The organism is Stenotrophomonas sp. K-6, from assembly GCF_056861555.1.
This window is the reverse complement of the sequence record NZ_JBSPUC010000002.1, coordinates 114,948-172,128: the sequence shown is the minus strand read 5'-3', so window position 1 is coordinate 172,128 and position 57,181 is coordinate 114,948. Positions and strand designations below refer to the sequence as shown.

Annotated in this window: 52 protein-coding genes and 1 tRNA gene; 37 read left to right on the top strand and 16 right to left on the bottom strand. The window is 67.0% G+C overall.

The features are described 5' to 3' along the window. The first annotated feature begins 376 nt into the window (after positions 1-376). Complete coding sequence (locus tag AC13F7_RS06145; RefSeq protein WP_481468332.1) at positions 377-1,012, top strand: helix-turn-helix domain-containing protein; 636 nt, start codon at positions 377-379, stop codon at positions 1,010-1,012. 3 nt (positions 1,013-1,015) lie between these two features. On the opposite strand, the gene AC13F7_RS06140 is transcribed toward AC13F7_RS06145, so the two are convergent. The 3 genes from AC13F7_RS06140 to AC13F7_RS06130 form a co-directional block, all read right to left on the bottom strand. Beyond that, entirely contained in the window at positions 1,016-4,135 is a 3,120-nt protein-coding gene (locus tag AC13F7_RS06140) for a galactose-binding domain-containing protein (protein WP_482999584.1), read from the bottom strand. A 134-nt stretch (positions 4,136-4,269) separates the two neighbouring features. Next, positions 4,270-5,577, bottom strand: a complete 1,308-nt coding sequence (locus AC13F7_RS06135) for a type II toxin-antitoxin system HipA family toxin (RefSeq protein WP_482999583.1) — start codon at positions 5,575-5,577, stop codon at positions 4,270-4,272. Beyond that, a complete protein-coding gene (locus AC13F7_RS06130) occupies positions 5,574-5,924 on the bottom strand; it encodes a helix-turn-helix domain-containing protein (RefSeq protein WP_481468328.1) in 351 nt (116 codons plus the stop codon). The genes AC13F7_RS06135 and AC13F7_RS06130 overlap by 4 nt, the downstream gene beginning before the upstream one ends. A gap of 323 nt (positions 5,925-6,247) precedes the next feature. On the opposite strand from AC13F7_RS06130, the gene AC13F7_RS06125 reads away from it, so the two are divergent. After that, positions 6,248-7,414, top strand: a complete 1,167-nt coding sequence (locus AC13F7_RS06125) for a nucleotide sugar dehydrogenase (protein ID WP_482999582.1) — start codon at positions 6,248-6,250, stop codon at positions 7,412-7,414. A 36-nt stretch (positions 7,415-7,450) separates the two neighbouring features. On the opposite strand, the gene AC13F7_RS06120 is transcribed toward AC13F7_RS06125, so the two are convergent. From AC13F7_RS06120 to AC13F7_RS06075, 10 genes are all read right to left on the bottom strand, one after another. Continuing rightward, complete coding sequence (locus AC13F7_RS06120; protein ID WP_353084521.1) at positions 7,451-8,338, bottom strand: DMT family transporter; 888 nt, start codon at positions 8,336-8,338, stop codon at positions 7,451-7,453. Positions 8,339-8,370: 32 nt separating this feature from the next. Next, on the bottom strand, positions 8,371-9,420 hold the full coding sequence (murB, locus tag AC13F7_RS06115; protein WP_482999581.1) for a UDP-N-acetylmuramate dehydrogenase: 1,050 nt from the start codon (positions 9,418-9,420) through the stop codon (positions 8,371-8,373). Beyond that, positions 9,417-10,472, bottom strand: coding sequence for a quinone-dependent dihydroorotate dehydrogenase (locus AC13F7_RS06110; RefSeq protein WP_481468324.1), 1,056 nt, complete (start codon positions 10,470-10,472; stop codon positions 9,417-9,419). Before AC13F7_RS06110 ends, murB begins: the two co-directional genes overlap by 4 nt. 9 nt (positions 10,473-10,481) lie before the next feature. Continuing rightward, complete coding sequence (locus AC13F7_RS06105; RefSeq protein WP_482999580.1) at positions 10,482-11,252, bottom strand: class I SAM-dependent methyltransferase; 771 nt, start codon at positions 11,250-11,252, stop codon at positions 10,482-10,484. Between the two features lie 7 nt (positions 11,253-11,259). Next, positions 11,260-11,544 (bottom strand): DUF4190 domain-containing protein, encoded by a 285-nt coding sequence (locus AC13F7_RS06100; protein ID WP_259261038.1) that lies wholly within the window; start codon positions 11,542-11,544, stop codon positions 11,260-11,262. Positions 11,545-11,594: 50 nt separating this feature from the next. Then, entirely contained in the window at positions 11,595-12,380 is a 786-nt protein-coding gene (locus AC13F7_RS06095; protein ID WP_482999579.1) for an SDR family NAD(P)-dependent oxidoreductase, read from the bottom strand. After that, the gene (gene amaB, locus AC13F7_RS06090; RefSeq protein ID WP_482999578.1) at positions 12,380-13,912 is read right to left on the bottom strand and encodes an L-piperidine-6-carboxylate dehydrogenase; all 1,533 of its coding nucleotides are present in this window, start codon (positions 13,910-13,912) and stop codon (positions 12,380-12,382) included. Before amaB ends, AC13F7_RS06095 begins: the two co-directional genes overlap by 1 nt. A 182-nt stretch (positions 13,913-14,094) precedes the next feature. Further along, a tRNA-Arg gene (locus AC13F7_RS06085) sits at positions 14,095-14,171 on the bottom strand. A gap of 98 nt (positions 14,172-14,269) precedes the next feature. Then, positions 14,270-14,434, bottom strand: a complete 165-nt coding sequence (locus AC13F7_RS06080) for a hypothetical protein (RefSeq protein ID WP_482999577.1) — start codon at positions 14,432-14,434, stop codon at positions 14,270-14,272. Between the two features lie 17 nt (positions 14,435-14,451). Then, on the bottom strand, positions 14,452-14,823 hold the full coding sequence (locus tag AC13F7_RS06075) for a hypothetical protein (protein WP_482999576.1): 372 nt from the start codon (positions 14,821-14,823) through the stop codon (positions 14,452-14,454). A gap of 156 nt (positions 14,824-14,979) precedes the next feature. Between AC13F7_RS06075 and AC13F7_RS06070 the strand changes: the two genes are divergently transcribed. The 9 genes from AC13F7_RS06070 (at position 14,980) to AC13F7_RS06030 (ending at position 21,307) form a co-directional block, all read left to right on the top strand. After that, on the top strand, positions 14,980-15,468 hold the full coding sequence (locus AC13F7_RS06070) for a DUF421 domain-containing protein (RefSeq protein ID WP_482999575.1): 489 nt from the start codon (positions 14,980-14,982) through the stop codon (positions 15,466-15,468). Positions 15,469-15,565: 97 nt separating this feature from the next. Further along, positions 15,566-15,805 (top strand): hypothetical protein, encoded by a 240-nt coding sequence (locus AC13F7_RS06065; protein WP_482999574.1) that lies wholly within the window; start codon positions 15,566-15,568, stop codon positions 15,803-15,805. A 183-nt stretch (positions 15,806-15,988) separates the two neighbouring features. Further along, positions 15,989-17,152 (top strand): zinc-dependent alcohol dehydrogenase, encoded by a 1,164-nt coding sequence (locus AC13F7_RS06060; RefSeq protein ID WP_482999573.1) that lies wholly within the window; start codon positions 15,989-15,991, stop codon positions 17,150-17,152. Between the two features lies 1 nt (position 17,153). Beyond that, a complete protein-coding gene (locus AC13F7_RS06055) occupies positions 17,154-18,149 on the top strand; it encodes an acyl-CoA dehydrogenase (RefSeq protein ID WP_482999572.1) in 996 nt (331 codons plus the stop codon). Next, on the top strand, positions 18,146-18,895 hold the full coding sequence (locus AC13F7_RS06050; protein WP_482999571.1) for a PIG-L deacetylase family protein: 750 nt from the start codon (positions 18,146-18,148) through the stop codon (positions 18,893-18,895). The genes AC13F7_RS06055 and AC13F7_RS06050 overlap by 4 nt, the downstream gene beginning before the upstream one ends. Beyond that, entirely contained in the window at positions 18,892-19,479 is a 588-nt protein-coding gene (locus tag AC13F7_RS06045; RefSeq protein ID WP_481468305.1) for an SAM-dependent methyltransferase, read from the top strand. The genes AC13F7_RS06050 and AC13F7_RS06045 overlap by 4 nt, the downstream gene beginning before the upstream one ends. Further along, complete coding sequence (locus tag AC13F7_RS06040; protein WP_482999570.1) at positions 19,476-20,189, top strand: glycosyltransferase family 2 protein; 714 nt, start codon at positions 19,476-19,478, stop codon at positions 20,187-20,189. Before AC13F7_RS06045 ends, AC13F7_RS06040 begins: the two co-directional genes overlap by 4 nt. Positions 20,190-20,368: 179 nt before the next feature. Then, positions 20,369-20,818 (top strand): PA2169 family four-helix-bundle protein, encoded by a 450-nt coding sequence (locus AC13F7_RS06035; protein WP_481468301.1) that lies wholly within the window; start codon positions 20,369-20,371, stop codon positions 20,816-20,818. Between the two features lie 201 nt (positions 20,819-21,019). Further along, positions 21,020-21,307, top strand: coding sequence for a hypothetical protein (locus tag AC13F7_RS06030; RefSeq protein ID WP_046272599.1), 288 nt, complete (start codon positions 21,020-21,022; stop codon positions 21,305-21,307). 54 nt (positions 21,308-21,361) lie between these two features. Here the strand turns inward: AC13F7_RS06030 and AC13F7_RS06025 are convergent, their stop codons facing one another. After that, the gene (locus tag AC13F7_RS06025; protein ID WP_482999569.1) at positions 21,362-21,850 is read right to left on the bottom strand and encodes a GNAT family N-acetyltransferase; all 489 of its coding nucleotides are present in this window, start codon (positions 21,848-21,850) and stop codon (positions 21,362-21,364) included. 89 nt (positions 21,851-21,939) lie between these two features. On the opposite strand from AC13F7_RS06025, the gene AC13F7_RS06020 reads away from it, so the two are divergent. The 5 genes from AC13F7_RS06020 (at position 21,940) to thrC (ending at position 28,765) form a co-directional block, all read left to right on the top strand. Further along, a complete protein-coding gene (locus AC13F7_RS06020) occupies positions 21,940-22,629 on the top strand; it encodes a helix-turn-helix domain-containing protein (RefSeq protein ID WP_482999568.1) in 690 nt (229 codons plus the stop codon). A 66-nt stretch (positions 22,630-22,695) separates the two neighbouring features. Further along, positions 22,696-23,643, top strand: coding sequence for a DMT family transporter (locus AC13F7_RS06015; protein WP_482999567.1), 948 nt, complete (start codon positions 22,696-22,698; stop codon positions 23,641-23,643). 346 nt (positions 23,644-23,989) lie between these two features. Next, entirely contained in the window at positions 23,990-26,512 is a 2,523-nt protein-coding gene (gene thrA / locus AC13F7_RS06010) for a bifunctional aspartate kinase/homoserine dehydrogenase I (protein WP_482999566.1), read from the top strand. Further along, positions 26,509-27,441 carry a homoserine kinase gene (locus AC13F7_RS06005; RefSeq protein WP_481468291.1) on the top strand — a complete coding sequence of 311 codons (933 nt, stop codon included), beginning with the start codon at positions 26,509-26,511 and terminating at the stop codon, positions 27,439-27,441. Before thrA ends, AC13F7_RS06005 begins: the two co-directional genes overlap by 4 nt. Before the next feature lie 31 nt (positions 27,442-27,472). Next, positions 27,473-28,765 carry a threonine synthase gene (gene thrC / locus AC13F7_RS06000; RefSeq protein ID WP_482999565.1) on the top strand — a complete coding sequence of 431 codons (1,293 nt, stop codon included), beginning with the start codon at positions 27,473-27,475 and terminating at the stop codon, positions 28,763-28,765. A 7-nt stretch (positions 28,766-28,772) separates the two neighbouring features. Here the strand turns inward: thrC and AC13F7_RS05995 are convergent, their stop codons facing one another. Then, the gene (locus AC13F7_RS05995; protein ID WP_481468287.1) at positions 28,773-29,534 is read right to left on the bottom strand and encodes a Crp/Fnr family transcriptional regulator; all 762 of its coding nucleotides are present in this window, start codon (positions 29,532-29,534) and stop codon (positions 28,773-28,775) included. A gap of 140 nt (positions 29,535-29,674) precedes the next feature. Between AC13F7_RS05995 and hisS the strand changes: the two genes are divergently transcribed. The 15 genes from hisS to AC13F7_RS05920 all read left to right on the top strand — a co-directional run bounded on the left by hisS (position 29,675) and on the right by AC13F7_RS05920 (position 43,545). Then, positions 29,675-31,072, top strand: a complete 1,398-nt coding sequence (gene hisS, locus AC13F7_RS05990) for a histidine--tRNA ligase (RefSeq protein ID WP_123729110.1) — start codon at positions 29,675-29,677, stop codon at positions 31,070-31,072. Between the two features lie 23 nt (positions 31,073-31,095). Further along, positions 31,096-31,362, top strand: a complete 267-nt coding sequence (locus AC13F7_RS05985) for a hypothetical protein (protein ID WP_482999564.1) — start codon at positions 31,096-31,098, stop codon at positions 31,360-31,362. Between the two features lie 165 nt (positions 31,363-31,527). Further along, complete coding sequence (locus AC13F7_RS05980) at positions 31,528-31,848, top strand: YerC/YecD family TrpR-related protein (protein ID WP_353084066.1); 321 nt, start codon at positions 31,528-31,530, stop codon at positions 31,846-31,848. An 11-nt stretch (positions 31,849-31,859) separates the two neighbouring features. After that, positions 31,860-32,771, top strand: coding sequence for an ATP phosphoribosyltransferase (gene hisG / locus AC13F7_RS05975; protein ID WP_121036643.1), 912 nt, complete (start codon positions 31,860-31,862; stop codon positions 32,769-32,771). Continuing rightward, positions 32,768-34,063, top strand: a complete 1,296-nt coding sequence (gene hisD / locus AC13F7_RS05970) for a histidinol dehydrogenase (protein ID WP_482999563.1) — start codon at positions 32,768-32,770, stop codon at positions 34,061-34,063. Before hisG ends, hisD begins: the two co-directional genes overlap by 4 nt. Further along, complete coding sequence (hisC, locus tag AC13F7_RS05965; RefSeq protein ID WP_482999562.1) at positions 34,060-35,148, top strand: histidinol-phosphate transaminase; 1,089 nt, start codon at positions 34,060-34,062, stop codon at positions 35,146-35,148. Before hisD ends, hisC begins: the two co-directional genes overlap by 4 nt. Beyond that, positions 35,145-36,218: a bifunctional histidinol-phosphatase/imidazoleglycerol-phosphate dehydratase HisB gene (gene hisB / locus AC13F7_RS05960; RefSeq protein ID WP_121036646.1), complete on the top strand. Its 1,074-nt coding sequence runs from the start codon at positions 35,145-35,147 to the stop codon at positions 36,216-36,218. The genes hisC and hisB overlap by 4 nt, the downstream gene beginning before the upstream one ends. Further along, on the top strand, positions 36,215-36,817 hold the full coding sequence (gene hisH / locus AC13F7_RS05955; protein ID WP_070472962.1) for an imidazole glycerol phosphate synthase subunit HisH: 603 nt from the start codon (positions 36,215-36,217) through the stop codon (positions 36,815-36,817). Before hisB ends, hisH begins: the two co-directional genes overlap by 4 nt. After that, positions 36,814-37,548, top strand: a complete 735-nt coding sequence (gene hisA / locus AC13F7_RS05950; RefSeq protein WP_482999561.1) for a 1-(5-phosphoribosyl)-5-[(5-phosphoribosylamino)methylideneamino]imidazole-4-carboxamide isomerase — start codon at positions 36,814-36,816, stop codon at positions 37,546-37,548. The genes hisH and hisA overlap by 4 nt, the downstream gene beginning before the upstream one ends. Next, on the top strand, positions 37,542-38,318 hold the full coding sequence (hisF, locus tag AC13F7_RS05945) for an imidazole glycerol phosphate synthase subunit HisF (RefSeq protein WP_152150670.1): 777 nt from the start codon (positions 37,542-37,544) through the stop codon (positions 38,316-38,318). Before hisA ends, hisF begins: the two co-directional genes overlap by 7 nt. Then, on the top strand, positions 38,308-38,946 hold the full coding sequence (hisIE, locus tag AC13F7_RS05940) for a bifunctional phosphoribosyl-AMP cyclohydrolase/phosphoribosyl-ATP diphosphatase HisIE (RefSeq protein WP_481468277.1): 639 nt from the start codon (positions 38,308-38,310) through the stop codon (positions 38,944-38,946). Before hisF ends, hisIE begins: the two co-directional genes overlap by 11 nt. A gap of 93 nt (positions 38,947-39,039) precedes the next feature. After that, the gene (locus tag AC13F7_RS05935; RefSeq protein ID WP_481468275.1) at positions 39,040-40,638 is read left to right on the top strand and encodes a calcineurin-like phosphoesterase C-terminal domain-containing protein; all 1,599 of its coding nucleotides are present in this window, start codon (positions 39,040-39,042) and stop codon (positions 40,636-40,638) included. A gap of 145 nt (positions 40,639-40,783) precedes the next feature. Then, positions 40,784-41,785, top strand: coding sequence for a glucokinase (locus tag AC13F7_RS05930; protein WP_482999560.1), 1,002 nt, complete (start codon positions 40,784-40,786; stop codon positions 41,783-41,785). 33 nt (positions 41,786-41,818) lie between these two features. Continuing rightward, entirely contained in the window at positions 41,819-42,817 is a 999-nt protein-coding gene (locus tag AC13F7_RS05925; RefSeq protein WP_482999559.1) for a glycosylasparaginase, read from the top strand. Then, a complete protein-coding gene (locus AC13F7_RS05920) occupies positions 42,814-43,545 on the top strand; it encodes a copper homeostasis protein CutC (RefSeq protein ID WP_482999558.1) in 732 nt (243 codons plus the stop codon). Before AC13F7_RS05925 ends, AC13F7_RS05920 begins: the two co-directional genes overlap by 4 nt. Positions 43,546-43,629: 84 nt before the next feature. Here the strand turns inward: AC13F7_RS05920 and AC13F7_RS05915 are convergent, their stop codons facing one another. Next, a complete protein-coding gene (locus AC13F7_RS05915) occupies positions 43,630-46,695 on the bottom strand; it encodes a TonB-dependent receptor (protein ID WP_482999557.1) in 3,066 nt (1,021 codons plus the stop codon). 651 nt (positions 46,696-47,346) lie between these two features. On the opposite strand from AC13F7_RS05915, the gene AC13F7_RS05910 reads away from it, so the two are divergent. The 6 genes from AC13F7_RS05910 to AC13F7_RS05885 all read left to right on the top strand — a co-directional run bounded on the left by AC13F7_RS05910 (position 47,347) and on the right by AC13F7_RS05885 (position 57,141). Further along, positions 47,347-49,755, top strand: a complete 2,409-nt coding sequence (locus AC13F7_RS05910; protein ID WP_483000100.1) for a GH92 family glycosyl hydrolase — start codon at positions 47,347-47,349, stop codon at positions 49,753-49,755. A gap of 58 nt (positions 49,756-49,813) precedes the next feature. After that, positions 49,814-50,857: a LacI family DNA-binding transcriptional regulator gene (locus tag AC13F7_RS05905; protein ID WP_483000098.1), complete on the top strand. Its 1,044-nt coding sequence runs from the start codon at positions 49,814-49,816 to the stop codon at positions 50,855-50,857. 44 nt (positions 50,858-50,901) lie between these two features. Then, positions 50,902-52,212 carry an L-fucose:H+ symporter permease gene (gene fucP / locus AC13F7_RS05900; protein WP_346470533.1) on the top strand — a complete coding sequence of 437 codons (1,311 nt, stop codon included), beginning with the start codon at positions 50,902-50,904 and terminating at the stop codon, positions 52,210-52,212. A gap of 7 nt (positions 52,213-52,219) precedes the next feature. Then, positions 52,220-53,215: a carbohydrate kinase family protein gene (locus AC13F7_RS05895; RefSeq protein ID WP_482999556.1), complete on the top strand. Its 996-nt coding sequence runs from the start codon at positions 52,220-52,222 to the stop codon at positions 53,213-53,215. Continuing rightward, positions 53,212-54,405 carry an AGE family epimerase/isomerase gene (locus AC13F7_RS05890; RefSeq protein WP_482999555.1) on the top strand — a complete coding sequence of 398 codons (1,194 nt, stop codon included), beginning with the start codon at positions 53,212-53,214 and terminating at the stop codon, positions 54,403-54,405. The genes AC13F7_RS05895 and AC13F7_RS05890 overlap by 4 nt, the downstream gene beginning before the upstream one ends. A gap of 87 nt (positions 54,406-54,492) precedes the next feature. Next, positions 54,493-57,141 (top strand): beta-mannosidase, encoded by a 2,649-nt coding sequence (locus AC13F7_RS05885; protein ID WP_482999554.1) that lies wholly within the window; start codon positions 54,493-54,495, stop codon positions 57,139-57,141. Positions 57,142-57,181 lie beyond the last annotated feature (40 nt).

Genomic DNA, 57,181 nt, shown 5'->3' with positions numbered 1-57,181 from the left:
TCGCCGCCTGCGGCGGGGCCGGCGGCCGCTGTGCGTTGGCATGGAAGGAAACCAGCAGTCCACAACACACCGCGACAAGCCCTGATAACACACGCATGTGACGATCCCCTTAAAACCATCTCAATCAGACAACAATATTCCTGATTAGAGAATTGTCAAATGCGCGTGATCGTCGACGGGCTGCGCCAGCATGCGTGAATAGGGCGCTTTGTACGCTCTGAAGACGGGGTTATCGGCTCGTTGAGAACGTTTTCAGCGGTCTGGGCACCGCAATAAGAGACAAACGCGCCAAGAAACCATCCTGATCAGGATGGCATTCATGTCTACGTAGTATCGTATCCGCAACTTCACCAGCAATAGCCCAAAGGTCCTGTCGATGAGCCCCAAAAGCCCGACGCTCGGAACCCTGCTGCGCGGTCTTCGCACCCGCCAGGGTTGGACGCTCAAGGAAATGAGCGAGCACACCGAAATCCCCCTGTCCACGCTGTCCAAGATCGAGCATGACCGCTTGACCTTGACCTACGACAAGCTCCAGCACCTGGCGCAGCGCCTGAACCTGCGCATGTCCGAGCTGTTCTCCGAGCCGGACAGCGACAGCGCGCCCAAGCCGGTCACCGCCCGGCGCAGCCTCGGCTCGCTGGACAAGGCGCTGCGGGTCCAGACCGACAACTACGACTACTACTATCTGTGCACCGAATTGCGGCGCAAGCGGATGATTCCGATCCTGACCAAGGTGCGCGCCAAGACCACTGCCGAATTCGGCGACCTGGTCCGCCACCCGGGCGAGGAATACGTGCACGTGCTGGAAGGCCGCATCCAGGTCCACACCGAGTTCTACGATCCGGTGGTGCTGGAAACCGGGCAGGGCATCTACATCGACAGCCAGATGGGCCACGCCTACATCGTCGATACCGGCTGCGAGGAAGCGGTGCTGTTGGCCGTGTGCGCGAGTGCGGACGAAGACCTGATGGAATCGCTGATCACCCTGCATGAGCACGAGGGGAGTGTCTGACGCTCACCACGTCGCCTCCAATCTGCGGAACGGCGCGCTGATCAATACGCCCCGTGCATCGTAATCACGCACGCTGCGCCCATCGATCCGCACGGAGGATGGGCGCGTGCGGCTTGGCCACCACACGCGTACCGCGGTGTCCTTGCGCAGCCCCTTGCCCAGTGTGACCTGCAGCGTGCCATCGCGCTGCATTGCCTGCATCGCCAGGGTCCCATAGGCGGTCGGCAGGCGATCCACCGCCAACCCGTCGCCGGCCACCCATGACGGTGGTGCACCCGGCAGCAGCGACAGCGCGTCATCGTCTTCGCGCATCAGCATCCCGAACAGCGTGCGCCCGTACTCCGCACCGATCCAGGTATGCGGCATGTCGCCGAGATAGCGAGGGAAGCGCGAGCGCGAATGCACGACCTCGGCCAGCACCTGCCACTCCAGCGGGCGGCGGTCATGCAGCAGTCCCTGCAGCAGTTCATCGGCCGCCTCGGGCTGGTCCAGATGTACGTAGCTCAGCACATTGCGGATTTCGTACGGGGTATACGCATAGAGCGCGTCCGGCCGGCTGCGCTTGCGGACATCGTCCAGATAGCGCGCGAACGTGGTGCGCAGTGCCTCGGCCGGCAGCACATCCTGCGCGCCGGTGGGGTCCAGTGCGATCGATACGCCGGTCGGGTCGCCATCGCCGAGGTCGGCCGAAGAGGGAATGAAGTCGATGCCCTTCCACGCCATCGTGGCGCGGATCGAGGCGGCCAGCGCATCGTGCAGGGCGGTGTACTGCCCGCGCGCCCATGCAGCGGTTTCGTGATCGCCCAGCGACTCGGCCAACCATGCGCCGTCATGCCAGCCCTTCAGGCCCCAGTAGTCGTCCCAGTAGCTGTGCGTGGGCGACGGGTAGCCCTCGTGGCTGATCGATGGTGCCAGGATGCCGGCGAAACGCTCCGGCGCGGGCTGGCTGGCCAGGTAGCCGGGCACCAGTGTGCGCTCGCGTAGTTCCTGCAGGAAGCGCATTGCCGCCTTCACCTTGGGCAGATACGCGCGCACCGACTCCGGCCCGCCATCCAGCCGCGCGACGTCGGCGACCAGACTGATGTACTGGCCTTGGCTGTCGTATTCGATATCCGAGCCGAAGCCGGTGTTGACGCTGCCGTCGTCGTTGAGGATCGGCGAGACCAGGCCGTTGGCGTGCACGCCGTGCTCGCTGTACCAGGCCAGGTAGTCGCGCGCGACCTTGGATTCGCCCATGCGCAGCAGTACCGCCGAGGTAGCCATGCCGTCGCGGATGAAGGACCGGTTGTAGTTGCGCGGGCCGGGCTGCATCGCCGGGCCGGTCTGGTTGATCAGCATGTAGGCGGCCTGCGCGCGCAGCATGTCCACGAGAGAGGGATCAGGCAGACGCAGCCCGACCTGGCCCAGGCGCGTCTGCCAGTCGTCCGATGCACGTTTGGCCAGCGCGTCGTAGGCGGCATCGGGTGCACGGGGTGTGCCGGACAGATCCAGCGCGGGCGCATCCGGCAGGGAGCCGTCTTTGGCTGTTGCCGCGGTGCCGAGCGGGAAGGCGACCACCACCGAGCGGGTGGCACCCGGCGCGAGCTGGATGCGGTAGGCCAGTGCGGCGGAGGCGAGACCCTCGGGGTCGCTTGCCTGCATCGCCGCAGGCAACGTGCCGCCAGCGATCGCCGCGGTGATCTCGGTGCTGCCGTCCGGGCCGAACGGTGCCGCACCGGCAGCATCCACCGGCGTCAGCGACTGCAGCAGGGTGCGACCGTTGATGCGCACGCGCTGCCCCTCGATGGCGACCTCGCGGATCGGTGACAGGCCTCCGTTCTGCCACGGCGGATTCATCTGCATCGGCCGCACTGCCAGGGTCAAGGTACCGTCGATGGGCGCGCTGCCGGTGTTGCGCAGGCGGTGACGCACGAAGGTCACCGGCTGGCCACCGAGCTCGACCGCAAACGCCTCGCTCTGGAGTTCAAGGTCGGGTTGCGGCGACCAGGTGGCCGAGGGCATCGGCTTCCAGTCGTTGCGCAGTGCGTGCTGCACTGGCTGGTCTGCGGCGCCTGTGGCAACACCGTCTGCGTTGCGCCAGATCGGCTGCACCAGCGGCGCGCCCTTGAAGGCCTCGAGGTTGCCGTATTCGTCGAAGATCGATTTCTGCCGGCCGGCGTGGATGCCGACCGCGGTCCAGTAGGTCTGCTGCATGTGCAGCGAGGCCGGAAACAACGCGCGTTGCGCGCCACTGGCGGCGATCTGATAGCGCTTCATTGGCGTCATCACGGCGTTCGGGCCGAGCAGGCGCAGGCGGTCAACCTGTGCCGCATCACCCTCCACGGTGAGCCGCAGCGCTGTGGCGGTCACGGCGGCGTTGCCAGCCAGCCAACTCTGTTGCCGTGTACCGGCCTGCGGGTCGCGCGCAAGGTCCACCCAGCGCCCCTGCGCATCGCGTGCCTGCAGCCGAGCAGCGCCATGCGCGCCTGTCCAGTCTACGGCCAACCCGGTGGTGGTCACGGCACGGGGCAGCGTGATCTCAAGCATGTGGGTGCCGTCCTTGCCACGCGGAAGCGTGACCGCGCTGCCGCCTTGCCAGAGCGCCGCGGCTTGGGCTGCATCCACGCCGGCTACGCGCGCAGTAGTGGTGCTGTCCAATGGCTCCAGTTCGAAGATCGATACCCCCCAGTCCGAGGTGCGCGCCGGGCTCGCCAGGCGCAGGTAGCGCGCCGGGCGCGGGGCGAAGTAGAGCGTCTCGATACCGCCGAGCGAATCGCGCATGGTGTAGGCCGGCTGCCACTGCTGCCCGTCCAGCGAGGTCTGCAGGCTGTAGCCCTCGGGATTGGACACATCCCAGGTGATCTGCGCGCCGCTGAGCGTGCTCGGCGTGCCCAGGTCCACCTGGAACCAGTGGCCGGGGCTGAACGCGCCGCCGGTCACCGTCTTCGCATCGCCATCGATGAGGTGGCTGACCGCCATCGCCGGGACCTGCTGCGAGGAGCTGCTGGCCTGCCATTGGCTGCGCGGCGGCAGGCTCTGGGCAGCCGCGGACAGGCTCAGCGCGAGGGCGGAGGCGAGCAGGGTGGCAGCCAGGACGCGGCGCGGCCGGTGCACAACAGTCGAACGGTCAGCATGCAGCCCCATCAACGTGCTCCTGATCTGGAACCACCCCGCGATCGGGGTGGGCCAAAGCTAGCAGGGGCTGTAACCGTTTACATGACGCGTCGCAATATTGAGCGCGCCCCTCAGTGGCCGGGTTGGCGATCTGAATGCGCAGCTCAGCGAATGTCCGTGCGCAGGCTGCCGCGGATCTGATCGCGCCAGACCTCGGCGACGCCGACCTGATCGGCAAACTGCGGCCAGCGCAGCACGCTTTGCCGGACCTGCTCGATGATGTCCCGGGCGCGGCGGGCATTGATCGAGGCCGTCGCGGCACAGGCGGCCAGGTCGGCCAGATCGAACCCCTCGCGCTTGCCGTTGATCGACATCTGGTGCCGGGCCGTCCAGTCGCCGTCCGGGTTGTATGCCCAGGTGATGTCGAACGCGGGCGACAGCGACCACTGGCCCTGCCGATCCATCAGGTAGGCGATATTCTTGACGTGGTCGTCCTGGTTGCGCGCGACCACGTTGAACACCATCCGCCGGAACTGTTCCTCCAGCTGCGCCATGGGCAGGCGCAACTGGCGCATGACCAGCAAGGCCTGCTCGTAGGAGTACGCCGTGGGATCATTGAAGTCGACGTGGGCCATCGCCGCCAACGACTGCATATGGCGCTTACCCCCGGCATCGGTGCGATCAAAGCGTTGGGTCATGAAATGGCGGCGGCCGCCTTCCTCCAGCAGCCGGCACTCGCTGATCTGGATGCCCGCATCACGCGCCATCAGTGCGTACGCGTACTCGACCACGCCGTAGCCCTTGGGGTCCGCCAGTTCCTTGTCGCGGTTGTTCTGGACGCCATCGAACTTGAGCAGCCAGTAGCTGAAGCCTGCCGCGGCCGCGGCCTGGCCCGATCGGACCTCACCGGTGTCTTCGTTCCAGGCGATCACGGCCTTGGCGCGTGCGCCACCGGCCGAGGTACCCACGCGCAGAATGTCGCGCAGCGCATCGGCACGTTCTTCATCGCCGAACGAGGCGCGCAGGTTGTCGCGGTTGCTCAGGACCTCGGTGGCCAGTGCGACCAGCGCATCGATCTGGATTTTGTGTGCCGTGCGCACGCGCGGACCATGTACCGGCGAGAACTCCAGCGCGCCCATGCCGCGCGCGCCGGTGTAGCACAGCCGCTCCACCGCATTGAAGCTGTCCGGCGTGCGGCCCTGGGTGGCCAGCCACGCGTTGATCAGGGTATTGCCGTACTTGTCCGGCAGGGCGTCGGCGAGCAGGCCGGGCAGGCCATGGAAGCTTGCCGGGTTGAGGGAGGGGAAGCTGTAGATCCGATCCGCCGCGAGCGGCAGGGTCAGCGGGGCGACCTCGATGCTGGACCGCGCGAAGGCCGGGTCGTAGGCAAATTGTGCGATCCGCTCGCCGTCGGCCAGCGTCACCGCACCGATCCGGCTGCCCCACAGGCGCACCTCCGCCGTGGTGCTCATTGCTCATCGCCCCAGGTCCAAGGCTTGGCCGGTGCGGGCTCTGCCACCGCCGGTCGCGCGCGCTGGCGCGGGTGGCCGCGGCGCTCCAGCAGATCGATCGGATTGGGGCCGTCGCTGGGCAGCATCACGTCCAGCGCATCCAGCCTGCCGAGCGCGCGCAGGCAACGGATCAGATTCGCCAGCTGGGCGGGCGTGCCGTCTTCCAGCCGCTGCACGGTGCGCTTGGAGACGCCCGCGGCATCGGCGAGCTGCTCCTGGGTGATGCCCTGTGAAAGCCGCGCGCGGGCAAGACGTTGCCCCAGCTCAACCAGGACTGCCTCGTCTGTCATCAGATCAGTGATCGCCATAAAGTGACCCTCCTGACGCTTTGTATCGCACTATCTGGATAAGGCGTCAAGTATGACGCGTTATGTGAACTATATTCTGTTCACAGTAAGGTGTCAGATATGGCGCATTATTCAGTAAAATCGAGTTTAAAGCGCCAATAGTGGCGCGTAGTGAAGCATGTGTCTGTAAGTCGGGTCTCCACCACGGAAGACGGGGCCGGGAGACCGGCACCGCAGGAAGCAGCATGCACAGCCATCCTGCCGCCCCCCTGCGCGGACGGTCCAACACACGGCGTTTGATAACATCCGCCGTTCACGCAGGACGCTGTCAACGAAAGACCTCAATGAAGATTGCCGTCGCCGGAACCGGATACGTAGGCCTGTCCAACGCGGTGCTGCTCGCGCAGCATCACGAGGTGGTGGCGTTGGACATCGACCCGGCCAAGGTGACGATGATCAATGCCCGCCAGTCGCCCATCGAGGATGCCGAGATCGAGGATTTTCTCGCCCATCGCGCGCTGAACCTCACCGCCACGCTGGATCCTGCGCAGGCCTATGAAGGTGCGGACTTCGTCATCGTCGCTACGCCGACCGATTACGACCCCACCTCGAACTACTTCAACACCGGCTCGGTCGAGGCAGTGATCGCCGATGTGGTGCGGATCCATCCGTCGGCGGTCATCGTGGTCAAGTCGACCGTGCCGGTCGGCTGCACGGCCGCGCTGCGGGCCAGGTTCAACACCGACAACATTCTGTTCTCGCCGGAATTCCTCCGCGAAGGCCGCGCGCTGCACGACAACCTGCACCCGAGCCGGATCATCGTGGGCGAGCGGTCCGAGCGCGCCGCGGTGTTTGCCGACCTGCTGAAAGAAGGCGCGATCAAGAAGGACGTGCCGGTGCTGTTCACCGATGCCACCGAGGCGGAGGCGATCAAGCTGTTCTCCAATACCTACCTGGCAATGCGGGTGGCCTACTTCAACGAACTGGATACCTACGCCAGTGCGCACGGGCTGGATACGCGCCAGATGATCGAAGGCGTCAGCCTGGATCCGCGCATCGGCGGTCATTACAACAACCCGTCCTTCGGCTACGGCGGTTACTGCCTGCCCAAGGACACAAAGCAGTTGCTGGCGAACTACAGCAAGGTGCCGCAGAACCTGATCCACGCCATCGTCGAGGCCAACCGCACGCGCAAGGATTTCATCGCCGATGACATCGTGGCGCGCAACCCGAAAGTGGTGGGCATCTACCGGCTGGTGATGAAGGCCGGCTCGGACAACTTCCGCGCCTCGGCGGTGCAGGGCGTGATGAAGCGGATCAAGGCCAAGGGCATCGACGTCATCGTGTACGAGCCGGTGCTGACCGAGCCGACCTTCTACCGCTCCCGCGTGGTCAATGATCTCGTGGCGTTCCTGGACGAGGCGGACATCGTCGTCGCCAACCGGCTGACGCCGGAGCTGGAGGGCGTGGCAAGCAAGGTCTACACGCGGGATCTGTTCGGGTCGGATTGAGCCTGGAGAGCATCCACGCATCACCCCATGCGGGGTCTATTCCCCCGGCTTGGCGGCTGCGGTGACGGCCTGCGATTTCGCTCGGCGTGCCAGCACCGCTTCGCGGTGGGCAATGTAGGCATTGGCGCCGAGGATGATGCCGGCGCCGATGACGGTCCAACGGTCCAGCGTTTCATTGAACAGCAGCCAGCCCAGCAGGCTCACCAGCGGCAGTTGCATGAAACTGATCGGGGTCAACGCGGAGACCTCGCCCAGGCGCAGGGCGCGTGTCCAGAGGAGCTGGCCCAGCGTGCCGAGCACGCCGGTCGCGACCAGCCAGACCCAGGCCAGGCCGGTCGGCCAGACCCACACGAAGAGGGCCGGCACCAGCGACAGCGGCACCCAGAACACATAGGTGTAGAACACCACCGTGTCCGCGCTGTCGACACGGGTGAGCTGCTTGATCTGGATCGCCACCAGTGAGCTCAATACCGCGGCGCCCACCGCGACCAGGGTGCCAGGGGTGAAGCTGGTCGAACCGGGGCGCACGATGATCAGCACGCCGATGAAGCCGATGATCACCGCCGCCCAGCGGCGCATGCGCACCGTCTCGCCCAGCCACAGCACGGCAGCGATGGTCACGAACAGCGGTGTGGAGTAGGAGAGCGAGATCGCCTGGGAGATCGGCAAATGTCCGATCGCCCAGAACGCGCACAGCATCGAGGCCAGCCCGATCGCACTGCGCAGGAAGTAGCGTGGCAGCTGCTGCGTCTTCAGCGGCGCGCTGCCCGGGCGGATCAGCATCGGCAGCAGCGCCAGCAGGCCGAAGGCGTTGCGGAAGAACGCCACTTCCTGGGTGGGCACGTAACGGGTGGCGTAGCGGATCGCGATCGCCATCAGGCCAAAGGCCAAGGTACTGCCAAGCATCAGCAGGGCGGCCCGCAATGGCGTGGCCACCGGCAACGCGGGGGCGGGGTTCACCACTGCGCGCCGATCAGCCTGGGCTCCGGTTCGATCGGCACGCCGAACTTCTCCAGGACCGAGGCGGAGATCCGCCGCGCCAACGCGAGCAGTTCTTCACCGGTGGCCTGGCCGTAATTGACCAGCACCAGCGCATGGCTCGGGGCCACGCCGGCATCGCCATCGCGGTAGCCCTTCCAGCCGCAGCTTTCGATCATCCAGGCCGCGGAGATCTTGCGACGGCTGTCGTCGTCGGCCGGGAACACCGGCAGCTCGGGGAAGTGCTGCAGTAGTACTTCCACCTGCTCCAAGGGCAGGATCGGGTTCTTGAAGAAGCTGCCTGCGTTGCCCAGTACGTCCGGATCCGGCAGCTTGCGGCGGCGGATGTTGATCACCGCGTTGGCCACATCGGCGGCCACCGGCAGCTCCACACCCATCGCCGCCATTTCCTCGGCGATCCCGGCATAGCCCAGGCGCAGGCCATGCAGCAGGGGCAGGCGCAGTTCGATCGCCGTAATCAGGTAGCGGTCGGGGTCGCGCTTGAAGATGCTGTCGCGGTAACCGAACTGGCAGCCTTCGGCATCCAAGCGCACCCAGTCGTTTTCGTGTCGGTCCCAGGCATCCAAGGCCTGGATGAACTCACCGACCTGCGCGCCATAGGCGCCGATGTTCTGGATCGGTGAGGCGCCGGCAGTGCCGGGGATCAAGGCCAGGTTCTCCAGCCCGGAGAGACCGTTCTGCAGCGACCACATCACCAGGCCATGCCAGTTCACGCCGGCACCGGCGCGCACGATGGTGTGGTCGGCGCGGTGCTCGAGGATTTCGATGCCGCGGTTGGCGAACACCAGCACGGTGCCCTCCACGTTGTCGGCGATCAGCACATTGCTGCCGCTGCCCAGTACCAGCAGCGGTTGTTCGGCGACGCGCGGCAGCGTCAGCACCTCGGGCAGCACGGAAGGATCGAACACCTCCAGCAGCTGCGCAGCGGTGGCGTCGACGTGAAAGGTGTTGAGCGCCTTGAGCGAGGCGTTCTCGGTAATGGACCAGGCAGTCATGGCGTCGTTCACAGCGGTGCCACCGCGCCACGGCTTGGCGCCTCTCTGCGGCGGCGGATGGCTTCCACGCACTCGTGCACCAGCTCCGGGCCACGGAAGATCAGGCCGCTGTAGCACTGCACCAGCGCCGCACCGGCGGCCATCTTGGCCACCGCATCCGCACCGGATTGAATACCGCCCACGCCGATCAGCGGCATCGATTCGGGCAGGCGCGCGCGCAGTCGGCGCAGCACCAGGGTGGACTGGCCCAGCAGCGGCGCGCCGGACAGGCCGCCGGCTTCGTTGGCACGCGGGTCACCGGCCACCGCACTGCGGTCGATGGTGGTGTTCGTGGCGATCACGCCGTCCACCTCGAGTTCGCCGAGCACGCGCGCGGCGGCGTCGATGTCACGGTCGCTCAGATCCGGAGCGACCTTGACCAGCATTGGCACGCGCTTGCCGTGCTTGGCCGCCAGGGTTTCCTGGCTGTCGCGCAGCTGCGAAATCAGCTGGCGCAGGGCGGTCTCTTCCTGCAGCTCGCGCAGGCCGGCGGTGTTCGGCGAGGAGATGTTGACGGTGATGTAGTCGGCCAGCGGATACACCTTCTGCAGGCAGTGCTGGTAATCGTCGAACGCGTGTTCGTTCGGGGTGTCCTTGTTCTTGCCGATGTTGATGCCGAGTAGCCCGGTGCGGCGCTTGGCGCGCTCGACATTGCGGACCAGCGCATCCACGCCCAGGTTGTTGAAGCCCATGCGGTTGATGATGGCCTGGTGGTCCGGCAGCCGGAACAGACGCGGCTTCGGATTGCCCGCCTGCGGGCGCGGGGTGATCGTGCCGATCTCCACGAAGCCGAAGCCCAGTGCCAGCAGCGCATCGATGTGCTCACCGTTCTTGTCCAGGCCGGCGGCCAGACCCACCGGATTCGGGAAACTCACTCCGAACGCGTTGGTCGGCAGCGGGTCGATGCGGCGGCCCATCAGCGGCGTGGTGCCGGTGCGATAGGCAAGGTCCAGCGCGCTCAGGCCAAGGCCGTGGGCGCGTTCTGCATCAAGGGCGAACAGGAAGGGGCGGGCAAACGAGTACATGGCGTTCAATCAGTCCAGCGTGCCGACAAAGGCACGGGTTTGGTATTCAAAAGCGATCTGGCCGTCCACCGCGTGGGCGTCGAACAGCTGCTGCAGCGCGGCCAGCATCGGCGCGTGGCGCGGGTGACCGGCCTGCGGGGCATACGACGAGGAGAGCAGGCGGCCACGCAGGCCATCCAGGTCCATGCGCTGCACGTTCGGCAGCCGGGCCATCCCACGCAGGCCGTTACCGAACCATGCGCGCATGGTGTCATCGTCCTGGTAGCGCTCGGCCACCTCGGTGTAGTCGGTGCCGAATTCCAGCAGCAACTGTTCGTAGCCGATCAGGAACGGGGAGGCATCGAGCAGACGCGAGTTCCAGAAGATCAGGGCCATGCCTTCGGGCTGCAGGATCCGCGCCCATTCGTGGCGTACCGCGGTGGTGTCAAACCAGTGGAAGGCCTGTGCGGCGGCGACCAGGCCGACGCTGTCATCGGCAAGGCCGGTTGCTTCAGCGGTGCCGTCGGCGATCTTCAGGCGCAGGTAGTCCGGTGCGAGCAACTGTTCGGCGGCCTCGCGCATCGCGGCATTTGGCTCCACCGCGATGACCGGGTGGCCAGCGGCCAGGAACAGCCGGGTGGAAATGCCGGTGCCGGCGCCGATGTCGGCGACCAGCGTTTCGGCGGCCACACCGATGTCGTGGTGCAGCCAATCCAGCAGTGCCGGGGGATAGTCGGGACGGTAGCGGACGTAGTCGGCCACCCGACTGCTGAAGCGTTCGGTCGAATCCGAGCGGCTCATGTGCACCTCACGATTGGGAAGCGGCAAACCAGGCCAGTCCGCCGAAGAACAACAGGATCACCACCAGCGCGAGCAGGCTGCCGATCACGATGATCCAGCCCAGGATCAGGCCGGCCAGGGCCATGCCGTCGCCTTCCAGTTCCAGTGGGCGGCGGCGGATCTCGGCGCGGGCCAGGTGGCCGGTGACGATCGCCGCGATGCTGCCGATGAAGGGCAGGGCGGTCCAGCCGAGGATGCCCATGATCAGGCTGACCACGGCCATGGCACTGGTTTGTCGGGGCGGAAGGCTCATGCAGGTCCTGGTCGCGGTGGGGTGGTTCGATGATAGGGCCAGCGGCGGGTTTATCCCATCAGGACCTGGCCACCATCCACATTCAAGGTGTGCCCGGTGATCCAGCCCGCCAGTGGCGAGCACAGGAACAGCGCGGCGTGGGCGATGGCGGCCGGCTCGCCGAAGCGACCGAACGGGATCTTCGCCAGGGTATTTCGATACAGCTCCGGGTCCTGCTCGCGTCGGCGCGCCCACAAGCCATCCTCGAACTCGATCGAGCCCGGAGCAATGGCATTGACGCGGATCCGCTGCGGCGCCAGCGCCAAGGCCTGCGAGGTGGTGTAGTGCATCAGCGCGGCCTTGGCTGCCGCGTACGGCGCGCCACCCGGGCGCGGCTGTTGGGCCGCGATCGAAGCCAGATTGAGAATGCAGGCATCGCTGGACTGCTGCAGCCAGGGCAGGGCCAGCCGCGAGGCGCGCACCGCCGCCATCAGGTCGACGTTCAAGCTGGCTTCCCAGCCCGCCTCGTCGTCGGCCATGCCGTAACCGGTCGCGTTGTTGACCAGCACATCGATGCCGCCCAGCGCCTGAGCGGCATCGGCCAGCCAGCGGCCGATGTCGTCCAGCTGGGCGAGATCGGCACTGGCCGTGTGCACGGCCAGACCCAGGGCCGCGGCATCCGCACGCAGCGCGGCCAGACCGGCCTCACCGCGTGCGCAGACCGAGACGCGGGCGCCTGCCGAAGCAAACGCCAGCGCCACCGCGCGCCCGATGCCCTTGCTGCCGCCGGCGATCAACACCCGGCGCCCGGTGAACTCCAGGCGCGGGCCGGCCGGCAGATGGGGCGCGGGTTCCATCACAGGTCGAACTTGATGCCCTGGGCCAGCGGCAGCGAATCGGAGTAGTTGATGGTGTTGGTCTGGCGGCGCATGTAGACCTTCCAGGCATCCGAGCCGGACTCACGGCCACCGCCGGTGTCCTTCTCGCCACCAAACGCACCACCAATCTCCGCACCCGAAGTGCCGATGTTGACGTTGGCGATACCGCAGTCCGAACCCGCGGCCGAGAGGAAGCGCTCGGCGGTCTTCAGGTTGGTGGTGAAGATCGAGGAAGACAGGCCCTGCGGCACGCCGTTCTGCATGTCGATCGCTTCGTCGAGCGTGCTGTACTTCATCACGTACAGGATCGGGGCGAAGGTCTCATGCTGGACGACCTCATCGCTGTTCTTCAGGCCGGTCACAATGGCCGGCAGCACGAAGTTGCCGGCGCGGTCGATGCGGGTGCCACCGGTCTGCACGGTGCCGCCGCTGGCCTTGGCCTTCTCGATCGAGGCCAGGAACTGTTGCACGGCGCCGTCGCTGTTGAGCGGGCCCATCAGGTTGGCCGGGTCGGTCGGATCGCCGATCTTGCCTTCTACCTGCTTGTACGCCTTGATCAGCGTGGCCAGCACATCGTCATGGATGGACTCGTGCACGATCAGGCGGCGCGTGGTGGTGCAGCGCTGGCCGGCGGTACCGACGGCGCCGAAGACGATGCCCGGGATCGCCAGTTTCAGATCGGCGGTTTCATCCAGGATGATCGCGTTGTTGCCGCCCAACTCCAGCAGGCAGCGGCCCAGACGATGCGCGACCTTCTCGGCGACCTGGCGGCCGACCTGGGTCGAACCGGTGAAGCTGATCAGCGGCACGCGCTTGTCGGCCACCATCTTCTGCGACAGCTCGGTGCCGGCATCGTTGATCAGGAAGAACAGGTCCGGGAACCCGCCGTCACGCAGCGCTTCATTGCAGATGCGCATGGAGGCGATCGCGGTGAGCGGGGTCTTGTTGGAGGGCTTCCACAGGCAGATATCGCCGCAGATCGTGGCCAGGAACGAGTTCCATGCCCACACCGCGACCGGGAAGTTGAACGCACTGATGATGCCGACCAGGCCCAGCGGCTGGTACTGCTCATACATGCGGTGGCCCGGGCGCTCGGAATGCATCGTGTAGCCATAGAGCATGCGGCTCTGGCCCACGGCGAAATCGGCGATGTCGATCATCTCCTGCACTTCGCCATCGCCCTCGGGCTTGCTCTTGCCCATTTCCAGCGCGACCAGGGAGCCCAAGGCATCCTTGTTGGCGCGCAGGGCCTCGCCACACAGGCGCACGGCTTCGCCACGGCGCGGGGCCGGGGTGGTGCGCCAGACCTTGAAGGCCTCCTGGGCGCGGGCGACGATGGTTTCGTAGTCGGCGTCGGTGGTCGCGTAGACCTGTGCGATGGCTTCGCCGGTGGTCGGGTTCACCGGGGTGATCACCCCGGCATTGGTGGCCGAGGACCACTCGCCGTTGCCAAGGTAGGTGCCAGCGTTGGTCGCGTCGAGGCCGAGGGCCTTGAGCAGGTCAGAGGACATGCAAACTCCTGTTGCGTTGCGTTTGTAAGGCGCTGGCCGCTGGCAGGGTGGGGGGCGGCAAGCTCAGCCCCGAATGGTAACAGAGGGGCGCAATGCCTCATCTGGCGGTGAAGCGCACCACTTGGCACCCCCACGGCGGCAGTAATCCGCCCGGCAGGCGATGGCGCGAGAGCATCCGATGGTGGTGACCCCGGCCCGATTCGAACGGGCGACCTTCCCCTTAGGAGGGGGACGCTCTATCCAGCTGAGCTACGGGGCCAAAACGGCCTGCAAGGATACAGGCAAACAGGTGGGTTCTGCAGCCGGATACCCTTCCAGAGCATATCGCCAGCCCAGCTGGGGGAGGCGCCGCGCAAACTACGGTGCTGGCGGACGCTCATAGTCCTCAGGCGTCGCTCCATGCTCTGCCTCGGGCATGTCCTTGTCCTTCCACCGGGCATCATCGTTCCTCAGCTTGTCCGGGGTATGGCTCTTCTGCTGGTCATCTTCTTCGGTCGCCGGTGCTCGCGGTGCAGTAGTCATGAGAGGTCCTCGTTTGATCAGCGATCCAGCGTCTGTTTGCCGGCCGTACCGTGCTGGCCGAAGTTTGGCTGGGTAATGCCGTCGTCCTCGCGCACGCCATCCGGCTCACCTTCACCGGCTTTGCCTCCCTTGCCATGGCCGTGCTGGTTGCAGCCCTCGTTCCGGGTCTTCAGGTGCGCCGCATCGGGATCTTTCGCGTCCTTGTCGTCCTTCGGTGGCTTGGCCGCGACGAACGGGGAAATCGGATCACTGGCCGGGAAGGTCTCTTCCAGCGCCTCATCGTGGTTCTCCGACGTGCGCTTCTTGTCGACGGTGCCTTCCGCCGGCGGGCAGTTGTGCGTGGCGTGGGCGTCTTCGGCGGAGGCGGGCGGGGTCTTGTCGTGCTGCATGGCGTGTCTCCTGCGCGAACGGGTGGCGCGGTAATGGCTCGACGCTAGCCCTGCCGCTGTTACGCAGGAGCGGGGGTGCCGTGAAGGGCGGGTGCTCCCACCGGCTTCACCTGTGAGTTCCTATCGTCCAGGCCTCGCCACACGGAGGCTGCCGCGATGCATGAGATGTTCGAGTTGGGGATGGAATGGTGGGAGTTCGTGTTCCGCGCGGTCGCGGTCTACGTTGTGGTCCTGTTGCTGACCCGATTGAGTGGCAAGCGGTCCATGGGCCAGTCCACGCCGTTCGACATCCTGGTGATCGTGCTGCTGGGCACGGCCGTGCAGAATTCGTTGATTGGTGAGGACACCTCGTTGCCAGGCGGTCTCATTCTGGCGGCCACCCTGATCGGCCTGAACTGGTTCGTCGGCTTCCTGGGTGCGCGCAGCAAACGGCTCAACGAGATCGTGGAGGGCGTGCCCGTGGTGCTGGCAAGGCACGGCACCATCTACTGGGAGCAGGTAAAACGCTGCAATGTCAGTCCGGCGGATCTGGAGGTGGCGATGCGCGCGAATGGCTGTGAGGGCTTCGGGCAGGTCGAGCTGGCCGTGCTGGAAACCTCGGGCGAGATCACGGTGCATAAAAGCCCTTCCGGAGGCGACGACTGATCCGCCGCTCGGGCTCGCGCGCGGCGGTGCTGCCCTCGCTGGACGTTGACGGGATGCCGCGTAGCGTCCAAGCCGCCCCACAACAGGACAACGTGCGATGTACATGCCACTGGACAGTGAAGCGATGACCCCACGCGATCATGCGATCGCCCAGGTGCCGGACCCGACCCCGGACCCCATGCCGCCCGCGCCGCCGGTGGAAGAACCCGGCCGAGGCGATCCACCGGCGCATGAGCCGCCGCAGGAGGTGCCGCCGGAGGGTGATCCCGCGCCTGCATCGCCGCCTCAGGAGCTGCCGCCGGATCCGGAGACGCCTTCAGCGCCTTCGGTAGAGTGACACCCACCGCATCGACACCGCACCCGCAGAATGAATGATTTATCTGTGGGGCAAGGGCAAGGGGCCCGCCTGGCGGAACTGTCGGCCTGCTACGTGACGGGATGAAGGCCGCGCACACAGTGCGGTCACGACACTGCCACGCCGTAACACGTACCACAGAGGTACTTGGACACGGAGTTTGCTATGCGCGCACTGACTTACCACGGCAGCAAGGACGTACGGGTCGACACCGTGCCGGATCCCGCGCTGGCCGCTGCGGACGACATTATTCTGCGCGTCACCGCCACGGCGATCTGTGGCTCTGACCTGCATCTTTACCGCGGCAAGATCCCGGATCTGCATACCGGCGACGTGCTGGGCCACGAATTCATGGGCGTGGTGGAGGAAGTGGGCGCGGGCGTGATGGATCTGCGCCCGGGCGACCGCGTGGTGATCCCCTTTGTGATTGCGTGTGGCGAGTGCTTCCACTGCCGACTCACCGAGTTCGCGGCCTGCGAGACCACCAATACCGGCAAGGGTGCGGCCGTAAATCAGAAAGGCATCCGCCCGCCGGCGGCGTTGTTTGGCTACAGCCATCTCTATGGCGGCGTCTCGGGCGGGCAGGCGGAGTTCGTGCGCGTGCCCAAGGCCAATGTCGGGCCGTTGCGCATTCCGGACGCGCTGGCTGATGAGCAGGTGCTGTTCCTGTCCGACATCCTGCCGACCGGCTACCAGGCGGCAATCAATGCAGGCGTGAAGCCGGGTTCCACGGTGGCGATCTTCGGTGCGGGCCCGGTTGGCCTGATGAGTGCGGCGTGCTGCCGCCTGCTCGGTGCAGAGACGATCTTCATGGTCGATCACCTGCCGTATCGCCTCGCGTTCGCGCAGCAGACGTACGGCGTGACGCCGATCGATTTCACCCAGGTGGAGGATCCGGCGGAGTACATCATCACCCAGACCAATGGCCGCGGTGTGGATGCCACGATCGAAGCGGTCGGGTTCGAAGCGGAAGGCAGTGCGCTGGAGTCGGCGCTGACCACGCTCAAGGTGGAAGGCAGCAGCGGCGTGGCGATCCGCCAGTGCATCGCGGCCACGCGTCGCGGTGGCACGGTGAGCATCCCGGGGGTGTACGCAGGTTTCATTCACGGCTTCCTGCTCGGCGATGCATTCGACAAGGGGCTCACCTTCAAGATGGGCCAGACCCATGTCCAGAAGCTGATGCCGGAGCTGCTCGACCATATCGGCGAGGGCCGGTTGGACCCGGGTGTGATCGTCACCCACCGCCTGTCGCTGGAAGACGCGGCGCGCGGGTACGAGATTTTCGATCGTAAAGAGGAGGATTGCCGCAAGGTAATCCTCACGCCTTGATATGAACGCTGTAGCACCCGCTGCACCCCCGGTTGCGCAACAACAGCCGGTGACCGAGCTGGACGACCTGCAGGCGCAGGCGCGCGCATGGATCGAACATCAACCCTCGTTGCCGCCCCCCGGCGGCGGCGACACGCTGCGGCGCTGGCAGGCTCTGGCGCATATCGCATCGCGCGACCTGTGCTTGGCCAAGGTCCTCGAAGCGCATTACGACGCGCAGGCGATCCTCCAGGAACTGGGCGCAGCGAGCCCGGATCGGGATCGTCTCGGGGCGGTATGGGCAGCCGAAGGACCCGCAGCGACCCTCCGCTTTGATCGCGCAAGCGGGACGCTCTCCGGCGACAAGCCGTGGTGCTCCGGTGCGGGCTGGGTGGACCATGCGCTGGTGACGGTGCGTGACGACGATCGCGCGCGCCTGTTTCTTGTGCCGGTGCGCCGTGCCAGCGTGAGCTTCCTGCCGCAGACGTGGCAGGCCACGGGCATGGGGCGGGTCCCGAGTGGCACGGCACGCTTCGATCAGGTGCCGGCCGTCGAAGTCGGTGCAGGCGATGCCTATCTGCAGCGCCCGGGCTTCTGGCACGGGGGGGCGGGCATTGCGGCCTGTTGGTTCGGCGGGGCCAGCGCGCTGGCCGAGCCGCTGCTGCAGAACGCGCGTGCCAATCAACCGGGTACGGCGTCCGGCCTGCTCGGTGAGATTGATATGGCGCTGTCGCCCTGCGCATCCCTGCTTCGCGAATTGGCCGCGCTGATCGATGCGCAGCCCGACAAACCCCATCAGCGCGAGATCGTGCGGGCGCGCAGCGCCGTGGAGCGCGCCGCTACCCTGACGCTGGACCGGGTGGGCAGGGCGCTTGGGCCAGGGCCGATGTGCATGGCCCCTGCACATGCCCTGCGCTGGGCGGACCTGACGGTCTTCATCCGCCAGAGCCACGCCGACCGCGACTGGCAGCACCTTGGCAATCTGATGCACCGCGAGGGACGTGCGTGGACGCTGTGAATCGACAGATCGAAGGCGGTGGCGCCACTGAAGCGCAGTGGGCGGCCTCGGAGTGGCTGCAAGCGCTGCCGCTCCAATCGCCCGAGGCATTGTTCGCCGACGCTCAGTGTCTGGTGGTGGTATCGCCGCACCCGGATGACGAAGTGCTTGCCTGCGGTGGCCTGATGGCCCTGGCCGCACAGGCAGGGGTGGCGATCACGGTGATTTCAGTCACCGATGGCGAAGCCTGTTATCCCGATCAATCCGCGTGGTCGCCGGCGCGCCTGCGTGCGGCGCGCGCCGTCGAACTCGATGATGCCTTGCGCTGCCTTGGGCTGGCCAGCGCCGAGCGGATGTCATGGCATATCGGCGATGGCGCGGTGACTGCCAGCGAGACGTGGATCGTCGAACAGCTGTCGAGGGTGTTCAAGCCGGGGGATCTGGTGCTGGCGCCTTGGCGGTTCGATGGGCACCCCGATCATGAAGCGGTCGGCCGTGCCTGCGTACAGGCCAGTGCCGAATGCGGTGCCAGCCTGAAGGAGTATCCGGTGTGGGGCTGGCACTGGCTGGACCCGCAGGCGGCACCAAGCGCCTGGGCGCCAGCCACACGCGTCGCGCTCGAGGACGCCCTCGTAGCACGCAAGCGGCAGGCCATACAGCAATTCGTCACCCAGACCGGTGCAGTGGAGGGACTGGAATGCGATCCCATTCTGCCTGCGACGGTACTGCGGCGGTTTGAACGCAACTTCGAGGTGCTGATCGGATGAGTGATGTCGCCTACTTCAACGCGTTGTACGAGGAGGAGGACCCCTTCCAGTACCGAACGCGCTGGTACGAACAGCGCAAGCGTGCGCTCACCCTGGCCAGCCTGCCGCGCGAGCGCTTTGCCCGTGGCTGGGAGCTGGGGTGTGCCAATGGCGTACTGACCGCAGCCTTGGCCGAGCGCTGCGATCAACTGCTTGCCACCGACCTGAGCAAGGGGGCGGTGCTGGCCGCCCGGGCGATGACGCGGGGGCAGACCCACGTCAGCATCGAACAGGCCCGTCATCCGCAGGCATGGCCAGCGGGACGTTTCGATCTGATCGTGCTTGGCGAGATGGGCTATTACCTGGCACCTGAAGACATGCATCAGACGGCTGCGCAGGTTGTTACCTCGCTTGCACCGCAGGGCGTGGTGATTGCCTGCCACTGGCGCGTGCCGTTCGAGCAGGCGCGCTGCAGCGCTGCATTCGTTCACGGGCAACTGGATGCCTGCCTGCCCCGTGTTTTTTCCTATCGTGACGAGGACATGCTGCTGGAGGGTTGGTCCGCCGATACCACCTCGGTGGCCGCACGTGAGGGGCTGCGATGATCGCTGTGACCCTACCCGCGCACAACGAAGAACAGCTGATTGCCGTATGTCTGCAATCACTGCAGGCGGCGGCCCTGCATCCCGCGCTGCGCGACGAACCGGTGGTGATCGTGGTTGCGCTCGATCGCTGCAGTGATGCCACCGAGTGGATCTGCCAACGCATGGGTGTGGAGGTGGTCAACGTGGACGCTGGCTGCGTCGGCATTGCCCGGGCGGCCGCCAGTGAACGTGCGTTGGCGCTCGGTGCCCGCTGGATCGGCTGCACCGATGCCGACAGCGTGGTGCCGCCGGACTGGCTGGCGCGGCAGCTGCAATGTGGTGCGCAAGCGTTCTGCGGCGTGGTAGCCGTCGGCGACTGGCTGGACTATCCGCAAGCGGTGCGCGAGCAGTTTCTGCAGGGCGAGCAGGCAGTAGATGGCCACCCGCATGTACACGGTGCCAACATGGGCTTCAGCGCTGCCGCGTATCGGCAGTCCGGTGGCTTCGCGCCACTGGCGACCGGAGAGGACGTCGCCCTGATCCAGGCGATGCACGGCGCAGGCATGCGCGTCGCGCGCCTGGCCTGCCCTCGGGTGATGACCAGCGCCCGCCGTCATGCACGTGCGCCGCACGGTTTCAGTGACTTCCTGCGCCGCCTTGAGCACCGTGTCGGTCTGGCAGCCGACGACACCACCAGCAATGCGGCGGCGTTGCCGTTGCTGGCGCGCTGAAAGAAGTAACACGCATTTCGCGCTTCGACGACGCGCCGTGCACATCGGTCGCGCAGTACGTTGAGCTCGCTGAACACTCGCATTTCAGTGTCACGCCGACTTCATGGCCAATGCGGAAAAGTCGACCCACCCCGACAACAACGCAACGGGCCAATCCGGACCAACAGGAGTACATCGCAGTGAATACCGAATCGAAGACCGCGCACAACTTGAACGACCTGATCGAAATCGCCCGCGATGGCCAGGAGTTCTACACCGAGGCCGCAGGCAAGGTCGAAGATGCCGAGTTGGCGGCGCTCTTCACCCGTATCGCTGGTGTCAAGAATGACATCGTCCGCTCGCTGAGCGCCACCGTTGTCGCCGCCGGCGGCAAGCCGGCCGAGCATGGCACCTTCGTCGGTTCCATGCAGCAGTTCTACGGCAAGGTGCGCGCCACCTTGGGCGACAAGCAGTACGGCTACGTGGCCGAGCTGGAAGAATCCGAAGATCGCCTGCTGAAGGCCTTCAAGGACACCCTGACCGATGCCGACACCTCGCCGGCCGCGCGCCAGGAAGTCCAGCGTCTGCTGCCGCAGGTGCAGGAATGCCATGCCGTGATGCGCGACCGCAAGCACGCCATGAAGCACTGAGTTTCAGCTCCGCGATGCGGCGGCAATTCCCCACGGTCGCCACCGCGTCGCGTCCTGAAGCGGTACACAGAACAGCCCCGGCCCCCGCCGGGGCTGTTCGTTTGTACGGGGCAAGCGCCAGGCGGAGTGGCATCCAGACGGCAGCGAACGGTCACCGGGGAATTGGTGCATACTCGGGACAAAGAGCCGCTTGGATTTGACATGGAACACATGCGTTGGCTGACGCTTCGTCTCAGCAACAATCAATCCATCGGCCCGAAGGTGCTGATGGACCTGTGGGCCAACGCGTGCGAGACCAACCAGTCCTCGGTGACCCGCGAAACGCTGCCCGGGAAATCAACGTCCTACGCGTTGCATGCACCGACGTCGCTGGCCTATCCCAAGCGCGCGGAACTGCGCATGCGCAAGCTGCTGGAAGAGGCCGGGTATACGTTCACCCTCGGCTCGCTGGCCGACCGCCCGGCGCCGCAGCCGGTGCGCTTCCGCTGACGCCGTTCAACGGCGCCGCATTCACTCTCGATCCAATGTGCCGCTACCGCGTGTTCACTCGACGCGGTCGGCTGCCACGCTGCGGACCATGATCCGGACCGGCATGCCCGCGGCATGCTGCAGCGATTCCAGCGGTGCCCACCCCAGCCGGCGGTACAGGCCGCCATCATCGGCTTCGGTCTGCAGGTAGATATCCCGCACGCCCAGCGCCCGACCGCGCGCCAACAGCTCAGCGATGATGTGTTCGGCCAGGCCCCGCCCGCGATGTGCCGGATGGACATAGACGCCCCCCAGCCAGTGCAGCCGCTCCGGCCGCTCGGTGCGCTCATGGAATTTGAGCTGCGCGGCCGCCACCGCGACCTCGCCCTCCACTGCCACAAGCAGCAGGGGCAGCTCATCCTCCTGCAGGAAGACTTCCAGCCGTTGCTGCTCGTCCAGCAGGGTGAGTCCTGCAACCTGGCTGCCCCATTCCTGGAAGTACCACGCGGCGATGACCGGCAGCAGGTCAGGGCGATCACTGAGGGGGACGATGGTGCAGGCCACGGCGAACGCTCCATGTTGTTCGGGTCGGCTGCCATGGTACGCGGATGCGCAGCTTGCAGTGCGCTTCGCCCTGCGCGCAGACTATCGCCATGCACGCCAGCGCCTGCCATCTGCGGTGTTACGGAACGTCCAGCGATGTGGACCGGCATGACTTTGCGCAGTGGGTGCTGCCGCTGCGCGGCGATCTGGATTTCGAACTCGATGCGTCCGGCGGTCGGCTGGATGTCATGCAGGGAGCGTTCGTTGCGCCCGGTGAGGGGCACGCGCAGAGGGGCGACGGCGACCATCTGATGCTGATCGTCGATTGCCCTGCCAGTCTGATCGATGACCACACCCTCGAGCATCTGCGCCGCCAGCGGTGGCTGGCACTGCCGGAGAAATTGCGGCAACGCCTGGCCGGTGCGCCCGTGCACGGCAGCGACGATCTGCTCGCGACCCTGCTTCAGCAGTACGCACCTGCCGGCAGCGCGGCACGGCTGCATGCGCTGTGCACCCGGCTGTCGGCCAGTCCGGGGGCGGACTGGAACGTGGCTCGCATGGCGGCACTGGTCGGCATCAGCGGCAGTCGCCTGCATGCGGCCTTCGTCCAGGAATTTGGGGTGCCGCCGCAGGCGTGGTTGAGTGCCTGCCGGTTGCGCTGGGCCAAGCATCTCCTGCTGACCAGCACCGACAGCATCGCCACGATCGCCCTGGATGCCGGGTACTCCGAGCACAGTGCGCTGACCCGTGCCCTGCGCCGGGAAACCGGACTGAGCCCGCAGGCGTTCCGCAGACAGTAGCCTCGGTCAAGACGCCACCGCGCGCTGCTCCTACACTGCGCGGCCAATGCACACGCACGAGCTGCAATGAAACGATCAATGGGAGTGGGCATCGCCAACGGCGTTGCCGCCGGTGCGCTGTGGGGCGTGGTGTTCCTGGCCCCGGCGATGCTGCACAGCTTCAATGCGGTGCAGCTCTCGGCGGGTCGCTATCTGGTCTACGGTCTGATGGCTGTCGTGCTGCTGGCACCGCGCTGGCGCCAGCTCAAGGACCGGCTCGGCTGGGCTGAGTGGCGTGGACTGCTGTGGCTCAGTCTGGCCGGCAACCTGGTGTACTTCCTGCTGTTGGCCAACGCGGTGCAGTGGGCCGGTGGTGCGGCCGCCTCGCTGATCGTCGGATTGATTCCCGTCGTCGTGACCCTGGCCGGCGTACGCGAGGAGGGTGCGGTGCCACTGCGACGCCTGGCCCCGGCGCTGCTGCTCTGCCTGCTGGGCGTGGCATTGGTGGGTTATGAAGCCCTGATGGCCGAACACGCGCAGGGCTCGGCCGGGCGCAGGTTGCTCGGTCTGCTGTGCGCGGTCGGCGCGTTGTTGTCCTGGGCGGTGTACTCGATCGGCAACAGCCGCTGGCTGGCGCGCCGCCCGGATCTGTCCGGCCATGACTGGTCGCTGCTGACGGGCATCACCACCGGCGCGCTCGCCCTGGTTCTGGTGCCGAGTGCGTTTCTGACCAGCGCGACGGTGCATCCGCCGGGCGAGTGGCTGAATTTCTGGCTGATCAGTGCGGGCGTGGCGGTGGTCGCCTCGGTGCTCGGCAACGCGTGCTGGAACCGGGCCAGCCGGAACCTGCCGCTGACCCTGACTGGGCAGATGATCGTGTTCGAAACCCTGTTCGCCTTGCTCTACGGCTTTGCCTGGCAGCAGCGCTGGCCGACGCTGATGGAGACGGTTGCCATCGTCTGCCTGGTGTCGGGCGTGCTGATGTGCGCGCACGCGCATCGGCCGCCCGCGGCGGTCGCCGAGCACGTGGGGTAGGGCAGGCGTTGTGCTGTCTGGATGGTGTCATTCGCAACTTTTTGGCCGACGATCAGTGCAGATGGCGTGTGGCGATCTTTTGCAGCGCAGCACTTGACAAGCAGGGCGGTGGCGTAGTTTTCTTGGCCCATGGTCACCCCCGCCGCCCACGTCAGCCTTATCCTTCCCGCCTCCGCGGGCGGCCAGGCCGTGTCGACCGGTACCACCATCATTACCACCGCCACCACTCGCCTGGTGCGGCCCGTCGTCTTCGCGTAATTTCCGAAAACCACGGCCCCGCACCCAGATCAGGTGGCGGGGAAACTCTCAAGCCTGATATGACGCGGGGCCTCCCATCGAGGTCAGCATGTCTTCTGTCGCCGCTTCCGCTCCACCCTCCGCCCAGCCTGCCGCCTCTGTCGCTTCGCGTGCCGGTGTGACCACCGTGGTCCACAAGTTCGGTGGCACGTCGGTCGCCGACGCCGAGCGCTATCGCCATGTGGCGCAGTTGCTGCTGGCGCGCGACGAAGCGACGCAGGTCACCGTGGTGTCGGCGATGAAGGGCGTCACCGATGCACTGATCGGCGTGGCGACGTTGGCGGCGGAAGACGGGTCGGCCTGGCGCGAGCACTGGCATGCGCTGCGTGCCCGCCACCGTGGCGCCGCAGTGGCGTTGCTGGGCGAACACGCCGGGACAACGGTGGAATGGCTGGACCAGCGCTTTGACCAGTTGGCCGAGGTGCTGGGTGCGCTGGCGGTGATCGGCGGCCTGCCCACCGAAGTGCTGGACCGCGTGCAGGGCATGGGCGAGGTGTACTCGGCCCAGCTGCTGGGCAAGTACCTGCAGACGCTGGGCGAAGACTGCGCGGTGCTGGACGCGCGCGAGGTGCTGGTGATCGAGCGCGGCGAACTGGGCGTGGACGTGGACTGGGTGCGCAGCGCCGAGCGTCTGGCCCAGTGGCGCCTGCAGCACCCGCAATCGCGCATCGTGGCCACCGGCTTTGTCGCCCGCGACCGCCAGGACCGCATCACCACGCTGGGCCGCAACGGCAGCGATTACTCCGGCGCGATCTTCGCCGCATTGTTCAATGCCGATGAGCTGCATATCTGGACCGATGTGGACGGCGTGCTCTCGGCCGATCCGCGCGTGGTGCCCGAGGCGGTGCAGCTCGAAGCGCTGAGCTACGACGAGGCGTGCGAGCTGGCCTACTTCGGCGCGAAGGTGGTGCACCCGCAGACGATGTCGCCGGCGATCGAGCGCGGCCTGCCGATCATCATCCGCAACACCTTCCACCCGGACCATCCCGGTACGCGCATCACCGCCGAACGCACCGCGTCCGGCCCGATCAAGGGCTTGACCCTGAGTCCGGATCTGGCCGTGATCAACCTGGAAGGCACCGGCCTGATCGGCGTGCCCGGCACGGCCGAGCGTGTGTTCGCGGCGCTGCGCAATGCGCATGTGTCGGTGGTGATGATCTCGCAGGGCTCCTCCGAGCACTCGATCTGCTGCGTGGTGAAGCAGGCCGAGGCGGTGCGGGCGCGCGAATCGCTGCTGCAGGCGTTCGCGCATGAGTTGAGCCTGGGCCAGGTGCAGCGCGTGCAGTTGACCGACAACGTGAGTGTGCTGGCCGCGGTGGGCGATGGCATGGCCGGCCAGCCCGGCGTGGCCGCGCGCCTGTTCGAGTCGCTGGGCCGCGCGCAGGTGAACATCCTGGCGATCGCGCAGGGCTCGTCGGAGCGCAACATCTCCGTGGCGGTGGACAGCCGCCATGCGACCAAGGCCCTGCGCGCGGCGCATGCGGGGTTCTGGCTGTCGCCGCAGACGTTCTCGGTCGGTGTGATCGGCCCGGGCAATGTGGGTGCGGCGCTGCTGGACCAGCTGCAGGCGGCCCAGGTGCAGCTGCTCGGCCGCGCCAATGTGGACCTGCGTCTGCGCGCGGTCGCCTCGCGTACGCGCATGGTGCTGGATGAGCGCGGCCTGAAAGGTGACTGGCGCGCGGCGTTGTCTGGTCCGGCGCAGCCGAGCGATCTGGACGCGTTCACGGAGCATCTGCTGTCCGCGCATCTGCCGCACGCGCTGATCATCGACTGCAGTGGCAGCGCGGACGTGGCCGACCGCTATGCCGGCTGGCTGGCCGCCGGCATCCACGTGGTCACCCCGAACAAACAGGCCGGTGCCGGTCCGCTGGAGCGCTACCACGCGATCCGCGAGGCAGCGGCCGGCAGTGGCGCGCGTTTCCGTTACGAGGCGACGGTCGGTGCGGGCCTGCCGGTGATCACCACGCTGCGCGATCTGGTCGATACGGGCGATGAGGTGCTGGCCATCGACGGTATTTTCTCCGGCACGCTGGCGTGGCTGTTCAACAAATACGATGGCCAGGTGCCGTTCTCCGAGCTGGTCAGCCAGGCGCGTGGCATGGGCTATACCGAGCCGGACCCGCGCGATGATCTCTCCGGCGTGGATGTCGCGCGCAAGCTGGTGATCCTGGCGCGTGAGGCGGGCCGGGAGCTCAGCCTGGAGCAGGTGCGCGTGGAGAGCCTGGTGCCGGAAGCCCTGCGCCAGGCCAGCGTGGACGATTTCATGGCCGGTCTGCCGCAGATCGATGCGGTGTTCGCCGAGCGTTTGGCAGTCGCCAAGGCTGACGGCGCCGTCCTGCGTTACGTCGCGCGCCTGACCCCTGACGGCGCTGAAGTCGGTCTGGTCGCGTTGCCGGCCCGGCATGCCTTTGCCAACCTGCGCCTGACCGACAACGTCGTACAGTTCACCACCCGCCGCTACTGCGACAACCCGCTGGTGGTGCAGGGGCCGGGCGCGGGGCCGGAGGTGACGGCCGCCGGTGTGTTCGCCGATGTGCTGCGCGTGGCGGTCGGCGAGGGAGCGCGCCTGTGAGTGAGGGCAGCACGACGGAAGCACGCGCGTTCGCACCGGCTTCGGTCGGCAACGTGGGGGTCGGGTTCGATATCCTTGGCCATGCCATCGAGGGGGTTGGCGATACCGTGACGGTGCGGCGCATCCAGGCGCCTACCGTACGCATCCAGGCGATCCGCGGCACCACGGTGGACCTGCCATTGGTGGCCGAGGACAACACCGCCGGTGCGGCGTTGATCGCGCTGCGTGCCGCGCTGGATCTGCCGTTCGGCTTCGAGGTGGAGATCGACAAGGGCATCGCCCTGGGCTCGGGCATGGGCGGGTCGGCCGCCTCGTGCGTGGCCGCGCTGGTCGCGGCCAATGCGCTGCTACCGCAGCCCTTGTCGCGCGAGGCGCTGTATCCGTTCGCGTTGACCGGCGAGGCGGTGGCCAGTGGCGGCCGCCACGGCGACAACCTCGGGCCGATGCTGCTGGGTGGCTTGGTACTGAGTACGGCAGACCGCTTGGTGCCAGTGCCGGTGCCCGCCGCGTGGCACAGCTTGCTGGTGCATCCCGAGGCGGTGCTGGAAACCCGCCGCGCGCGCGCCGCGCTGCAGGGGCATTACGCGTTGGGCGAGTTCGTGGCGCAGAGCGCGAATCTGGCGCTGGTGCTCAGTGGCTGCTACACCGGCGATGCCGCGTTGGTCCGTGCCGGGCTGCGTGATGTACTAGTCGAGCCGCGCCGTGCCGGTCTGATCACCGGATTTGTCGCCGCGCGCGACGCGGCGCTGGCAGCCGGTGCGATGGGGGCCAGTATTTCCGGCGCAGGGCCGAGCGTGTTTGCCTGGTTCGAGCAGCGTGATGCCGCCTTTGCCGCGCAGGCTTCGGTCCAGCAGGCATTTCTTGACGCGGGCTTTGACAGCCAGGGCTGGGTGTCGCCCTTGAATGCGCCTGCCGCGCGCCTGCTGTGACGCGTCCACTCTTTCTACTCTGGGATGTCCGATGAAGTTCGTTTCCACGCGTCACGCTGCTCCCGCCACCTCGCTCAGCCAGGCACTTGCCGCGGGTCTTGCCCCGGATGGCGGCCTGTATGTTCCCGAACACCGCCCGCGCCTGCAGCACTGGTCGGCGCAGGGTTCTTTCGCGCAGACGGCTGCAGCCGTGCTGGCCCCGTATTTCCATGACGATGCCCTGGAGCAGGTGCTGCCTGAACTCTGCGAACAGGCCTTCAACTTCGATGCACCACTTCGCCCCCTGGCGACCGTCGATGACCATGTGCTGGAGCTGTTCCATGGGCCGACGGCAGCGTTCAAGGACTTCGGTGCGCGCTTCCTCGCGGCCTGTCTTGCCCGTCTGCAGGAAGGCCGGGAGCGTCCGCTGACGATCGTGGTCGCCACCTCGGGCGACACCGGGGCAGCCGTTGCCGCGGCCTTCCACCGGCAGCCGGGAATCCGGGTGGTGGTGCTGTACCCCGATGGCCGGGTTTCGCCACGCCAGGCGCATCAGCTGGGGTGCTTCGGCGACAACATCCACACCCTGCGCGTTGCTGGATCGTTCGACGATTGCCAAGCGATGGTGAAGCAGGCGCTGGGCGATCGCGAGCTGCAGGACGCGGTGCCGCTGAGCTCGGCCAACAGCATCAGCCTGGGCCGCTGGCTGCCCCAGATGAGCTACTACGCACACGCCGCGCTGGTCCATCAGGCGCAGACCGGGCACGTGCTCAACCTGGTGATTCCGACCGGCAACCTCGGCAATGCGATGGCAGCGATCCTGGCGCGGGCGATGGGCCTGCCGCTGGGGCATATCGCCCTGGCGACCAATGCCAACGATGTGCTGCCGCGCTACTTCGACGGTGAGGCCTACCAGCCACAGACCAGCGTGGCGACCATCGCCAACGCGATGGATGTGGGCGCACCGAGCAATTTCGAGCGGCTGCGCTGGCTCTACAACGACGATGACGTGGCACTGCGGGGCGCGTTCACTGCCGAAGCGGTGGATGACGCGGCCATCCGCGAACTGATCAAGCGGCGCCATGATCTGCATGGCGAGGTGTTCTGCCCGCATACGGCGACGGCGGTGGCGCGCCTGGAGCACCTGCGGGCCGCCGGCGCACAGGGTCACTGGGCGGTCGCGGCGACAGCGCATCCGGCCAAGTTCGAGTCGGTAGTGGAACCGTTGATCGGGACGCCGTTGGCGGTGCCGCCGGCCTTGGCCGCGCTGCTGGAGCGGCCGGCGCAGGCCGAAGCCTGTGCACCGGCGTATGGCGCGCTGCGTGAGGTGTTGTTGCGCGGGTGAAGCGGGGTCAGTACGACTCGTCGGCCGAGAGCTTCTGCAGGCCGGCCTCGTCCAGGATCTCGACGGTGTTCAGATGGGGCAGGGCGATCAGGCCCTGCTGGCGCAGCTTGGTGAAGGTGCGGCTGACGGTTTCCATGGTCAGGCCGAGATGATCGGCAATGTCGCCGCGCCCCATCGGCAGGGTCACGCGCCGCCCCGGCTCACCGAGCAGCGCTTCGCGCGCGGCCAGGCGCAGCAGGAAATCGGCGACCTTCTCGGCCGGCTGCAACCGGCCCAGCGCCATCGCGGCATCCTGCGCGGCGTCCAGTTCCTGGCAGGCACGCTGCAGCAGCTTGCGTTCCAGGTGCGGGAAGCGCGAGCGCAGGTCTTTCATCTGCGGCAGGGCCACGCGGCAGACGCGACTGTCGGCGATGGCCTCGATGTCGTAGCGGTGGTGATCGCTGCCGCTCAACCCCAGGAAGTCGCCAGGCAGCACGAACCCGCTGATCTGGCGACGGCCGTCTGCCAACGTGCGGACCAGGCGCAGTGCACCGGCGGTAATCGTATAGACATGTTGGCGCGGCTCACCGGCACGGGCCAGGGTGGACCCCAGCGGCAGTGGTTGTGACACGGTGACCCGTTCCAGCGCCTGCACTTCGTCCGGCGACAGTGCCGAGCAGACCGCCAGGTGCCGTACCGAGCAATGCAGGCAGTCGCGCAGGGGCGAGCAACCGGCGGCGGCGGGGTCTTCAACAGCGGAAAGCGCGGTACCGGAGTGGGGCCGGGTCATGTCAGGTCAGCAAGCGGGGCCTGCCTATGATACGTCATGCCGCCATTGGCCCGGTCCCGATGCCCGGATGCGGCTCGTTGCGCCGGCTGCGGCTAGAATATGCCGCTCGCTCATCCCCCGTTTCCGCAGGAGTCCCGCAAGTGATCAAGCCCCGTACGCCGCCCGGCATCATGGAATTGCTGCCGCGTGAGCAGATCGCGTTCCAGCGCATGCTGGACGTCATCCGCCGCAACTACGAGCGGTTCGGGTTCCTGCCGGTGGAAACCCCGGTGTTCGAGCTGTCCGATGTGCTGCTGACCAAATCCGGTGGCGAGACCGAGCGCCAGGTGTATTTCGTGCAGTCCACCGGCGCGCTGGCCAATGCCGCCGAAGCCGAAGAAAAGGCGCTGCCCGAGCTGGCGCTGCGCTTCGACCTGACCGTGCCGCTGGCGCGCTACGTTGCCGAGCACGAACACGACCTGACCTTCCCGTTCCGCCGTTACCAGATGCAGCGCGTGTACCGCGGTGAGCGTGCCCAGCGTGGCCGCTTCCGTGAGTTCTACCAGTGCGACATCGATGTGATCGGCAAGGACGCGCTGAGCACCCGCTATGACGCCGAAGTGCTGGCGGTCATCCACGCGGTGTTCGCGGAGCTGCGCATCGGTGATTTCTCGGTGCAGCTCAACAACCGCAAGCTGATGCGCGGGTTCTTCGAAAGCCTGGGCGTCGCCGATGGCGAGCGCCAGCTGGCCGTGCTGCGTGAAGTGGACAAGCTGGACAAGCGCGGCGCCGATTACGTGCGCGAGACGCTGGTGGGTGAGGGCTTTGCGATCCCGGCCGAGCAGGTCGAGCGCATCCTGGCCTTCGTGGCGGTACGTTCGAGCAGCCATGCCGACGCGCTGGCGCAGCTGGACGCGCTGCTGGTCGACGGCGGCGCCAGCGAAACGCTCAAGCAGGGCGTGGCCGAACTGCGCGAAGTGCTGCAGCTGGTCAAGGCGCTGGGCGTGCCGGAAACCGCGTACTGCCTGAACTTCTCGATCGCACGCGGTCTGGATTACTACACCGGCACCGTCTACGAGACCACGCTGACCGACCACCCGCAGATCGGCTCGATCTGCTCCGGCGGCCGTTACGAAGACCTGGCCAGCCACTACAGCAAGTCCAAGCTGCCGGGCGTGGGCATCTCCATCGGCCTGACCCGCCTGTTCTGGCAGCTGCGCGAAGCGGGCCTGATCGCCGGGATCGAAGACAGCAGCGTGCATGCGCTGGTGGCCCTGATGGACGACAACGGCCTGCCCGAGTCGCTGGACATCGCCCGCCGCCTGCGCGTGGGTGGCATCAACGCCGAAGTGCAGATGGAGCCGAAGAAGATCGGCAAGCAGTTCCAGTACGCGGCCAAGGCGGGTATCCGCTTTGTCGTGCTGGCCGGTGAAGATGAGCTGGCGCGGGGCGTGGTGGCGGTCAAGGATCTGCTGCGCGAGCAGCAGTTCGAGGTCGCCCGCGACGAGTTGGCCAGCGCGCTGCAGGTCGAGCTGGAGCAGGCCAAGGCCATGGCATGAAGCGGGTCGGGGCAGGGGCGCTGATGGTGCTCCTGCTCGCCGCCTGCCAGAGCGATCCGGTGCGACACAGCAAGCGGATCGGCCCCGGGCATTACCGGTTGACGGTCGACCGCTGCCACATGGTTGACCCGCAGTTGTTGGAAGACGACCTGCGCGAATTGGCCAGCAGCGTCTGCCCCAACGGTGCTGGCCCGCTGGAAGCCGTGGAGTCGCTTCCCAGCCGCCAGGGCAGCCTGCTTGGCGAATGCCTGCGCAGCGGTGCCCTGCGTGCCGAGGTCCGCTGCCGGTAGGTGCCGACCGCTGGTGGACACGAACAACCCGTAAGTCATGCAACGCCCGCCAACGCGGGCGTTGTGCGTTTCCAGACCCTGAACCGACCCATTCCGCCTTCGGCGGCGGTTTGACCGTGCGCCGTCATTTGCGCTAATGTAATATCACGCTATTACATTGATACGATGAAATTACGTCCCGTCCCCCGCGAAAAAGACGCCCAGGCCGATCTGGCCTCGCTGGCGCGTGCCTTTGCTGCGCTATCCGATCCGGATGCGGTCACCGCGTTCCTGCGCGATCTGTGCACGCCTGCCGAGCTGGAAGCGCTGTCGGACCGTTGGAAGGTTGTGCCGCTGCTGCAGCAGGGCGTGCCGTATCGCGAGATCCATGAGCTGACCGGGGTCAGCGTGACCACCACCGGGCGCGTGGCGCGCTCGCTGGACCACGGCCACGGCGGTTACGCCGCCGCCATCGCCGCCACGCCGACCTCCCCCGAATCCGAATAGAGACCTCCCCCATGAGTGCAACCCAGACCGCCCCGGCACGAGACCGGCTGCGTATCGCCATCCAGAAGAACGGGCGGCTGGCCGAGCCCGCCCGCAGCCTGCTCACCGCCTGCGGGCTGAGCTGGCGGCAGAGCCGCGACAAGCTGTTCTGCTACGGCGAATCGCTGCCGGTGGACCTGCTGCTGGTCCGCGACGACGATATCCCTGGCCTGATCGCCGATGGCGTGTGCGATTTCGGCATCGTCGGCCGGAACGAGCTGGACGAGCAGGGCGCCGCCCGCCGCCGGATCGGCCTGCCGGATGCCTACCAGGCGCTGCGCGGGCTCAACTTCGGCCAGTGCCGCTTGATGCTGGCGGTGCCGGAGGAGTGGGAATGGACGGGCGTGGAGCAGCTGGCTGGCAAGCGCATCGCCACCAGCTACCCCGCGATCCTGGCCGACTGGCTGGCCGAGCGCGGCGTGGATGCCCAGGTGGTCGAACTGTCCGGCTCGGTCGAAATCGCCCCGCGCCTGGGCACCGCCGATCTGATCTGCGATCTGGTTTCCAGCGGCGCCACCCTGGCCGCCAACCAGCTCAAGCCGGTCGAAACCCTGCTGGAAAGCGAGGCGGTGCTGGCCGGCCCGGTCCGTACACCCGATGACGCCCGCGCCGGTCTGATGGCCATGCTGCTGCGTCGTCTTGATGGCGTGGTGAAGGTGCAGGACAGCAAGCTGCTGATGTTCCGCGCCGCGCTGGACCGGGTTTCCGAATTGACCCGCCTGCTGCCCGATGCCGATCCGCTGGTGCAGTTGCCCGATGACGGCGGTCACCTGCGTTTGCAGACCATGTGCCACGGTGCGTTGACCTGGCAGCGGTTGGAGGATCTGGAGCGCGCGGGTGCGCAGGGCTTGATGGTATTGAGTGTGGAGCGGTCGCTGGCATGAATCGTTTGACGTGGTCCCAATTGGATGCCGGCGCCCAGGCGCAGGCACTGCAACGTCCGGTCCAGGCCGTGGCGTCGCGCACCCGTGAGTCCGTTGCTGCATTGATCGCAGCGGTGCGCGAAGGCGGTGATGCCGCACTGCGCGAGATCACCCTGCGTTTCGACGGGGTGGCGCCGGATACCTTTGAAGTGAGCGAGGCCGAGTTCGCCGCCGCCGAGCAGGCCGTCTCGGCCGAGCTGCGCCAGGCGATGATCGATGCGGCCGCGCGCATCCGTACCTTCCACCAGGCCGGCATGAGCCAGGGCTATGCGGTCGAGACCGCGCCCGGCGTGCGTTGCGAGCGCGTGGTGCGCCCGATCGGTCGGGTGGGTCTGTATGTGCCTGCTGGCAGCGCGCCGTTACCGTCCACCGCGTTGATGCTGGGCGTGCCCGCACAGCTGGCCGGCTGTCGTGAAGTCGTGTTGTGCACGCCGCCGCGCAAGGACGGCAGTGCCGATGCTGCGGTGCTGGTGGCCGCGCGCCTGACCGGCGTGCACCGCGTGTTCAAGCTGGGCGGCGCGCAGGCGATCGCTGCGATGGCGTATGGCACCGACAGCGTTCCCGCCTGCGACAAGCTGTACGGCCCGGGCAATAGTTACGTGACCGAAGCCAAGCAGCAGGTCGCCCAGGACGGCGCTGCGGCGATCGACATGCCGGCCGGGCCTTCCGAAGTGCTGGTGATTGCCGATGCCGGCGCCAATCCCGCGTTCGTGGCCGCCGATCTGCTCTCGCAGGCCGAGCACGGTCCGGACTCGCAGGTGCTGCTGCTGACCGACAATGCGGGAATGGTGGATCAGGTTGAAGCGGCCGTGGAGGCGCAGTTGGCGCAGCTGTCGCGTGCGCAGATCGCCGCGCAGGCGCTGGCATCCTCGCGACTGATCCTGGTTGATTCGCTGGACGACGCTTTCGCGATCAGCAACCGGTATGCCCCGGAGCACTTGATCCTGGCGCTGCGCGAGCCGCGCGCCTGGTTGGACAAGGTGGAAGCGGCCGGTTCGGTGTTCCTCGGCGATTACACCCCCGAAGCGCTCGGCGATTACTGCAGTGGCACCAACCATGTACTGCCCACCGCCGGTGCCGCGCGCGCCTACAGCGGCGTCAGTGTGGCCAGCTTCCAGAACCTGATCAGCGTGCAGTCGGCCACGGCCGCCGGCATCGCGGCGATCGGCGAGTGTGCCCGTGTGCTGGCCCGCGCTGAAGGCCTGGATGCCCACGAGAACGCGGTGACCCTGCGCATGGAGGCGGCCGCATGAGCACTGGCTCCCTCCTGTCCCTGGTACGCGCCGACCTGCAGGCGTTTGCCGGCTATTCCTCAGCGCGCAGCAGTGCGCTGACCGGTGATGTCTGGCTCAATGCGAATGAATCGGCCTGGGCCAATCCGGCCGACGTTGCCGGTGGCGCGCGCCGCTATCCCGACCCTCAGCCGGCAGCACTGCGCGATCGGCTTGCCGAGCTTTACGGCTGCTCCGCCGAACAATTGTTGATCGGCCGTGGCAGTGACGAGGCCATCGATCTGCTGGTGCGCGCGCTGTGCGAGCCGGGCCGCGATGCAGTGGTGACCACGCCACCGGTGTTCGGTATGTATGCCGTCTGCGCCCGCCTGCAGAACGCACCGCTGATCGAGGTGCCGCTGGTCGATCAGGGTGATGCGCTGGTCGCCGATATCGATGCGGTGATCGCCGCTGCGCTGGGCGGTAACGCCAAGCTGGTGTTCCTGTGCTCGCCGTCCAATCCCGCCGGCAGCGTGATCCCGTTGGCCGAGATCGAGCGTGTGGCCGCGGCGTTGCAGGGCAGGGCGCTGGTGGTGGTGGATGAGGCCTACGGTGAATATGCCGAGCAACCGTCCGCGACCACGTTGTTGAGCCGTTACGAGAACATCGCTGTGCTGCGCACGCTTTCCAAGGCGCATGCGCTGGCCGCCGCCCGCATTGGCAGCCTGATCGCCGATCCTGCCCTGATCCAGCTGCTGCGCCGCTGCCAGGCGCCGTACCCGGTGCCCGCGCCCTGTGCCGAGTTGGCGTTGGCCGGTCTCGGCGCCGAGAGTCTGGCCGTGACCACCCAGCGCATCGCGCAGATCAAGGCCGAACGTACCCGGCTGCAGTCCGGCCTGGCCGAGCTGCCCGGTGTGGTGCGTGTCTATCCCTCGCAGGGAAACTACCTGCTGGCCCGCTTTGCCGACGCACAAGGCGCGTTCGACGCGCTGCTCGCCGCCGGTGTGGTGGTGCGTGACCAGCGTGCCGCGCCGCAGCTGGGCGATGCACTGCGCATCACTATCGGCAGCCCGGAACAGAACGACCGTGTACTCGCCGCCCTGATGGCCCGGAGGGCTGCCGCATGACCCCGATTCTGTTCGTCGACCGCGACGGCACCCTGATCGAAGAGCCCGCCGATTTCCAGATCGACGCCTACGAAAAACTGCGCTTCGTGCGCGATGTGATCCCGGCGATGCTCAAGCTGCGCGACGCGGGTTATCAGTTCGTGATCGTCAGCAACCAGGATGGCCTGGGCACCGAAGGCTATCCGCAGGCCAGCTTCGATGGCCCCAATGACCTGATGCTGCAGATCTTCGCCAGCCAGGGCATCACCTTCCGTGACGTGCTGATCGACGGTACCTGGCCGCAGGACAACGCGCCGACCCGCAAACCGGGTATCGGCCTGATGCTGCCCTACCTGCAGGACCGCAGCATCGACTGGTCACGCTCGGCGATGGTGGGTGACCGGCTGACCGATATCCAGTTCGCCGAGAACATGAAGATCCGTGGCTTCCAGCTGCGCACCGAGCAGTTCGGCGGCGACTGGGACTGGACTTCAATCGCGCATGAGCTGGCCGATGCGCCGCGCCGGGCCACGGTGCAGCGCAATACCAAGGAAACGAAGATCCGGGTCGAGGTCGATCTGGATCGCACCGCCGAGCCGCAGACTCACACCGGGCTGCCGTTCTTCGATCACATGCTGGAGCAGATCGGCAAGCACGGCGGTTTCGCGCTGAGCGTGCAGGCCGAGGGCGACCTGCACATCGACGAGCACCACACCATTGAAGACACCGGCCTGGCGCTGGGCCAGGCCCTGCGCGAGGCGCTCGGCGACAAGCGCGGCATCGGCCGCTACGGCTTCACCCTGCCGATGGACGAAACGCTGGCCAGTGCCGCGCTGGATTTCAGCGGCCGCCCGTATTTCGTGTTCGAAGGCGAGTTCAAGCGCGAGCGCGTGGGCGACATGCCGACCGAGCTGGTGCCGCACTTCTTCCGCTCGCTGTGCGATGCGGCCGGGTTGAACCTGCACCTGAGCGTGCGCGGCGACAACGACCACCACAAGGTCGAGGCCTGCTTCAAGGCACTGGCGCGCGCGCTGCGCCAGGCCTTGCCGCGGCAGGGCACCGCGTTGCCAAGCACCAAGGGGGCACTGTGACCGAGGTTGCGCTGATCGATGCGGGTGGCGCCAACCTCGGCTCGGTCCGCTATGCGCTGGAGCGTCTGGGCGTGCAGGTGCGGCTGGTGCGCGATGCGCAGGGCCTGGAGGGCGTGTCGCGGGTGATCCTGCCCGGCGTTGGTGCGGCTCCGCACGGCATGGCGCGTCTGCATGCGCAGGGCCTGGTCCAGCCACTGCGCGAGCTGCAGGTGCCGCTGCTCGGGATCTGCCTGGGCATGCAGCTGCTGTTCGACGGTTCTGAAGAAGGCCATGTCGAATGCCTGGGCCTGTTGCCCGGGGTCGTGCGTCACCTGCGTCCTGCCACTGGCATCCGGGTGCCGCACATGGGCTGGAACCGGCTGCTGCCCCTGCGCGAGTCGCCGCTGCTGGCCGGCGTGCCGGCGCGGGCCAGTGCGTACTTCGTCCACAGCTACGCAGCCCCTCTGGGCGAAGACACGGTCGCGGCCTGCGATCACGGCGGGCTGTTCGCGGCCGTCGTGCAGCGCGGCCGGCACAGTGGCGCCCAGTTCCACCCGGAACGCTCGGCCGATACCGGTGCGCGCATCCTGCGTAATTTCATCGAGAACGAACCGACATGAGTTTCATCGTCTATCCCGCCCTGGATATCCGTGAAGGCCGCGTGGTGCGGCTGCTGCAGGGCGACTACGCGCAGCAGACCACCTACGGCGATGATCCGCTGCCGCGCGCGCAGGCGTTTGCTGCGGCGGGCGCGGGCTGGATGCATCTGGTGGATCTGGATGCCGCCCGTGCCGGTGGTTACACGCTGGCACCGCTGCTGTCCTCGATCGCCTCGCAGACCGGCCTGAAGGTGCAGACCGGTGGCGGTGTGCGCTCGCGCGATGACGTCGCGCGCATCCTCGACGCCGGTGCCACCCGCGTGGTGGTCGGCTCGGTGTCGGTGCGCGAACCGGAGACGGTGATCGGCTGGCTGCGCGAGTTCGGCCCGGATCGGCTGACCATCGCGCTGGACGCGCGGCAGGCCGAGGATGGCCGCTGGCTGTTGCCGGTGCATGGCTGGACCGAGACCGCCGAGGACACCCTGGACGTGTTGGCCCAGCGCTACGCCGACGCCGGCATGCAGCACCTTTTGTGCACGGATATCGCGCGCGACGGCATGCTGTCCGGGCCGAACATCGGTCTCTACCAGCATCTTTCCGCACTGCTCCCGGGCGTGGCGGTGCAGGCCTCCGGTGGCGTGCGCGATGCCGACGATGTCGCCCAGGCCAAGGCCGTTGGCTGTGGCGGGGCGATCCTCGGCAAGGCATTGCTGGAAGGGCGCATGACCCTGGAAGGAGCGCTGGCATGCTGAGCCGCCGCCTGATTCCGTGCCTGGATGTGCGCGATGGTCGCGTGGTCAAGGGCGTGCGCTTCCGCGATCACGTGGACATGGGCGACATCGCCGAGCTGGCGATGCGCTACCGCGACCAGGGCGCGGACGAACTCGTGTTCTACGACATCGGCGCCAGCCCGGAAGGGCGCGCGGTGGACGTGGCCTGGATCGAGCGCATCGCGCGCCTGATCGACATTCCGTTCTGCGTGGCCGGTGGCATCAGCGATGTCGAGACCGCGCGGCGGGTGCTGCATGCCGGTGCCGACAAAATCTCGATCAACTCGCCGGCGTTGGGTCGGCCCGAACTGATCGAAGAACTGGCCGATGCCTTCGGCGTCCAGTGCGTGGTGGTCGGTATCGATTCGGTGCGCGAGGCGGACGGCGAATGGCGCGTGCGCCGCTTCAGCGGCGATCCGGACAAGACCCAGGCAGTGGCAGTACGCACGCTGGATTGGGTGGTGGAGGCGCAGCGCCGGGGTGCCGGCGAGATCGTGCTCAACTGCATGGACAGCGATGGCGTGCGCCGCGGCTACGACGTGGCCCAGCTGCGCCAGGCGCGTGCGCTGTGCCAGGTGCCGCTGATCGCCTCCGGTGGTGCGGGCGAGATGCAGCACTTTGCCGATGTGTTCGACCAGGCCGACGTTGACGGTGCGCTGGCCGCCAGCGTGTTCCACAGTGGCGCCATTGCCATTCCCGCGCTCAAGCAGTTCCTGCGCGAGCAGCAGATCGAGGTTCGAGATGTCTATTGAGGTGAGTTCCATTGACGTGCAGCCCTCGCGCGAGGCGCTGGCGCAGCTGGACTGGGGCAAGGGCGATGGTCTGTTGCCGGTGGTGGTCCAGGACGCGGACACGCTGCGCGTGCTGATGCTCGGCTATGCCAACGCGGCGTCGCTGGAACAGACGCTGGCCACGGGCCACATGACCTTCTTCAGCCGCAGCAAGCAGCGGTTGTGGACCAAGGGCGAGTCCTCCGGCAACGTGCTGGCGGTGACCGCCGTGCGGGTCGATTGCGACAACGACACCTTGCTGGTGAGTGCGCGCCCGGCCGGGCCGACCTGCCACACCGGCAGCGAGAGCTGCTTCCCGCAGGCACCGGGCAACTTCCTGGGCCGGCTGGATACGGTGGTGCGCGAGCGCGAACAGCAGCGCCCGGCCGGCAGCTACACCACGTCGCTGTTCGACGGCGACATCCGCCGGATCGCGCAGAAAGTGGGCGAGGAGGGCGTGGAGACGGCGCTGGCAGGGGTGGTGCAGGACGATGACGCGCTGCTGGGCGAGTCGGCCGATCTGTTGTTCCATCTGACCGTGCTGCTGCGTGCGCGTGGGCTGTCGCTGGACGACGCGGTCGCGGTGTTGGCGGCGCGCCACGCCGGGTAAGCACGGGCTGCACATCGTTTAACGTCGGTGAAACGCGGTGCAGGCGATGATGTGCGGCTCTACACTTCCCCACCCCCGACCGGACCACCCCCGATGACCCGTACTGCCGCCTGGCTGGCTTGCCTGCTGTTGATGACTTCGCCTGCCTGGGCTGCTGAAACGACCGTCACCGGCAAGGTGTATCAGGAGCGCGACGGCAAGCCCGGGCGCGGCCCGACCGATCCCGGCCTGGCCGGTGTGCAGGTCTCCAACGGGGAAGTGATCGTGCGCACCGCCGCCGATGGCAGCTACAGCTTGCCGGTGCGCGAGGGCCAGACCGTCTTCGTGATCAAGCCGGACGAGTACCACTTCCCGGCCGCCGCCAATGGGCTGCCTTCGTACTGGCGCCATTACGCACCGCAGGGTTCGCCCAACCTCAAGTACGACGGCATCCGCGCTACCGGCGGTGCGACCCGCAACTGGGATTTCGCACTGGAACCGGCCAAGGGTACCGATGCGGCACGAAATGGCTTTGAGATGCTGGTGTTCACGGACACCCAGACCGCCAGCCGCCAGGACATCGGCTACTACCAGCGCGCCATCGTCGAGCCGATCATCGGCAAGCACCCGGCGCGGCTGGGCACTACCCTGGGCGACATCGTCAACGACGACCTGAGCCTCTACCCGGACATCAACAAGGTCACCGCGCAGCTGCAGGTGCCATGGTTCCATGTGCCGGGCAACCACGATCTGGACATGGACGCCGGCAACGACGCGCACTCGCTGGACAGCTGGCGCGCCGTGTACGGCCCGGATACCTATGCGGTGGAAGAGGGCGGCGCGAGCTTCGTGTTCCTCGATGACGTGGTCTACGATCCCAAGGCCAAGCCGAGCTATGTGGGCGGTCTGCGCGCGGACCAGTTCACCTTCCTGGCCAACTACCTGAAGGGCCTGCAACGTGATCGCTTGATCGTGCTCGGCATGCACATCCCGCTTTTCGATGCTGCACCGGGCCGTGAGACGTTCCGTCATGCGGACCGCGCGCGCCTGTTCGCGCTGCTCAAGGAGTTCCCGAACGTGCTGGTGCTCAGCGGCCACAGCCACACCCAGCAGCACTACTACCACGGTGCGGCCGAAGGCTGGCAGGGCAGCAAGCCGCTGCACGAGTACAACGTGGGCGCGGCCTGCGGGGCATTCTGGTCGGGGGTGAAGGACAGCAACGGCATCCCCGATGCGACCATGAGCGATGGCACCCCGAACGGCTATGCGGTGCTGTCGGTCAAGCCCGGCGGCGACTACGGTCTGCGCTATTACGTGGCGCGTGCGCCGGATGATTACCAGATCGCCCTGCATGCGCCGAAGGTGCTGCGCCAGGGCGCGTATCCGGCGTGGGGCGTATACGCCAACGTGTTCATGGGTCAGGCCGATTCGTTGGTCGAGTACCGCGTGGACGATGGCGCCTGGCAGCCGATGAAGCGTGTCGAGCAGCCCGATCCGCGGCTGCTGCAGGAGAACGTCGCCGACGATACCGCCGAGCGCCTGCGTGGTTTCGACCGCTCGCCGGAAGCTACGCCATCGCCGCACCTGTGGCGCGGCGCGCTGCCGACCAACCTGCCGGTGGGCGAGCACAGAGTGGAGGTGCGTGCGGTGCAGGGGGATGGCCCGACCGCCACGGCCAGCACCAGCTACCGCCTCCAGACCGCCAAGCCCTGATCTGCCTGCGCGCCCTTCAGTACGCCACTGTATGGCGGGCGCGGCTTTGCAATCCCCCGGTGATGCCTGAGAATCGCCGGGATTCAATTGATTCAATCAAGGCAAGCGAGTGAGCGCAGCGGTACCGGTTCCGGCCCAACCTGAGATGTCGCCCAGTGCGGCCCACCGGGATACTGAGAAAGAAACGCTGATCGTGGCCGATGTGGGCGGTACCTTCGCCCGCGTCGCGCTTGCCACTGTGCAGGTGGGCAGCGCGCCGGTGCTGGGCGGCCTGCGTCGCTATGCCTGCGCCGACCATGCCAGCCTGGCCGCGATCCTGGCCGATTTCGTGAGCACGCTGCCTGCGCCGCCGGCCGCGGCGGTGGTCGCGATCGCCGGCCTGCTCGATGGCGATCATCTGGTGAACACCAACCTGCCGTGGCCGGTGTCGGTGGCGCGGACTCGTCAGGATTCCGGCTTGGCCTCGCTGGCGCTGATCAACGATTTCGAAGCGGTCGCGTACGCGATTCCGCATGTGGCGCCTGACTCGCTGGTGGCCCTCAACGGGGATGCCGATGCTGCCCCGCGCTGGCCGGCGCTGGTGCTCGGCCCGGGCACCGGCCTGGGGGCGGCCCTGCGCTTTGAAGGTGGCGAGCGGCCGGTGCTGGCCAGCGAGGCCGGCCATGCGGCGTTGACCGCCTGCAACCCGTTGGAGCTGGAGGTGTTGTCACGCCTGCTGCAGCGTTGGGAGCACGTGGACAACGAGCGCGTGCTGTCCGGCGGCGGCCTGATGAACCTCTATCCCTGCCTGTGCGACATCCGTGGCGTCACGCCGCGCTGGACCAGCACCGAAGCCCTGATCGCCGCCGCGCATGAGGGCGGCGATCCGGTGGCGGTGGAGACGCTGGACGTGTTCTGTGCGTGGCTCGGCAGTCTGGCTGGCGATCTGGCCACGACTTTTGGTGCGCGCTCGGTCTATCTGGCCGGCGGCATCTCCACGCGGGTGGACCGCTTCCTGCGCGACGGCCGCTTCCGCGAGCGCTTCCTGGCCAAGGGCGTGATGCGCGACGTGCTGCGTCAGGTGCCGATCTGGCGCGTGGACCATGGTGAGCTCGGCGTGCTTGGGGCGGCGGTCTGGCATGTGGAGCATCGCCGGTCCGCTGCGTAGTTCCTTCGTTGTCGATTCTCTGGAGGTTCACCGATGAATGACCGTAGACGATTTCTCCAGGCGAGCGCCTTGGCTGCCGGTGCGCTGGCGTTGCCCACGCTGCAGGCGAAGAGCGCGTCCGGTGCACGGGTCGTATCCACCTGGGATTTCGGCGTGGGTGCCAACCAGGTGGCGTGGAAGACCCTGTCGGCCGGTGGCTCCGCGCTGGATGCAGTGGAGGCCGGTGCGCGCTGGGCCGAGAGCGATCTGTGCAATCCCACGGTCGGGCGCTGCGGCAATCCAGACCGTGATGGCGTGCTGAGCCTGGATGCCAGCATCATGGACGGCGATGGCCGCTGTGGGTCGGTGGCCGCACTGATCGATATCGCGCATCCGGTCTCGGTGGCGCGGCAGGTGATGGAAAAGACCCCGCACGTGATGCTGGTCGGGGAGGGCGCGCAGCAGTTCGCGGTGCAGCAGGGCTTCGAACGCAGGAAGCTGCTTACCCCGCAAGCTGAAAAAGCCTGGCGCGAGTGGCTCAAGACCGCGCAGTACACGCCGGAGATCAATGCCGAACGGCGCAGCCGCCCCGGCGACAGCAGCAACCATGACACGCTGGGCATGCTCGCCATCGATGTCGAGGGGCGTCTGGCCGGTGCCTGCACCACTAGTGGCATGGCCTGGAAAATGCACGGTCGCGTCGGCGACAGCCCGATCATCGGGGCCGGCCTGTACGTGGACAACGAGGTCGGGGCAGCCACCGCCTCGGGTGTCGGCGAGGAGATGATCCGCAACGCGGCCTCGTTCCTGGTGGTCGAGCTGATGCGCCAGGGCCGTTCACCTGCCGACGCCTGCCGCGAGGCGATCGCCCGGGTGGTGCGCAAACGCCCGGAGGCCAGCAAGACCCTGCAGGTGTGTTTCCTCGCGTTGAACAAGCACGGTGAGGTCGGCGCCTATGCCTTGCATCGCGGCTTCGTCTACGCGGTCTGCGACGTCGACCGTCAGGACGATCTGCGCGATTCCGCCTCGGTGTATACGAGCGAGCAGACATGAGCGGGCCGCGCCTGGTACTGGAGATTGCCTCCAATTCGGTGGCCTCTGCCTTGGCCGCCCAGCAGGGCGGCGCGGACCGGATCGAACTGTTCGACAACCTGGCCGAGGGCGGCACCACGCCATCGCAGGGCAGCATTGCGGTCGCCCGTGATCGCCTGCAGATTCCGCTTTTCGTGCTGATCCGGCCGCGTCCGGGCGATTTCCTGTACACCGCGCTGGAGACTGAGATCATGCTGCGCGACATCGCGTACTGCCGTGCGCTCGGCTGCGACGGCGTGGTGATCGGTGCCCTGGAGGCCGACGGCGGCATCGACATGGCGCTGTGCCGCGAACTGGTGTCCGCAGCCGGCCCGCTCGGCATCACCTTCCACCGCGCCTTCGATGCCGCGCGTGATCTGCCGGCAGCGCTGGAGCAGATCGTGACGCTGGGTTGCCAGCGCATCCTGAGTTCGGGCGGGCAGGCCAGCGCGCTGGCCGGTGCCGATGTCCTGGCCGCACTGGTGGCCCAGGCAGGCGATCGGATTTCGCTGATGGCCGGTGCGGGAATTACCGCGGCCAATGCCGTGGAGGTCGCCGAACGCAGTGGGTGCATTGAATTGCACGCCTCGGCGAAGGCCACACAGCGCTCGGCAATGCACCACCACAATCCAGCACTGACCGGGTTGCCACCGGACTGGACCGCCACCGACGTGGCGCAGGTCAGCGCACTGCGCGCGGTGCTGGGATAACGTTAAAAGAAACGGCAGCCGCCTGTAGAAGCGCAGCTGCCGTGGAGGACCATTGCCCCGCCCGGAGGCGGGAACCGGTGAGGCTTAGAACTTCCAGTTCACGCCGAAGTACAGCTGGCGCCCGGCATAGATGTTGGACAGCAGGCGCGCCTGGCTGTCATTGCCGATGTAGCTTTGCAGCTCGGACTTGGTGGCATTGAGCACCGAGGCGGTCACCGTCCAGTCCGGGGTGATGTTGTAGGCCACGTTGAGGTCGAGCTGGTCGTACGGTTTGGTGTAGGTGGTCAGGCCGTTGTTCAGGCCACCGACCACTTCGCCACGGCGGTTGTACGAGGCGCGGGCCAGGAGCTTGTCGTTCTCGTAGAAGATCGTGACGTTGGCCTGGTTCTTGGCGCTGCCCACCAGCGGCGAAGCACCGATTTCTTCGCCGTCCAGCACGATCGAGGCGAGGTTGGTGTCGTTGTAGGTGTAGTTGGCCTGGACGCCAAAGCCCATGTCGAAGGTGTACTGACCGTACACCTCCACGCCCTGCGAAACGCCATCGCGGCCGTTGGCTTCCGTGGCGTACTTCTGCACGGTGACCGTCTGGCCACCGACCGTCATCTGCTGGTCGCGCACCACCGGCACCGTGAAGTTGTCCACGTTCTTGCGGAACAGGGCCACGCCCGCGGCGGAGCCCGGCTTGAAGTACCACTCCAGGCCCAGGTCGAACTGGACAGCTTCGAACGGTTCCAGGTTCTTGTTGCTGCCCGAGCCGTACCAGCCGGGGGTGTCGGTACCGCCCGCGACGCGGCGGTCGTTGCTGTACTCCTCGCTGATGTAGCTCAGGCCACCCGGGTAGGCGATGCTGGTGTAGCCCGGACGTGCGATGACCTTCGATGCAGCGCCGCGCAGCACCAGGCTGTCGGTGATGTCCCAGGCGATGTTGAAGCTCGGCAGGAAGTCGGTATAGGTCTTGTCCAGCGAGCTGAGGGTATACACCTTGTCGCGGACCTGGTTGTCCGGCAGGCGCACGAAGCCGCCCTGGCAGCGCAGGGTCGGATCGGCGGCCGGATCGTCGCAGCTCATCGGCGAGCCGTTGGCGTTGTCCACGAAGTAGTCGTTGAAACGCTCGACCGAATCGCTGGACTGGGCGAACTGCTGCGTGCGCACCACACGCACGCCGACATTGCCGCGGACGCGTTCGGTACGGAAGTTGGCCTGGAAGTAACCGGAATAGATCTTCTCGTTGACGTCGTAGACGAAGTCTTCTTCGGTCCGGTTGTGCGAGCCGCCGTAGGTCTGGTTGAGGTAATTGATGTAGGCCGGGTAGTTCACGCCCGGGAATACGTTGGCGTTGAAGCCGCCGGCGATGTTGCTGATCGGGCTGGACCGGAAGAAGCCCGGCTGGGCATCACCGGCGGTGGAATCGCAGCCGGCCTGGTAACGGTTGTTGTCATAGTCCGCCGGATCCAGACCCTGGCAGACCCAGTAGGTGTTGCCGGTGTTGCGATGGACCTTGCCGTCACGGTACTTGGTGCCGAACTGGATCGAGTCCAGCCAGCCGGCTTCGAACAGCTTGGTGAAGTCGGCCTGGAAGTAGTTCTGTTCGACCTCCGTCTGCATCCACGACGAGTCGGTCGAGCCGGTGTCGACCTCGGCAATGCCGGCCATCAACTGGTCCTGCAGGTCCGGGGAGAACTGCACCGACGGCGTGCCGGTCAGGTCCCACGCGGTGTACTGGTTGCCCGACAGATAGTCCGCACCGACCTTGCGGCGCGGCTTGGCCGACATCCGGAAGTTCATCGACGGGCCACCTTCGGACCACGTACGGCCACCGGTGAACGAGGCCTTCCACAGCGGGCTGATGTCCCATTCGACGGCCAGATCGGCGGTCTGGGAAAGCGCCTTTTCCTTGCTGTAGCCACCGGTCAGCTGCGGGGTGGGCAGGGTGCAGTCGTCCGGACCCCAGCCGCCCGGCGCAAGGCCGGCCGCTGCGGCCTGTTCTTCGCTGCAGATGTAGGCCTTGCCCGGCAGCTTCTCGAACTGCGCGCCGGTCACGATGGTGCCGCTGGGATCGAAATCGAGCCCGTTGAGCAGCCGGCCGCCGGCCCAGTTACCGTCGCCGTTGAAGCGGGCCATGCTCCACTCCGGCACCTTGAGCATGTTCTGGGTGTAATCACCCTGCAGCTCGAAGCGGAAGTAGTTGGCGGTCAGGGTCAGGTTGTCGAGCGGCTTGAACTGGAAGGTCAGCTGGCCGCCCTTGCGCTCGCGCTTTTCTTCCTTCACCGCGAAGTTGACCGAGGTCGGCATGAAGAAATCGCTGTAGTTGCCGCCCGTCTGATTGTTGAAACCGGACTGCCCCCACCAGTAGTGGATGCCATCCTGCGCCAGTACATTGCCGTTGGCATCGCGCGCGTCACCGGCGCCATACCACTGGTAATCCTCGGTGCTGGCTTCCATGGTGCGGCTGGTGCGCTTCTGCTGCGTCACGCCCACCAGGACGCCGAAACGTTCGTCCTTGCTGTGCCAGGAGTAGAGCGCCGAGGCCTGTGGATCGATGTCGTGGCTGGTGTCCGATGAGGTGCCTTCCAGGTTCACGTAACCCGAGTTGGCTTCCATGTCGAGCGGACGACGGGTATGCAGGATCACCGTGCCGCCGATGCCGCCTTCATCGATGCGCGCTTCGGGAGATTTGAACAGCTCCGCACTGGAGAGCATGTTCGACGGCAGCAGGGTGTAATTGAACGAACGCGACGCCTCGTTGTTGGTTTCCGAGGTGGCGACGTAGTTGCCGTTCAACTGGGTGAGGGTGAGGTCGGGCGCGAGACCGCGCACGCTGACGCTCTTGCCTTCGCCGCCGCTGCGCGTGATCACCACGCCGGGCACGCGCTGCAGCGCATCGGCGACGTTCTTGTCGGGGAACTTGCCCACATCCTCGGCGGTGATCACTTCGACCACCGCGTTGGCATCGCGCTTCTGCTGCAGGCTCTTTTCGATGGCGTAGCGGTAGCCGGTGACGGTCACGCTGTCCAGCGTGGTTGCATCGGGGGTGCCGGTTGCCGGGCTGGCCTGCTGCGCGATGGCGCTGGCCGGCACAACAGCGGTGGCCAAGGCACTGGCAATGGCCGCGGACAACCTGACGCGGCGGTGCATGCGTGACATCTTCATTCCACTCTCTCCCTCTCCTGGATTGACACGGTGGCGATACGAATTCTTTGAATCGATCTAATGTTGAAGGCGAATCATCTCGGGCGTCGAGTTGCCTGGCGCGTCCCGCATGCATCGCGTGGGGCAGTCCCCCCGGCTCCCCACTTCCGGCAATCGTGACCGTTTTAAGTTGGATCGATCTAAACGATTGGCGGCGAATTTTTAACACGCCCCGCGCCGGGAAGCATGCTGCTCCGCAATATGGAACGGGGCCGAACGTCCTCAGGGCCTGGGCGCCAGCGCGGCGTGGCGCGGCATCGCCTCCGAACCAGGCGTCGCCGCAACTGCAGCGACCGCCGACGCGGGGGCGCAGCTGGGGGAGGGAGACTGCGCAGCAAGGCACCAGAGGCGGGGGCAGGCGGCAGGGCGAGCCATGTTGCAGCGCAGAATGCATCCCGCGAAATCTCCGTGCTTTACTTAAATCGATCTAAATTCACCGGGGTGTGGATTGGGTCGCCCAGTACCAGGAGCCGCCGGCCCCCGTCGCCGTTGGTTCTCGCTGCCGCCACGTCCGACAAGGAGCCCGTGTCCGTGACCCGTTTTTCCCACCATGTTGCTGTTGTTGCTACTGCCGGCGCCCGTCCGGTCCGCCGCCGCCGCCCGCTCGCGGGACTGGCCTGCCTGCTGGCGCTGAGCTGTGCACCGCTGTTGCTGCAGGCCGCGCCCGCCGCGCTGGAGCGCGAGGTCAACACCTTCATCGGCAGCAAGGATGATGGCAATACGTTCCCGGGCGCCTCGGCCCCGTTTGGTCTGATCCAGGTCAGCCCGATCGGCGAGCACTACGCCGGCTGGCGCTATGACGACCCCAAGATCCGCGGTTTCGGGCACTCGTTCCTGTCCGGTGCCGGCTGCTGGGAACAGGGCGGCCAGGTCTCGGTCCTGCCGGTAACCGGCAGCATCGGCCCGGGCGGTGACTTCAATACCGACGACGCCAAGAGCTTCGACCACAAGCGCTACGCCTCCAGCTACACCCACGACGGCGAAGTGGGCCAGGCGGGCTATTACAAGGTGCGCCTGACCAACTACGGCGGCATCGATGCCGAGGCCACCGCGCGGACCCGCGCGGCCGCCGAGCGCTACACCTTTGCCGCCGATGCCGGCACCGGCCACGTGCTGGTCAACCTTGGGCAGGCCAACGAGCGCCATTCGGTGATCGGCAGTGTGGTCGACGTGGTCGGCGACCGTGCCGTGGAAGGCAAGCTGGTCACCAAGAGCTTCTGCGGTGGGCATCAGTACACCACCTGGTTCCGCATCGAGTTCGACCGTCCGTTCAAGGCGTTCGGCACCTGGGGCGAGGGCGGTGGGCTGCCCGGCGCACGGCACGGCATGGAAGGCGAGCTCAAGCCAAGCGGCGCCTGGCTCAGCTTCGATCTGGCCAAGGGCCGTGCGGTGACCGCGGTCAGCGCGATTTCGCACGTGGATGCCGAAGGCGCGCGCGCCAATCTGCGCAGCGATGGCATGCAGGGCGATCGCCTGCTCGGCTTCGATCAGATGCGCCAGATGGCGCAGCAGCAGTGGCGCAAGGAACTGGCGGCCGTGCGCGTGCAGGGCGGCAACAGCGACGACCGCACCGTGCTGTACACCGCGCTGTACCACGCGCTGCTGCAGCCGCTGACCGGCAGCGACGCCGATGGCCGCTACCGTGGCTACGACGACCAGATCCATCGCGCCGATGGTTGGACCTACTACGAGTACTTCTCGCTGTGGGATACCTACCGTGCGCAGAACCAGTGGCTGGCACTGACCAAGCCCGAGGTCGCGCGCGACATCGGCCGGACCCTGCTGGCCATCGAGGCGCAGGGCGGCTGGCTGCCGCGCTGGGGCTATGCCAACTTCGAAACGAACATCATGACGGGTGATCCGGTCACGCCGTTCCTGGTGGACCTGTGGCGTTTCGGCGCACTGGCCGGCCGTGAGGGTGAGGCCTACACCGCGCTGCGCAAGAACGCCTTCGAAGTGCCGCCGATGAACTCGCGTCACGCCGGCCGTTCGGGCAACCCGAACTACCTGGCCAACGGCTATGTGCAGTACGACCGTGCGTTCCCCTCCAAGGGCATGGACGTGGACCCGCACCACGGGGGCTCGGCAACGCTGGAGTACGCACTGGCCGACTGCGCGCTGGCGCAGATGGCCGATGGCCTGGGCCATGCCGCCGATGCCGGTGTGCTGCGCGAGCGCGGCCGCAACTGGCACAAGGTGTGGGATCCGTCGGTGCGTGACGAGGAGGGCGACTTCAACGGCTTCCCGCGGCCGCGCATGGAGGATGGCGCGTGGTACCTGCCGGCCGATGGCAAGTACAGCCCGCGCTCGCACCACGGGTTCCATGAAGGCACCGCGTGGCAGTACCAGTGGCTGGCGCAGCAGGACGTGCCGGGCCTGGTCCAGGCCATGCACGGCCGCGAACAGGCCGCGCGCCGCCTGGACACCTTCTTCGCTTACGACGCCCTCGTGACATCGCCGCTGACCGCCGCGCGCAAGGAATGGGTGGTTGGGCCGTACAGCTATTACAACCAGTTCCGCTACAACCCCAACAATGAGCCGGACCTGCACGCGCCGTGGATGTACACGCTGATCGGCCAGCCGTGGAAGACCGCCACCGTGGTGCGCGCCGCGCAGCAGCTGTTCACCAACGCGCCCAACGGCGTGACCGGCAACGATGACCTGGGCACGATGTCGGCGTGGTACCTGTTCAGTGCGCTCGGCCTGTACCCGGCCGTGCCGGGCAGCGGTGAGTTCCTGCTGCATACCCCGCGCTTCGCCCGCGCCGAGATCGACCTGGGCCAGGGCAAGACCCTGACCCTGAAGGCGCCGGGCGCCGATGGCCGTCAGCTGCAGTACGTCCAGAACGTCCAGGTCGATGGCCGCGCGCATGCGCCGGTGTGGCTGGACTGGGCGCAGCTGCAGCGCGGTGGCACCATCGCCTTCGCCTTGGGCCGCACCGCACCGGAGAGTGGCTGGGGCACTCAGGCGGACGCGCTGCCGGTCTCGTTCTGCGCCACCCCGGGCGCGGTGCTGGAATGAGCAGCAGGTCAGCGCGATCGTTTAGGCTTGCACCTTGCTTGAGGAACCCGACGACCTGATGAACGACAAGGCCACCCCCAGCGGCAAAGGCACGCGCGCGGTCACCGTGACCGACATCGCCGAGGCAATCGGCGTGTCGCGCGCGACCGTGTCGCTGGTGCTGCGTGGCAGCCCGTTGGTCAACGTCGATACCCGCGCCAAGGTGGAGGCTGAACTGCGGCGCCAGCGCTACGTGTACAACCGCGGCGCGGCCAACCTCCGTCGGCGCACGTCCTCGAGCGTGGCGCTGGTGATCAATGATCTGTCCAATCCGTTCTTCGCCGAGTTCGCCTCCGGGGTGGATGAGGCGCTGGGCGGCAAGGGCTTCGTGACCCTGCTTGGCAGCACCGGTGAATCGCCGGCGCGGCAGCAGGCCGTGCTGACCACGTTGATGGAGCACATGCCGGCCGGGCTGATCCTGTCGCCGGCCGAAGGCAGCGATGCCGGGCAACTGCGCCAGGTGCTCGGTCATGCCAACGTCCTGCTGTTCAACCGGGAACTGCCGGGTGCCGAGTGGGACTTCCTGACCCTGGACAACCAGCAGGGCGCCTACCTGGCTACACGCCATCTGATCGCGCAGGGCCACCAGCGCATCGCCTTCTATGGTGGCCACGCCGCCTCCAGTTCCTGCCACCAGCGCCGTACCGGCTATGCGCAGGCTCTGGTGGAGGCGGGCATGCCGGTGCAGCCGGAGTGGCTGATCGAATCCTCGCCCAGCCGCCTGGACGCGGCCGCGCGCACCAGCGAGCTGTTCGCGCTGGATGCCGTGCCCACCGCAGCGGTCTGCTACAACGACAGCGTCGCGCTCGGGCTGATGCTGGGCCTGGCCTCGCGCGGCGTGCAGCCGGGCCGTGATTTCGCCGTCACCGGTTTCGATGACATCTCCGAGGCCTCGGTCGCGATGCCGCCGCTGACCACGCTGACCGTCAACCCTCGCGAGCGCGGGCAACAGGCCGCCGAGCTGCTGCTGCAGCGATTGGATCACCCGGAAGCGTCGCCGCAGCGTACTGTGGCACCGGTTCAACTTCGTATCCGCGAAAGCAGCGGCACGCCTGTCGCCTGAGATCGCTCCTTTTCACCTGCTCGCGCAATGAGGCGCGTACCTGAATGCCCATTTCCCCAACGCCCCGTCTCCCGACCTCATCCTCCGCTGCGCCCGTGGTGAACACGCGTGTCGCGCTGGCCGTGGCGACCACGATCTTCTTCATGTGGGGCTTCCTCACCTGCCTCAACGACATCCTGATCCCGCATCTGAAGGCGGTGTTCGACCTGACCTACGCTCGCGCGATGCTGGTGCAGTTCACCTTCTTCGGTGCGTACTTCCTGATGTCGGTGCCGGCCAGTCGGCTGGTCGCACGGCTGGGCTACAAGAACGGCATCGTGGCCGGTCTTGCCATTGCCGCGGTGGGCGCGCTCGGCTTCTGGCCGGCGGCCGAGCTGCGCGTGTATGAGGCCTTCCTCGGCGCGCTGTTCGTACTGGCCACCGGCATCACGGTGCTGCAGGTGGCGGCCAATCCTTACGTCGCGCTGCTGGGCCCGGAGCAGACGGCCTCCAGCCGCCTGACGCTGGCGCAGGCCTTGAACTCGCTGGGCACGGCGATCGCGCCGATCTTCGGCGGGCTGCTCATCCTGGGCAACACCGTCAAGACTGCCGACGAGATCAATGTGCTGCCGATGGCCGAACAGCTGGCCTACCGCACCCAGGAAGCCCAGTCGGTGCAGGGCCCGTATGTCGGCCTGGCGATCGCGCTGGTCCTGCTTGCCGTGTTCGTCTATCTGTTCCGCCTGCCGGCACTGAATGAGACGACCGAGCAGAACAGCGGCGACAAGCACACCCTGATGGAGGCGCTGCGTCACCGCCATGTCCGCTTCGGCGTGCTCGGCATCTTCTTCTACGTGGGCGCGGAAGTGGCGGTGGGCAGCGTGCTGGTGAACTACCTGTCGCTGCCGAACATCGGCGGCTTCAGCGAGCAGCAGGCCACGCATTACGTTTCTGCGTACTGGACGATGGCGATGATCGGCCGCTTTGCCGGTTCGGCGATCATGACCCGCTTCTCGCCGCGCCTGCTGCTGACTCTGTTCGCCAGCATGAACGTGGCGCTGTTGGCCCTGACCATGCTCAGCCAAGGGCAGGTGGCGCTCTACTCGGTGGTGGCGATCGGCCTGTTCAACTCGATCATGTTCCCGACGATCTTCGCACTGAGCATCGAACGCCTCGGCACGCTGACCACCAAGGCGTCGAGCCTGCTGATCATGGCGATCGTCGGCGGGGCGCTGATCCCGGTCCTGCAGGGCAAGCTGGCTGACCATATCGGTCTGCAGCCGTCCTTCATCCTGCCGCTGCTGTGCTACGGCTACATCATCTTCTACGGCCTGTGGGGCTCGCGCCCGGCCGCTGGAATCCGCCAGGGAAATTGAGGCCAAGATGTCCAAGATTGTCTGTTTCGGCGAGATTTTGATCGATCTACTTGCCCAACCTCCGGCGTCTCCCGATACGCCGCGTGCGTTCCTGCAATATGCCGGCGGCGCGCCGGCCAACGTGGCCGTGGCGGCCGCACGGCTGGGCGCGGACACGCATTTCGCCGGCATGCTCGGTCAGGACATGTTCGGCGATTTCCTCGCCGAGAGCCTGGCCAATGCCGGCGTGGCGACCGACTGCATCGTGCGCACGGATGAAGCCAAGACGGCGCTGGCGTTCGTCGCACTCGATGCCAGCGGCGAGCGCAGCTTCAGCTTCTACCGCCCACCCGCAGCGGACCTGCTGTTCCGCAGCACGCATTTCCATCCGAACTGCTTCGAGGGCACGCGCAGTTTCCACGTGTGCTCCAACAGTCTGACCGAGGCGGAGATTGCCGAGGCTACGCTGGAGGGCATGCGGCGCGCACGCCAGGCCGGTGCGATGGTCAGCATCGACCTCAACCTGCGCCCCGCGCTGTGGCCGACCGGTGTCGACCCGCTGCCGCGCCTGTGGGAGGCGCTGTCGCTGGCCGATCTGGTCAAGCTGTCGCGCGAGGAACTGGAGTACCTGGCGGCCTCGGTGCCAGACGGCGGTGCGGCGGTGATCGAGCGCCTGCTCGGCGCGCAGGCCCAGGCGGTGGTGATCACCGACGGCGCCGCACCGATCCGCTGGCACACCCGCCACGGCAACGGCGTACTCACCGGCTTCCAGGTGACGACGGTGGATTCCACCGCGGCCGGCGATGCCTTCGTGGGTGGCCTGCTGTTCGGCATCGGCGAACGCGGCGGTGACGGCACGGCGTTTGCGGCGTTCTGCGCCGAACAGACCGGTCTGCTGGAGGCGATCCACTTTGGCGCGGCCGTGGGTGCACTGGCGGTGACCCGCAAGGGTGCGTTCGCCGCGATGCCCAGCCTTGGGGAAGTCCAGCAACTGCTGCAGCAACAACAGGAAACCGCCGCATGAGCACCACCACCGCATCCCAGCCCGATTTCCGTTCGCCGGCGTTCCTGCGGGCCCATATCGCGCGGACGATGGCGTTCTATCAGCCACATGAAATCGACCCCAAGGGCGGTTTCTTCCATTACTACCGTGACGATGGCAGCGTGTACGACGCCAGCCACCGTCATCTGGTCAGCAGCACCCGTTTCGTGTTCAACCACGCGATGGCCTACCGCGAGTTCGGCAAGCCCGAGGATCTGGCGGCGGTTGAACACGGTGTGCGGTACCTGCGCGACGTGCACCGCAACCCGGCCACCGGTGGCTACGCCTGGACGCTGCGCGATGGCGTGGTCGAAGATGCGACCAACCACTGCTACGGCGTCGCGTTCGTGCTGTTGGCCTACAGCTGCGCGCTGAAAGCCGGCATTGCCGAGGCGCGTTCGTGGATGGACGAAACGTGGCAACTGCTGGAAACGCGCTTCTGGGAACCGGCGTTCGGCCTGTACAAGGATGAAGCCGATGCCGACTGGACCTTCAGCGATTACCGCGGTCAGAACGCCAACATGCACATGTGCGAGGCGATGCTGGCCGCGTTCGAAGCCAGTGGCGAGCAGCGCTATCTTGATCGTGCGCTGCTGCTGGCCGACCACATGACCCGCCGCCAGGCCGCGCAGGGCGATGGTCTGGTGTGGGAGCACTACGACACGGATTGGCAGATCGACTGGGACTACAACCGCGACAACCCCAAGCACCTGTTCCGCCCCTGGGGCTTCCAGCCAGGGCATCAGACCGAGTGGGCCAAGCTGCTGCTGATCCTGGACCGTCATGTGCAGGCCGACTGGCTGGTGCCGACCGCGCGGCATCTGTTCGATGTGGCGGTGGCGCGCAGCTGGGATGCCGAGCGTGGCGGGCTGTATTACGGCTTCGCGCCGGATGGCAGCGTCTGCGATGACGACAAGTACTTCTGGGTGCAGGCCGAATCGCTGGCCACCGCCGCGCTGCTGGCCAAGCGCACCGGCGATCCCGTGTACTGGGACTGGTACGACCGCCTGTGGGCGTATTCGTGGGCGCACATGGTCGATCACCAGTACGGTGCGTGGTTCCGCATCCTGGACGCGGACAACGGCAAGTACAGCGATGAAAAGAGCCCGGCCGGCAAGACCGATTACCACACCATGGGCGCCTGCTACGAAGTGCTCAACGTAGTGCGCTGAATCCGGTAGCGCCGACCGTCGGCCGGCTCCCAAAACCCCGGTAGAGCCGACCGTTGGTCGGCTGCTCCCACAGCCAGGCAGGTCCCCATGCGCGCGCACAGCCGTCTCCATGTCGTTGCACCGGCCTGCTGGCTGTTGCTGGTCCTGCTGGCAGCATGGGCACTGCCCGTGGCAGCTGCCCCGCTGGCGGCGGAGTGGTCATTCCGCCTGCTGCCCGGCGATGCCCAGCTTGGTGACCACCCGCAGCTGGCCAAGTGGCGTGCCGCACAGGTGCCCGGCGCGGTGCATACCGATCTGCTGGCGCAGGGGCTGATTCCCGATCCCTACGTGGGCGCACCGGAAGCCGGTCTGCAATGGATCGGCCTGGCCGACTGGGAATACCGCGCACAGTTTGATGTGGATGCGGCCACGCTGGCGCGCGCGCATGCCGAGCTGGCCTTCGAAGGGCTGGATACGTTCGCCACCGTCACGCTCAACGGCCAGCCCCTCCTGCAGGCCAACAACAGCCATCGCACCTGGCGCGCGCGGGTGGACGGCCAGTTGCGGCCCCACGGCAATGAACTCCGGATCGTGCTGCGCTCGCCGATCCGCACCCTGCTGCCGGACGTGCAGGCGATGCCGCACAAGATCGCCGGCAACTACCCCTCGCCCTATGGCGATGAGCCCAAAGACGCGATGGTCGGCAATTTCGTGCGCAAGCCGGGCTATCACTTCGGCTGGGACTGGGGTCCACGTTACGTGACCGCCGGCATCTGGCGGCCGGTGACGCTGGAGAGCTGGGACGCACAACGCTTGACCGCGCTGGCGGTGCAGACCCGCAGCCTGGATGCAGCCAAGGCGGACCTTGAGATCGCGGTGGAGGTGGAAAGCGCGGCGGTGGGCTCGGCTGCGGTGCGGATCGAGGTGCTGGACCCCGACGGTGGGCGCGTGGCGCGCATCGACCGCAAGACGCTGCTCAAGGCCGGTGACAACCGCATCGCAGTGCCGGTGGCGCTGCAGACGCCGCGTCGTTGGTGGCCGGCCGGGCAGGGCGAGCAGGCGCGCTATACCGTGCGTGCCACCCTGGCGCCTGAGACGGCGGAGGCGACGCACATCGAGCAGCGCACCGGCCTGCGCACCGTCGAGCTGCGCCGCGAAGTGGACCGCAACGGCGGGCAGGGCTTCGCGTTCGTGATCAACGGTGTGCCGATCTTTGCCAAGGGCGCCAATGTGATTCCGTTCGACATGTTCCCCGCGCGTGTGGACGCGGCGCGGATCCGGCGCGAGCTGACCGCGGCGCGCGATGCCAACATGAACATGCTGCGCAACTGGGGCGGTGGCTATTACGAAGACGATGTGTTCTTCGATATCGCCGACGAACTCGGGCTGCTGGTCTGGCAGGACTTCATGTTCGGTGGCGGCATGCAGCCGGGCTACGATCCGGCGTTCCGCGCGAACGTGGTCGAAGAGGCGCGGGACAATGTGCGCCGCCTGCGCCATCACCCCAGCGTGGTGCTGTGGTGTGGCAACAACGAGGAAGAGACCGCATGGAAGGACTGGGGCCACGGTCGCGACCTGACCGCTGCCGATCCTGCCTTCGCCGCCAAGGTCTGGCAGGGCTATGTGGACCTGTTCGGCAATGATCTGCGCCAGGTGGTGGCCGAGGAAGGGCTGGGCGTGCGGTACTGGTCGAGCTCGCCGAGCAATGATCTGGACGAGAAGGCCAACGATTCCACCCGTGGTGACAAGCACTACTGGCAGGTGTGGGGCAACCCGGCGCTGCCGGTGACCGCCTACCTGCGCGAAACGCCGCGTTTCATGTCCGAGTACGGGCTGCAGGCCTGGCCTGTGCTGCGCACGCTGGACGGCATCATTCCCGCCGCCGAGCAGCAGGTCGACAGCCCGACGGTGCGCGCACACCAGAAATTCATGGCGGGCGAGGGCAACCAGCGCCTGCTCAAGTACATCGAGGAGGAGTACGGCACGCCTCGCGACTTCCCGGCATTCGTGTACCTGAGCCAGGTGATGCAGGCCGACGGCATCCAGCTGGCAGCCCTGCATCACCGTGCCTCACGGCCGTACACGATGGGCTCGCTGTACTGGCAGCTCAACGATGTGTGGCCGGGGGCGTCGTGGTCGAGCATCGACTACGCCGGGCGCTGGAAGGCGCTGCATTTCCACGCCCGGCGCTTCTTCGCCGACCACGCGGTGGCGGCGCTGCGCGACGACGCCACTACCCGGCTGAGTCTGCTCAATGACCGCCAGCAGGGTCTGCAGGCGACATGGCGGCTGCGGGTGATCGATCTGGATGGCACGCTGCGCAGCGAGCAGCGGCATACCGTGGCCCTGCCGCCGTTGTCCGCGCTGGAGGTGGGGCGCTTTGCCGATGCCGACCTGTTGAAGGGGGCCGATCCGACCCGCACCGTGGCGGTGGTCGAGCTGTTCGATGGGGGGGAACGGCTGTCGCAGCAGGTGGTGTACTTCGTGCCGGCCAAGGCCTTGGCGCTGTCACGGCCGGCCATCGACAGCGCATTGCGCGCCGACGGCGACGGCTATGTGTTGACGCTGCGCTCGGCCACGCTGGTGCGTGCGCTGTGGATCGCGTTCGACGGGCTGGATGCCACGCTCGACGACAACGCGCTGGACCTGGTGCCGGGCGCGACGGTGACGATCCGGCTGCGCGCGGATGCCGATCTGGCGACGCTGCAGAAGGCGCTGAGGCTCACCTCGTTGGTCGATACAACCGCCGCCCTGTAGCGGCGGGAGCTGGTCAGCGCGTACGGTGCGTGAGCTATCC

Bases quoted from the DNA above. Each gene is read 5' to 3' on its own strand.
- AC13F7_RS06045 (WP_481468305.1), top strand. From the start codon at position 18,892: ATGAGTGATGTCGCCTACTTCAACGCGTTGTACGAGGAGGAGGACCCC.
- AC13F7_RS06075 (WP_482999576.1), bottom strand. From the start codon at position 14,823: ATGCAGCACGACAAGACCCCGCCCGCCTCCGCCGAAGACGCCCACGCC.
- AC13F7_RS06060 (WP_482999573.1), top strand. From the start codon at position 15,989: ATGCGCGCACTGACTTACCACGGCAGCAAGGACGTACGGGTCGACACC.
- AC13F7_RS05915 (WP_482999557.1), bottom strand. From the start codon at position 46,695: ATGAAGATGTCACGCATGCACCGCCGCGTCAGGTTGTCCGCGGCCATT.
- fucP (WP_346470533.1), top strand. From the start codon at position 50,902: ATGCCCATTTCCCCAACGCCCCGTCTCCCGACCTCATCCTCCGCTGCG.
- hisA (WP_482999561.1), top strand. From the start codon at position 36,814: ATGAGTTTCATCGTCTATCCCGCCCTGGATATCCGTGAAGGCCGCGTG.
- hisG (WP_121036643.1), top strand. From the start codon at position 31,860: ATGAGTGCAACCCAGACCGCCCCGGCACGAGACCGGCTGCGTATCGCC.
- AC13F7_RS06110 (WP_481468324.1), bottom strand. From the start codon at position 10,472: ATGTACTCGTTTGCCCGCCCCTTCCTGTTCGCCCTTGATGCAGAACGC.
- AC13F7_RS05995 (WP_481468287.1), bottom strand. From the start codon at position 29,534: ATGACCCGGCCCCACTCCGGTACCGCGCTTTCCGCTGTTGAAGACCCC.
- hisIE (WP_481468277.1), top strand. From the start codon at position 38,308: ATGTCTATTGAGGTGAGTTCCATTGACGTGCAGCCCTCGCGCGAGGCG.
- AC13F7_RS06015 (WP_482999567.1), top strand. From the start codon at position 22,696: ATGAAACGATCAATGGGAGTGGGCATCGCCAACGGCGTTGCCGCCGGT.
- AC13F7_RS06130 (WP_481468328.1), bottom strand. From the start codon at position 5,924: ATGGCGATCACTGATCTGATGACAGACGAGGCAGTCCTGGTTGAGCTG.
- hisC (WP_482999562.1), top strand. From the start codon at position 34,060: ATGAGCACTGGCTCCCTCCTGTCCCTGGTACGCGCCGACCTGCAGGCG.
- thrC (WP_482999565.1), top strand. From the start codon at position 27,473: ATGAAGTTCGTTTCCACGCGTCACGCTGCTCCCGCCACCTCGCTCAGC.
- AC13F7_RS06030 (WP_046272599.1), top strand. From the start codon at position 21,020: ATGGAACACATGCGTTGGCTGACGCTTCGTCTCAGCAACAATCAATCC.
- AC13F7_RS06100 (WP_259261038.1), bottom strand. From the start codon at position 11,544: ATGAGCCTTCCGCCCCGACAAACCAGTGCCATGGCCGTGGTCAGCCTG.
- AC13F7_RS05925 (WP_482999559.1), top strand. From the start codon at position 41,819: ATGAATGACCGTAGACGATTTCTCCAGGCGAGCGCCTTGGCTGCCGGT.
- hisB (WP_121036646.1), top strand. From the start codon at position 35,145: ATGACCCCGATTCTGTTCGTCGACCGCGACGGCACCCTGATCGAAGAG.
- AC13F7_RS06135 (WP_482999583.1), bottom strand. From the start codon at position 5,577: ATGAGCACCACGGCGGAGGTGCGCCTGTGGGGCAGCCGGATCGGTGCG.
- hisD (WP_482999563.1), top strand. From the start codon at position 32,768: ATGAATCGTTTGACGTGGTCCCAATTGGATGCCGGCGCCCAGGCGCAG.
- AC13F7_RS06020 (WP_482999568.1), top strand. From the start codon at position 21,940: ATGCACGCCAGCGCCTGCCATCTGCGGTGTTACGGAACGTCCAGCGAT.
- AC13F7_RS06040 (WP_482999570.1), top strand. From the start codon at position 19,476: ATGATCGCTGTGACCCTACCCGCGCACAACGAAGAACAGCTGATTGCC.
- AC13F7_RS05885 (WP_482999554.1), top strand. From the start codon at position 54,493: ATGCGCGCGCACAGCCGTCTCCATGTCGTTGCACCGGCCTGCTGGCTG.
- thrA (WP_482999566.1), top strand. From the start codon at position 23,990: ATGTCTTCTGTCGCCGCTTCCGCTCCACCCTCCGCCCAGCCTGCCGCC.
- AC13F7_RS06095 (WP_482999579.1), bottom strand. From the start codon at position 12,380: ATGGAACCCGCGCCCCATCTGCCGGCCGGCCCGCGCCTGGAGTTCACC.
- AC13F7_RS05935 (WP_481468275.1), top strand. From the start codon at position 39,040: ATGACCCGTACTGCCGCCTGGCTGGCTTGCCTGCTGTTGATGACTTCG.
- AC13F7_RS06125 (WP_482999582.1), top strand. From the start codon at position 6,248: ATGAAGATTGCCGTCGCCGGAACCGGATACGTAGGCCTGTCCAACGCG.
- AC13F7_RS05920 (WP_482999558.1), top strand. From the start codon at position 42,814: ATGAGCGGGCCGCGCCTGGTACTGGAGATTGCCTCCAATTCGGTGGCC.
- AC13F7_RS05890 (WP_482999555.1), top strand. From the start codon at position 53,212: ATGAGCACCACCACCGCATCCCAGCCCGATTTCCGTTCGCCGGCGTTC.
- AC13F7_RS06145 (WP_481468332.1), top strand. From the start codon at position 377: ATGAGCCCCAAAAGCCCGACGCTCGGAACCCTGCTGCGCGGTCTTCGC.
- AC13F7_RS05930 (WP_482999560.1), top strand. From the start codon at position 40,784: ATGTCGCCCAGTGCGGCCCACCGGGATACTGAGAAAGAAACGCTGATC.
- AC13F7_RS06080 (WP_482999577.1), bottom strand. From the start codon at position 14,434: ATGACTACTGCACCGCGAGCACCGGCGACCGAAGAAGATGACCAGCAG.
- hisF (WP_152150670.1), top strand. From the start codon at position 37,542: ATGCTGAGCCGCCGCCTGATTCCGTGCCTGGATGTGCGCGATGGTCGC.
- AC13F7_RS05905 (WP_483000098.1), top strand. From the start codon at position 49,814: ATGAACGACAAGGCCACCCCCAGCGGCAAAGGCACGCGCGCGGTCACC.
- amaB (WP_482999578.1), bottom strand. From the start codon at position 13,912: ATGTCCTCTGACCTGCTCAAGGCCCTCGGCCTCGACGCGACCAACGCT.
- AC13F7_RS06105 (WP_482999580.1), bottom strand. From the start codon at position 11,252: ATGAGCCGCTCGGATTCGACCGAACGCTTCAGCAGTCGGGTGGCCGAC.
- AC13F7_RS05895 (WP_482999556.1), top strand. From the start codon at position 52,220: ATGTCCAAGATTGTCTGTTTCGGCGAGATTTTGATCGATCTACTTGCC.
- AC13F7_RS05985 (WP_482999564.1), top strand. From the start codon at position 31,096: ATGGTGCTCCTGCTCGCCGCCTGCCAGAGCGATCCGGTGCGACACAGC.
- AC13F7_RS06140 (WP_482999584.1), bottom strand. From the start codon at position 4,135: ATGGGGCTGCATGCTGACCGTTCGACTGTTGTGCACCGGCCGCGCCGC.
- AC13F7_RS06065 (WP_482999574.1), top strand. From the start codon at position 15,566: ATGTACATGCCACTGGACAGTGAAGCGATGACCCCACGCGATCATGCG.
- AC13F7_RS06055 (WP_482999572.1), top strand. From the start codon at position 17,154: ATGAACGCTGTAGCACCCGCTGCACCCCCGGTTGCGCAACAACAGCCG.
- AC13F7_RS05980 (WP_353084066.1), top strand. From the start codon at position 31,528: ATGAAATTACGTCCCGTCCCCCGCGAAAAAGACGCCCAGGCCGATCTG.
- AC13F7_RS06070 (WP_482999575.1), top strand. From the start codon at position 14,980: ATGCATGAGATGTTCGAGTTGGGGATGGAATGGTGGGAGTTCGTGTTC.